We start from the raw sequence: 52,735 nt of genomic DNA on the forward strand, positions 1-52,735 counted from the left end.
GGTATCCTTAGATTTTGGCTGGCGCAGTTCTTCTGGGGGCTCGTGGTAAATAGCAAGTAAACATTTTGCGTGTTGGGCCGTTAAGACGGGCTTAAAGGCGATCTGCATGTCTTGGGTGGGAAAAGTGCCTCCCGGCGGCGCAGACTGGGTGGGGGCAATAAAGCCGCGCCGCCGGGAGTAGCGTAGTCGTCGCTATGACCTTAATTTTTCATTACCCTTTGGCAAAAAGAGGATCGGACGAAGGCCTTTTGCAGATAAATCTGCGGCGGAAATGAGGCAGCGGCCGGCGGTTCAGAGAGAGGCTTGATTTTGCGGGCAAAGGGCGCAAATCTGAACGTATGAATGCACAGCCGCCCACCGCCCTGCACCCTTCCTTCAAACCGCCGCAGCAAGTTGCGTTTCACCGCACGGAACTGTCGATCATTCTGAGCCTCTATGGCCGTATGGTGGCGGCCGGCGAATGGCGTGACTACGGGATTTCTTCATTGAAAGAAGTGGCGGTCTTCTCGGTCTTTCGGCGCACGGCTGAAAACCCGCTTTATCGCATCGAGAAGCGCCCAAAGCTGCGCAATAAGCAGGGGCTATATGCGGTGATCGGCATGGATGGTCAGGTGCTCAAGCGCGGTCATGACCTCAAAACCGTGCTGCGGGTCTTGGAACGCAAGCTGATCCGCGCCGTGGATTGACGCGCCCCCGCGCCGCGTTCTCATTCTGACAATATCCCGGGTGAAGCCCCAACCGCGTTGGGGCGAGGGCAGAGCCCTTACCTTTCTGCGGGTCGGGAAGCGATGGTGTTTGCCATCACGCAAAGCAGCTCAAACATGATCGAAACCCCAAGGAACGCCGTGCCGCCTGAGCTGTCAAAGGGCGGGGAGACCTCCACCAGATCCGCGCCGACAATGTTGAGCCCGTCCAGAGCACGCACCACCTCAAGCGCCTGAAAGCTGTTGGGGCCGCCCACTTCAGGTGTGCCTGTGCCCGGCGCAAAGGTCGGGTCCACAAAGTCGATGTCATAGCTCACATAGGTGGGCGCGGTGCCAACAATCTCGCGCGCCTCCGCTATCACATCTGCCAGACCGCGTGCAAAGAATTCCTCGATCCGGATCACGCGGATGCCGACGGATTTGGCAAAATCCGTGTCCTCATCATCATAGGTGCTGCCGCGAATGCCGATCTGTACCACCCGTTTGGGATCCAGCAGCCCTTCCTCCACCGCGCGGCGGAAGGGCGTGCCGTGGGTGTACATCGTGCCGCCGAAATAGCTGTGATAAAGGTCGGTGTGGCTGTCAAAATGCACCATGCCGAGCGGTGCGTCTTTGGCCAGCGCGCGCAGCACCGGCAGGCTGGTCAGGTGGTCACCGCCCGCCGTGAGCGGTGTGATGCCAGCGGCCATGACCTGCTTATAAAACGCGGTGATGCGCTCCATACTGTCCGGAATATCCGCCGGATTGGGGCCGACATCGCCAAGGTCCGCACAGTTGATCAGATCAAAGGGGCGCACGCCGGTGGCGCCGTTTTGGGCGCGGATCATGGTGGAGGCGTCGCGCAGCTGGCGCGGGCCATGGCGCGGGCCGGGGCGGTTGGTGGTGCCGCTGTCCCAGGGCACGCCGATGAGGCCCACATCCACATCGGCGATGCGGTCATGGTTCAGATCCATAACGGGCAGGCGCATGAAGGAGGGCACCCCGGCAAAGCGTGGCAGATCCATGCCGGAGACGGGGTTGAAGAAATCATCGCTCATGCGGCATCTCCGTAGGTCGGGCGCTTGTGGGAGGTCACCGGCCCGTCGCCCTGTGCGGCAATGCGGGCGATGGCCTCGGCAATCGGCTCATAGGCCACAGCCATATGATGCGCGTTGGCGTGGATCAGCGTGTCGGCGTCTGTGACCATGGCGACATGGCCTTTCCAGAACAGCAGATCGCCGCGTTGATAGGTGCCGCTGGCCTCCTCAAAGGCGGCTTCCTGCAGATCGCTGTCGCCGGGGCAGGAGAGCCCCGCCGCATGGAGTGCGGCCTGCACAAGGCCGGAGCAATCCAGCCCGAAGCTGGAATTGCCACCCCAGAGATACGGCGTGCCGATCAGCCGTTCGGCCACGGCAGCGGCGTCAGGCTCGATGCTATCCACGGCGCTCAGGTGGCCTGAGGGCACATAGAGATCGCGGGTGATCCGTCCGCCGTCCCAAGCGATGCGGGACCAGCCGTCTTCTTCGGACAGCACCACAAGGCGGGTGCCGTAGGGCAAGGGCGTGACCAGCCCCATGATTTTCAGGCCCGGCGTCGATTTGGCGTAGGTGCGCGCCGCAGAGACGCGGTGGGTGGGCGTTTGTTTCGGGTGGCTCAGAACATCGCCGATGTCGACCCAGCCCACATAGCCGTCGCGATCGGCATAGCCAAAGGCCATGCCCATTTCCTTGTGCACCACGTGAAAAATTTCGCCGCGCACCAGCTGGCGGTCGCGCGCGCCGGTGGGCGCAGAAAGCAGATCGGTCACCACCATGGCAACGCGATAGGCGGCGGGTGTGACAAAGGTCTCTGCCTCCACCACGCCGCGCAGATGGTCTGCGGCGACTTTGCCGGTGCTGGCGATCAGGCGTCTGTCCAGAGGGTCCGCCATCAGAAATCCAGCATCTCTGGCAGGGCATCCAGAATGGCGCGCGCACCCATGCCAACGCCGCCTTTGGGGCGGGCGGGGGCAGCGGAGGGGTTCCAGCCGTAGATGTCAAAATGCGCATAGCGCGGCCCTTCTGCGAAGCGGCGCAGGAACAGGGCTGCGGTGATGGAGCCGGCAAAACCCCCTGAAGGCGCGTTGTCGAGATCGGCGATACCCGGCTCGATCATTTTCTCATACGGCTCCCAGAAGGGCATGCGCCAGACCGGGTCTGCCACGGCTGCTGCGCCCTGTTCCAGCGCGGCGGCAAAACTGGCGTCATCGGTGTAGTAAGGCGACAGGTCCGGACCAACGGCCACACGGGCCGCGCCGGTGAGGGTGGCCATGGAGATCATGAGGTCCGGGGCGTCCTCGGCCCCCAGCGCAAGTGCGTCGGCCAGCACGAGGCGGCCTTCGGCATCGGTGTTGTTGATCTCCACCGTCAGCCCTTTGCGCGAGGTCAGGATGTCGCCGGGGCGGAAGCTGTCGCCGGAGACTGCGTTTTCCACTGCGGGGATCAGCACGCGCAGCTGCAGCGGCAGATCCAGCGCCATGATCATATGGGCAAGGCCCAGCACGGTGGCCGCGCCGCCCATGTCTTTCTTCATCAGGCCCATAGAGCCGCCGGGCTTCAGATTGAGCCCGCCGGTGTCAAAGCAGACGCCTTTGCCGACCAGTGTGAGCTTGGGGCCGCTGGCGCCCCAGGACATGTCAATCAGGCGCGGGGCGCGGTGGGGGGCTGCGGCACGCCCAACGGCGTGGATCATCGGGAAGTTGTCTTCCAGAAGCGCGTCGGCGGTGGTGACAGTGCAACTGGCCCCGAAGGTGCCTGCCAGCGCGCTTGCGGCATCCTCCAGATCCTGAGGCCCCATGTCGGCAGCCGGGGTGTTGATCAGATCGCGGGTGAGCGCTTCGCCGGCGGCAATCGCTTCGAGCTTGGCCGCATCAATGCCTTCGGGGCAGATCAGCGCCGCTTGTGACCCTGAGGCGTCTTTGTAGCGATCAAAGGCGTAGCCGGTCAGCAGCCAGCCCAGAGCCTCGGTTTCCAGATCCCCCGCAGGCAGGGCCGTGGCCAGCGCGTAGGTGCCTGCAGGCAGGGTGCTGGCCGCCGCCGCTAGCGCAAATCGGCCGCGCGCACGGGTCTGGGCGGTGCCAAAGCCCGCAACCGCCAGCAGCGGCTGGCCTTCGGCATCAGGCACCAGAAGGGATTTGCCGATGGCCGGTTTGAACCCCGTGGCAGCCACAAAAGCGCGGGTCGGCGCAGGCTGCGCCGCCACCCACGTATCAAACCCATCGACGTCTATGACGTGCAGAGGAATGACATTGGAGCTGTCAGGGGAAGCAAATTTGAGAGACATCGCGCACCTTTCTCGCCGATCGCTGGCCATTTACCTGCCAGCCTAGCGGTTGGTGCGCTGCCTGCAAGCGCGATCAGATGTAGCTGCGCTTCAGATCCCAAATTTCCCGCAAAGCGCATTCGCCAACGCGGATCAAACGCGCGTAAGTCGCTGAAAGTGCTACAGTGTCCCGCCGCTCGCAGCAGGCGATCACATCTTCGGCAATATGGGTCAGCGCGGTCATGCACAGGCGCCCGGCGATGAGTTCCACCAACGTCATCGTCTCCGCCAATTCGGCGAAATTTTCGGCCTGATACTGCTGCTCTGCCATGGCCAAGTGATCCGTCAGCGATTTGATCAGACCCATAAACGTCTCTTCCGCTTCCTTTGGATCCATGCGGACAAGGACGCGTGCAAGTTCATCTTGATCAACAACGGCTGGCTCAGACATTTTGAGCGTTGCGATTTGGTTCATAGTTCACCCCAAGTTCTTCCGTTACCCAAACGGTTGGAACATAATGATCACGCAAACCTTCTCAAAAAGTTTCCTAGAGCGTTCTTTTCCCTCGAATTACAGCTAAATTTCTCCTATTCCTCCGAAAACGCGTGAGGAAAACTTATGGATCATATCAAGCCGCTCCCGTCTTATTTGGTGCAACGTTACCAGGGCTGGAAAGCCACCACATATGAAGAAAACCAGAGCTGGTACCGCCATCTTGGCACCGAAGGCCAGCACCCACGGGCCATGATCATCAGCTGCTGTGACAGCCGTGTGCATGTCACTTCGATCTTTGGTGCGGATCAGGGCGAGTTTTTTATCCACAGAAATATTGCCAACCTTGTGCCGCCGTTTCAGCCTGATGGCAACCAGCACGGCACCAGCGCTGCAATCGAATATGCGGTGACCGCGCTGAAGGTGGCGCATGTTGTTGTGCTGGGTCACAGCCAGTGCGGCGGTGTGCAGGGCTGCATCGACATGTGCAAAGGGCAGGCGCCGGGTCTTGAGGCCAAAGACAGCTTTGTTGGTCGCTGGATGGACGTGCTGCGCCCCGGTTATGAGGATGTGGCGGACATCAAAGACGCCACCGAGCAGGCCCGCGCGCTGGAGAAACGCTCTGTGCTGGTGTCGCTTGATAACCTGATGACCTTCCCCTTTGTGAAAGAGCGCGTGGATGCGGGCACCCTGACCCTGCACGGGCTTTGGCACAATATCGCGGAAGGCGGGCTTGAGGCCTATGAGGGCGCAAGTAAGGGCTTTGTGCAGGTCTAAGCGGCCACTTACGTTGATCTAAGCTGAAAGCCCGCAAATCTTGCGGGCTTTTTGTTTGAGGGGCCAGCCCCTCCGCCGCTAAAACTGTCCACCGGACAGTTTTCGGACGCGGCTCACCCCGGGATATTTTGGGCAAGAGGAAGCGGGGCGAAAAACCGGAAGGTTGGGGTTACCGGTCTCCGATGGATTTGGCTCCGAGCAGGAGGGCAGCGCCAATCATGAAGCTGCCGCCGATGCGTTCAGTCCAGACGCGGGCTGTGCCTTTGAAACGCTTGGCGATCCAGCTTGCGCTGAGGCCGTAGGCGGAGAGGAAGAGACCGTCCATCACGATATAGGTGAGCGAGAGGATCAGGAATTGCGGCCAGAAGGCGCTTTCCGGTGACAGGAACTGTGGAAAGAGCGCGGCGAAGAACACCACGGCTTTGGGGTTGGCGGTAGAGGTGATGAAGCCCTGCATCCAGAGGCTGCCAAGGGAGGCTCTGCTGCGGGTTTGCGCCAGATTAGGGTCATCGGGTTTGGCGCGGTGGATCATGCGCAGTCCGAGCCAGATGAGATAGGCCACACCGGCCCATTTGATCACGGTGAGGGCCGTGGCGGAGGCGGCAATGATCGCCGCAAGCCCCAAACCTGCCGCGAGCATTTGCAGGGCGTTTGCGCTGAGGTCTCCGGCGGCGGTGGAGAGTGCGCGGGGGAAGCCATGTGCGCCGCTGTTTGACAACATCAGCAATTGGCTGGGGCCGGGCGTGCTCATCAGGGCAAGCACGGTGACGACGTAAACTGTCCAGATTTCAAAACTCATTGGCGTCTCTCCCTGTCTGAGAGGACGCTATCATCCTATGCGCAAAATGCCAGTGGGATGCGGGCGGGCAGTCCTCAGGCAAACAGCGATTTCTGGGCGATGCCGTGCATTTTGAGCGCCTTGAGACGGCGGCGGCGGGCCTTGGCTGTCAGCGGGCCTTCCTTGGATCTGGCGCCAGACAGGCGCTGAGCGATGCGCGTGAACATATGCTGTTCCTCTGCTTGCCTGCCCCCAATGCATCCAGTTTGAATTCAATTTGAGGCAAAAATGGCGCCGATTGTGGCGCCATCTTGGAAATTTACGTGATGATTTGGTGGCGCGGGCTTAGCGCAGGATCATGTCTGTGGGCCATTTGAGCGTGTGGGAGAGGGTGACTGTGAAGGTGTCTCCTGCAGCCAGCGGGCGCTCCCACATCAGGATGCCGCGGTCCCCGTCCACATCCTCAGACGCCGGGGCGGGGGCAGCCTGCCATGTGATTTGCAGGTCTTCCTGCTCGGAATAGGGCACGCGGCCAAAGAGGCGCAGATCCCACGTCTGACCGGTGAGGTTTTCAGCGGAGAAGATGCGCTCTTCGGTCTGGTCGTTGCGGGTGGTGATCACGCCGCTGTCGCCGGTGTTGCGCGCAACCAGGGTTTCGGTCAGGCGCAGGCCGATGATCGGGCCAAAGGAGAGCTCGGTTTTGTCGCCCTGGGCCAGAAGGGGCATCTGGCCTGCGCCAATAAAGGTGCCGTTGAGGTAGAAGCTGCTGTCCTCGCTTGGCAGGATGAGCTCTTCGAACTCATTGGTGATCTCTGCCATGAGGAAGGCGGTTTCGTCATACAGCGGGTTGGCGTGGGCGTAGACCGTGGGCGTGAGGTCCAGCGTGTCCAGTGCGATGCGCAGGGCATCGGCGTCCGAGGTGAGGTCAACCGGCGTGTTGTAGCTGTAGGTGGCGTTGATGCCGTCGCCGAAATCCACGGCGGCGATCTCCGCTATGATTGCAGGCTCTGCCATCGGAGCGGCGGCGCTTTTGAGAGCGCGGCTGTCGGTCGCAAAGAGCTGCTGCTCCTGCTGGGGCAGGATGCGGCGCAGGTCGGGCCAGAGCTGTTGCGGTTGGGTCTGCGCGTCGGGACGGCTGGTGGAGAGGGTCACGGCGACGTTGCGCCAGTCTTCGCCGGTGTATTGGCCAATGAAGGCACCGCGCTGCAGGGAGAGCGTGGGAGTGTCACCCGTCGTCAGGTGCAGATCATAGACCGGTCGCCAGCGCGCCTGATCGACTAGATGGGTCAGGGTGAGGGTGCCGGAGGTGGCCTCCTGCGCGGTGATGGAAATTGCGAGCATGGCGTTCTCACTCAGCGAGGGGGTGAGGGCATCCACCAGTTTTTGGGCATCCTGCAGGTCTTGCTGGCGGTCCTTCAGCTCCTGTTCAAAGCGGCGGGCGTCACGCTCGATTGCGGCGATTTCCTGCCGTGTGGCGAGGGTCTGTTCGCCGATCAACGCGAGGGTTGCGGTGAGTGTTTCCGGCGTGGCGGCGGTGTCTGTGGGGGCGGTCAGCGTGGCGAGATAGGCGAGGCGGGCCTCTGCGGCCTGTGCATGCATGAGCACATCGGCCTTGGCGTCCTCAGAGGCGCGCAGGGCATCGCGGGCCGCGTCGCGTGCGGCTTTGGCGGCGATCAGCTCCGCGCTGTCGGTGAGGTCGATGGGCTGCGTGCGGTCACTACGCAGGGTGACGGCGCCAAGGGTTGCGCCCTCAAGGGCAACGCGCACCGAGCTTGGGTCGAGTGAAGCAGGAAGGTTGGTGATGAGTAGCTCATGCGCGCCTGCGGGGGCTGTGAATGGCACAGAGCGGGTGAGCGTTGCCCCTTGCGAATAGAGCGTGGCGGCTGTGACAGGGGCGTTCAGCGCAATGACATCCGCCGCGAGAGGGCTTGCGAGTGGCAGCAGGGCGGCGGCTAAAATGGCGTTTTTCATCAATCACCTATGTGTTGTGTTTGGGGAGAGACGAACATGGCGCGAGAGCGGAGGCAAGGGGGGCTATGACCGAGTGCTCCCATGGGCGGGGGATTGCCTGAAGCGCCGGAGGCGGCGCGCACCCGCGGTCGCGCGCTGCCCCTATCTCACAAAAAAAGGCGCCCCGGGGGACGCCTTTCTGAAATCTATCAGCGCGGGGCTTAGCCCTTTTTGAGCACTTCGCGGCCCAGGGTTTCGGCGATCTGAACCGCGTTCAGGGCCGCGCCTTTGCGCAGGTTGTCGGAGACGCACCACAGGTTGATGCCGTTCTCCACGGTGCTGTCCTGACGGATGCGGGAGATGAAGGTTGCAAAGTCGCCCACACACTCTTTCGGGGTGACGTAGCCGCCGTCTTCGCGCTTGTCGATGACCATGATACCGGGGCTTTCGCGCAGGATGTCACGGGCTTCGTCTTCGTCCAGGAACTCTTCGAATTCGATGTTGATCGATTCCGAGTGGCCCACAAACACAGGCACGCGCACGCAGGTGGCGGTGACTTTGATGTCTTTGTCCACGATCTTCTTGGTTTCCGCGACCATCTTCCACTCTTCTTTGGTGGAGCCGTCTTCCATGAAGACGTCGATGTGCGGGATCACGTTGAAGGCGATCTCTTTGGTGTAGACCTTTGGCGGCACATCGGAGGTCGGGTTGTAGACCGCTTTGGTCTGATCCCAGAGCTCGTCCATCGCGTCTTTGCCGGAGCCGGACACGGACTGATAGGTGGAGACCACCACGCGCTTGATTTTAGCGCGGTCGTGCAGTGGCTTCAGCGCCACAACCATCTGCGCGGTGGAGCAGTTCGGGTTGGCGATGATGTTTTTCTTGGAATAGCCGTGGATTGCGTCGGCGTTGCACTCAGGCACGATCAGCGGCACGTCCGGGTCGTAGCGGTAGAGCGAGCTGTTGTCGATCACGACACAGCCTGCGGCCGCTGCGATGGGGGCGAATTTCTTGGTTGCGTCAGAGCCAATGGCAAAGAGCGCGATGTCCCAGCCCGAGAAGTCGAACTGTTCAATGTCCTGAATCTTCAGGGTTTTGTCGGCGAAGGTGACCTCGGTGCCCTGGCTGCGACGGCTGGCCAGAACGGCAAGCTCATCCACTGGGAACTGGCGTTCCTCCAGAATGTTCAGCATTTCGCGACCCACGTTGCCCGTGGCGCCTGCGACGACGATGCGATAGCCCATCTTAGGTCTCCATTTTAAACGACGCGCCCTCTTAGCCCTGTTTTCCTCAAGAAAAAAGGGGGCGGGTGACGGAAATTGCTTATGAGGGCCATTCCGCTTTGCGATCATGGCTCACAAGTCGGTGAATTCGCAGCATTGAAACCGCTCAGTCGAGGCGGTCTTCGGAGAAGCAATAGATCAGCGCGCCGATCACCAGAAGGGCGGCGAGGCAGCCGAAAATTACCTGATAGGCCAGAAGCGGATTTGACGGCGCAATGGCGCTGTGCAGCTTGCCGGAGCCAAATTGCATCACGCCGACGCCGCCGATGCCAAAGAGGTTCATCAGGGTGACGCCGCGACCGGTGAGATGTTCGGGGAAGAAGCTGCGCGAATGCGCGATCATCACCGGGAAGGCCGCCCCGGCAAAACCGACGATGGACATCAACACCACCGCGCTGAGCGCGCCGTGGTTGGCAAACAGCGTGAGGCCGATCAGCGCGGAAGCAGACACCGACGCGCCGCCGATGATCACCCATTTGCGGGTGCCAAGGAGACGGTCTGACGGGCCATAGACAAAGGTGCCAAGGATCATCGACAGCCCCATGGCCAGCGTGGCCTGCCCCACTTCACCGGTGGTGAGGGAGAAGACATCAGACAGATAAGGCCCAATCCAGAGGCCGCGAATGCCTGCCGAGGGCATGTAGTTCACAAACATCAGCGGGATCAGCAGCCAGACGGCGGGGAGCTTGAGCAGATCCAGCACGGAGCCACGGCTGTCGCTTTGGGCGGGTGGCGGGTCCTGCACCATGCGCCAGGAGGCAATTGCGATCACGCTGCTGACGGCCGCGAGCACCCAGAGGGTTGCGCGCCAGCCGATGGTTTCTGCCGCCCATGCGGTGGGATAGGCCGCGATCAGGTTGCCCACGGAGCCAATGCCGAGCGTGAGCGCGGCCAGGGTGGCAAAGCGCGCAGGCGGGTAGCTGCGGGCAAAGATGAAATAGCTGGCCATAAGGACGGGAGAGCAGCCGATACCGATGAGCGCCATGGCAATGGAGATGTGGATCGGCGCGGTGGCCATGGCAAAGAGCGCGGCACCGCCGCCGCCGCCCAGAAGCAGCAGGATGGCCGTGGTGCGGCGCGGCCCGAAGCGGTCCAGCGCTGCGCCCACTGGGATTTGCATGCCCGCAAAGATCAGGAACCAGAGGCCGGAGGCAAAGGCGAGATCGGCTGCGGTGGCGCCGAGGTCGACCTCCAGCACCTGTGTCAGCACCGCCAAAAAGGCCCGGAAAAACTGGCTCAGCACATAGGCCAAGCACAGCAAGATCAAATCTGCGCGCATGAAAATTCCTCCCTCGCGCGGGACAGGACAGCATGTCTGTCCAAATGGCAAGAGCGCGCGCGCCAATTGCGGTGTGGTTTGATTGCTGGGAGGCGCTGCGCACAAAGGTGTGATGGGGCTGAAACACCCTGAACTTCGCCGCGCCTTGTTGCGTAATCTTGGCAGTGGAACCGTATAGGGCCGGCGCATGACCACGTTATCAGAACAGCCTCAGCAGGGCGGGTTTTATGAAACCTTGCCGCGCTTCAGTGAATTTGACCGTATGGCAGAGCCTGAGGGCTATGCCCCTTTGCCAGACGACTGGGTTGTGGGGGCGGCTGATATTGTAGGCTCGACACAGGAGATTGCGCAGGGGCGCTACAAAACGGTGAACCTCGTGGGGGCGGCGGTGATTTCAGCGCAGCTCAATGCGGCGCAGATGGCGCGACTGCCTTATGTTTTTGGCGGCGACGGGGCGCAGTTTGCGGTTTGGCCGGAGCAGCGGGCGCAGGCGGAGGCGGCGTTGGATGCGGTGCGGCGCTGGGCGCGCGAGGAATACGGGCTGAACCTGCGGGTGGCGATGGCCACGGTGGGCGAGATTCGGGCGGCGGGGCAGGAGGTGCGCGTGGCACGCTACGCGCCTGCCGAAGAGGTCGACTATGCAAGCTTCTCCGGCGGCGGGCTGACCTGGCTGGAAGCAGAGATGAAAGCGGGGCGGTTCGGGATTGCGGAGGGTCGGGCCTCGATCGCGCCGGATCTCAGCGGGCTGAGTTGTCAGTGGGCCAATGTGGAGGCTACGCGCGGGGTGATCCTGTCGCTGGTGGTGGTGCCGCGTGAGGGCACCTCGGAGGCGGCGTTTGCGCAGGTTGCTCAAGAGGTGATTGCGGCCACGCAGGACAGGGCGCGCGGTGGGCATCCGCTGCCGAAGAAGGGTCCAAAGGCGGTGTTCCCGCCGCCGGGCCTTGATATTGAGGCGCATATCCGTGGCGGTGGCCCGGTGTGGTGGCGGCGGGCGAAGCTGACCTGCAGCAGCGCGTTGATCTGGTGTCTGTTTCGCAGCGGGATGCGACTGGGCCGGTTTGATCCGGTGCTCTACACGGCGGATGTGTCGCGCAATGCGGATTACCAGAAGTTTGATGACGGCCTGAAAATGACGCTGGATTGTGATCCGGCGATGCAGGCGCGGATCACAGCGGTGCTGGAAGCGGCGCAGGCGCGCGGGGTGATCCGATACGGTTTGCACACGCAGGATGCGGCGATGATGACCTGTATTGTGCCCGCACCGGTGGAGCGCTCTCATATGCACTTTGTGGATGGTGCGACGGGCGGCTATGCGCTGGCGGCGCGGAACCTGCGGGCGCGGGCGGCATAGCGGTTTTGCAGCCGCGCGGGCCTTTTCTGAAGCCGGGGAAGTGCCTTGGTGACGGTAGGTCGGAAAAGTGCAATTTCAAGCTAAAGAAATTGCCTTTTAAGCGGTTCCGGTGCATCAATGTTTCATGACAGGCAATACAAATATTCTCAGTACTACTCAGTCTCTCCCCATCGTGTTGCTCCGTGCCCGCGAGAAGGTGATGAAACCTGCGCGGACCATGCTGGCGAACGTTGGTGTGACCGAACAACAGTGGCGTGTCGTGCGCGTTTTGGTGGAAGAGGGGCCGATGGATCCGACCTCCATCGCCGAGCGTGCGGTGCTGTTGCTGCCCAGTTTGACGCGGATTTTGCACAAGCTGGAGGAGAAGGGCTACATCACGCGGGAGCGCGATGAGAAAGATGGGCGGCGGCAGGTGATCCGGGCGACGATTGTGGGCTGTAAGCTGATCGACGACAATATCCCTGCGGCGCATCAATATGCCCAGCAGCTGAAGGATCATATGGGCGGTGAGCGCTATGATCAGCTGTTGGATCTGCTCAACCAGTTAAACGAGATCGACCTCTGATTGCTCAGCCTGCGGGTCTGAGCTGATCGGGATGCGCGGCCGCAAAGGCGGGGTGCGCAGCGCAGGCTGTGGCCACCGCATGGATGCGGGGCAGATCGCGCGTGTCCACCTCCCAGCGGGCGGCATTATAGAGTTGCGGGATCAGGCAGATGTCCGCCAAAGAGAGTGTTTCTCCGCAGGCAAAGGGCGTTTGGCTGAAAGCCGCAAGCTGCGCCTCAAATGCCGCGAGGCCGGGGCGGATGAAGCGCTGCATCCAGGCTTTGGTGGCCTGCGCCGGGTCGGGGGCCGCGCGGGTGGCGTGGCGCACCACCGAAAGGTTGCATACCGGATGCACATCCACCGCCACCGTATGAGCCAGCGCGCGGACCTGGGCGGCGTGGGCCGGATCTTCAGGCAGCAGCCCCATGCCCCGCGTGTCATTCAGATAGTCCAGAATGGCGAGGGATTGCGTGAGGCGATGCCCGTCGATGTCCAGCACGGGCACAAGGCCCTGCGGGTGGCGCGCCAGATGGTCCGGCGCTTTGTGCGCGCCGGCAAGCAGATCCACGGTGACGCGCTCAAACGGGACGCCCGCGAGATGCAGGGCAATCCTCACCCGGTAGCTGGCGGATGAGCGCCAATAGTCATAGAGCACTGTGCTCACGCAGGCGTGCCTGCAGATTTGGCCGCAGTGATGGCGTCGGTCAATGCGCGCGTATCGCCTATGTGATTGGCGAGCACAAAGATCAGACGGGCGTTTAGCGCGTCGCTTTCGGCGCGGGTGAGCCCGTCGTGGGCCTCAGTGAGCGCGGCGAAGAAGGCGTCGGCGTCCTCAAAGTTTGCAGCAAGTGTCAAAGCGTCAGACATCAGATCACTCCTTACCGGTGGCGCGGCGCAGGGCGGCGCGGAAGTGGCGCTCATCAAAGGTGTCGCGGCGGGCGGCGACATGTTGGTCAGGCCGGATCAGGTAGACGCCGGAGGGGCAGTCCCCAAGATACTGGCGTTTCAGCGTGAGCGTAGGATCATCGCGCACAGACAGCGCCAGACGCAGCGCGGTGACGCCGCATTCCTCCAGATGATCCGGGGCATCCGCATCAATGGTCAGCAAGATGAACTGATTGCCGAGATGATCCAGCAGATGGCCTGTGCCGATGGGCGCGTCCGGACAGGGGCTGCCGGGGCGGGTGAGCGCCGGTGCCGCCAGCGCATCCGCGCTGATCAGGGGGCTGCTGTCATAGGTGCAGGGCGTGGAGAGCCGCCCGGAATTCACCAGCGGCCGCGCAAAGGCGTGGTGGGCCGAGAGATCCAGCACCGCGTCCCGCAAAAGGCGGCTCATGTCCGACTTGGGCGTGATGAACTCCGTGGAGCGGGTGGAGTTGAGAATGTTCTCATCTGCGGCCTGCGCGCGCTCAATGTTGTAGCTGTCAATCAGGCTGTTGGGCGCTTTGCCGGACAGCACAAGGTGCAGCTTCCAAGCCAGATTGTCGGCATCCTGCAGGCCCGAATTGGCGCCGCGCGCGCCAAAGGGGGAGACCTGATGCGCGGAATCTCCGGCAAAGATCGTCCGGCCATGCACAAACCGCTCCATGCGGCAGCATTGGAAGGAGTAGATCGAGACCCAATCCAGGGTAAACTCCACATGTTCCCCCAGCATGGCCTTGAGGCGCGGGATCACATTTTCGGGGCGCTTTTCGCGCTCTTTGTCGATGTCACGGCCCAGTTGCAGGTCGATCCGCCAGACGTTCTCTGGCTGTTTGTGCAGCAGTGCGGATTGGCCGCGATTGAACGGCGGATCAAACCAGAACCAGCGCTCGGTCGGGAAATTGGCCTGCATGACCACATCGGCGATGAGGAAATTGTCCTCAAAGACCTGACCGTCAAAATCCAGCCCCAGCATACGGCGGGTGGGGGAATTGGCCCCGTCACAGGCGATCAGCCAATCGGCCTCCAGCGTGTAGCTGCCTTCGGGGGTGTCCAGTTCAATGGCCACGTGATCATAGTGCTGACCAATGGCCTCAACCTTGTTGCAACCGCGAATTTCGATGGGCGCGCCCGCGCTCTGCATCTCGCGGATCTGTTCCACCAGCAGGCGCTCAAAGGTGTATTGCTGCAGATTGATGAAAGCAGGGCGCTTGTGGCCCGGCTCATCGGTCAGGTTGAAATCATAGACCGGGCGGTCATCAAAGAAGACCTTGCCTTTGGACCAGCCAACACCGTGGTCGACCATCTGTTGCCCGCAGCCCAGACGGTCGAGAATTTCCAGCGGGCGTTTGGCGAAACAGATCGCGCGGGAGCCGGTCACCACGCGGTCATTGTCATCAAGCACCACCACCGGCACGCCCAGCTGGGCGAGATCAATCGCGGTGGTGAGACCCACAGGGCCTGCGCCGATGATCAGAACCGGATGGCGCACCGGCACCGAGGCGTCCTGATCCAGACTGCGCTGATAGGCGTAGAGCGGGACGTCAAAAATCTTGGTCATAGTGCTCCTCCGTGTTTGCGCGCGCTCTGCGCAAAAGGCTGCCAAATCCTGCCGCTTCCCGCCATGATATCGGTCAAATATGTGGGTTTTGGCGAAGCGGAAGATTGGCATATATGGATCATTTCTTGACTGCCTCCGTCTCTCCGCTGGCGAAGAGCGCAGAAGGCTGCACCAGATGCTTTGAGAGGCCTAAGTCGAGTGCAATTGTTGCGATCATAAGCACTCCGAAGAGCGTCATCATCGCCAAGGACTTGTTGGCGAACCGTCCAAGCTTTGTTTCTTTTTCTAGGCGGTTCATCGTTTCCACAGCTGCGCTGGACTGTTGCATATGTTTCGCGCTGTACGGGCGCCTAAACAGGCTGAAATCGTCTGTCTCGTCTGCTGCACGCGATGACAGTAGCGCTATTGAAACGATGCTGCAGGCCCCAAACACGAACGTTCCGAAGAAAAACATGGCAAAGGCAACATTCATCGCCGCCACTAACACTGCAACGCCTCCCACATCTCCAGATCGCGCTGGGCGGTCCAGATGCGCGGGGTGTCGATGCCGCGGGCCTCGTCATAGGCGCGGGCGACGTTGAACGGCAGGCAGTGCTCATAGATCGCGTAGTCGGCAAATTTCGGATCACAAGCGGCGCGCACCGCGTCCCATGCTTCTTTCAATGAGCCGCCGCGTGCGGCCACCTGTGCTGCCGGGCGGTAGGTGCTTTGCACAAAGTCGCGGGTGCTTGCGATGGCGGCGTTGACCATGTCTTTGCCAATGAGCGCATCGCCGCGGCCCGGGGCGATTGCATCCAGATCAAAGGCTTTGATCGCATCCAGAGTGGTGCCCCAGTCGCCAAAATGCCCGTCGCCGCAGTAGCACGCTGATTGGTATTCCACGATGTCGCCGGTGAACATGACGTTTTGGTCAGGCACATGCACGACGATGTCGCCTGCGGTATGGGCGCGGCCCAGATGCATGAGATCAACACGCCGGTTGCCGAGGTAGACCGTCATCTTTTCGCGGAAGGTGGTGGTTGGGTAGGTCAGGCCGGGGATGCTCTCATGGCCTTCAAACAGGCGCGGGAAGCGCTGAAACTCGCTGTCCCAATCTTCCTGACCGCGCTCCACCACCATGGCGCGAGCGGCATCGCTCATGATGATCTGATCGGCGCCATAGGCTGAGGCCCCCAGCACGCGCACGGCGTGATAATGGGTCAGCACCAGATGGGAGATCGGCTTGTCGGTCACAGAGCGCACACAGTCGATCACCTTTTGCGCCAGACGGGGCGTGGCCTGCGCCTCGACAATCATCACGCTGTCATCGCCAATGATCACACCGGAGTTGGGATCTCCTTCGGCCGTGAAAGCATAAAGCCCCTCGCCGACTTCGGTGAAGGAGATGGTTTTTTCCTGCGTGTCGCCTTGAGAGGCGAAGGCTTTGCTCATTGGGTCTGCTCCTTGTGGTGATGTTGGCTGGGGGCCAGCCCCCAGGCCCCCGGGATATTTGGGGCAAGAGGAATGGGATCAGGGTTTGAAGGGATCGTCTAATGCGGCCAGAACGGTGCCGGTGCACTCGCCAAAGCCGATGGTGTAGCCGTCGCCCAGCGCCGCGCCCTGCAGGGTCAGCGTGTCGCCATCCTCGATGAAGGTACGGGTCTCGCCGCTCTCAAGTGTCAGGGGCTCTTTGCCGCCCCAGCTGAGTTCCAGAAGGCTGCCGCGCTCAGGCTTTGTGGGGCCAGAAATGGTGCCGGAGCCAAGCAGGTCGCCGACATTCATCGGGCAGCCGGAGGTGGTGTGATGGGCAAGCTGCTGGGCGGCGGAGTAATACATCTGGTCATAGTTGGTGCGCGCAATGGTGCTGGGTGCCTGGCCTTCCGGTGCCATGCTGATGCTGAGATCAATGTCATAAAGCATGGGGCCCGCGTCTTTGAGGTGGTCAAGCAGCTCAAAATCACGTGCGGGCGTGTCGGTGCGAAAAGGCGCGAGCGCGGCTTTGGTGACGATCCATGGCGAGATCGAGGTCGCGGTGGCCTTGGCCTGAAACGGGCCAAGCGGCTGATATTCCCAGGCCTGAATGTCGCGCGCGGACCAGTCGTTGAGCAGCACATAGCCAAAGATCATGTCATCGGCTTCCTGCACGGTCACAGGCCGTTTGGAGGGCTGGCCGACAATCGCGCCCATCTCAAGCTCGATGTCAAAGCGGCGGGAGGGCAGGAAGGCGGGGGTGTCGTGGTCCGGCGATTTGAGCTGTCCCCAGGGGCGGCGGATGTCGGTTCCGGAAACCACAACCGAGGAAGCACGCCCGTTGTAGCCGATCGGGATGTGCAGCCAATTGGGGGGCAGGGCGTTCTCAGGACCACGGAACATGGTGCCGACGTTCTGTGCGTGGTTCCGGCCTGCGTAGAAATCGGTGTATTCAGACACTTTGAAAGGCATGTGCAATGTGGCGGAGGCCAATGGCACGGAATAGAAGGTCAGGGCTTCCTGGGTTGCCTCATCTGCGGCTTCTGACAGCAACGCCTGAAGGGCCGCGCGGTAGCGGGCCCAGACCTCGGCCCCAAGCTCCATAAAGTCGTTCCAGTAGGGCGCGTCTAGCACATCCGCATCCGGGTCTGCGCGCAGGGTGCCTACGGCCTCAAGCCCGGTGAGGTCAATGATACGGTCCCCGATGGCCGTGCCGCAGCGCAGATCGCCGTCGTCAACGGAAAACACCCCGTAAGGCAGATTGTTCAACGGAAATGGGCCATCCGGAGTGTTGGCGCTTTCCACCCATGATCTCAGCAAAGGCATTGCGGTTCCTTTTGTTTCAGCACGCCGGCTGGGGTTTCTCATTCACAAAATATCCCGGGGGTGGGCTTGCCTTTGGCAAGCGAGGGGGCTGGCCCCCTTACCCTCGTTTGCCATCGGACCCTCATTTCTTACCGGGTGTGCCGTCAAACTTCTTCTCAATATCTGACCAGCAATCAATGTAGTCGTCCTGCATCGGGGCCTCATGACCTGCGAAGGCGGTGAGGTGTTGCGGGAAGCGGGTCTCGAACATGAAAGACATGGTGTTGTCGAGTTTTTCGGCTTGCAGATCCGCATTGGATGCGCCTTCAAACGCGTTTTTGTCCGGGCCGTGGGGGATCATCATATTGTGTAGGCTCATGCCGCCCGGAATGAAGCCTTTGGGTTTGGCGTCATACTGGCCGTAAATATTGCCCATCAGTTCGGACATGATGTTTTTGTGATACCAGGGCGGGCGGAAAGTGTCTTCGGCCACCATCCAGCGCTCGCGGAAGAGCACGAAGTCGATATTGGCGGTACCCGGCACGCCGGAGGGAGCTGTGAGCACGGTGAAGATGGATGGATCGGGGTGGTCAAACAGGATCGCGCCAACCGGGCAATAGGTGCGCAGGTCGTATTTCACAGGCGCGTAGTTGCCATGCCAGGCGACCACATCAAGCGGGCTGTGGCCGATCTCCGTGCGGTGGAACTGGCCGCACCATTTGATGGTCACAGTGGAAGGCGCGTCGCGGTCTTCAAAGGCCGCGACCGGCGCTTTGAAGTCGCGCGGGTTGGCCATGCAGTTTGCCCCAATGGGCCCGCGGCCGGGCAGCTCGAACTTCTGGCCGTAGTTTTCGCAGACAAAGCCGCGGGCGGGGCCTTCGAGCACTTCGACGCGATAGAGCAGGCCGCGTGGGAGGAGCGCGATCTCTTTGGGTTCCAGATCAATGATCCCGAGTTCCGTTGAGAACCGCAGCACGCCCTCTTGCGGCACCACCAGCAATTCGGAGTCCGCGGAGAAGAAATAGTCATCCTCCATTGAGGTGTTCACCAGATAGATGTGGCTGGCCATGCCCACCTGCGTGTTCACGTCGCCAGCGGTGGTCATGGTGCGCATGCCGGTGATCCATGTCAGCGGTGCATCGGTGTGGGGCACAGGGTCCCAGCGGTACTGCCCAAGAGATGTGACATCCGGATCGACATTGGGCGCGGACTGCCAATAGGGCACATCGATCTTGGTGTAGCGGTGGCTGTGTTTCACGGAAGGGCGAATGCGGTAGCACCACGTGCGTTCCACGGTTTCGGCGGTGAAGGCCGTGCCGGAAAGCTGTTCGCCATATAGGCCGTAGTTGCATTTCTGCGGGCTGTTCATGCCTTGTGGCAATGCGCCGGGTAGGGCCTCGGTTTCAAAGTCATTTCCGAAACCGGGCATGTAGCCCTCATGAGGGCCGGTCAAAGAAGGGGCTTTTTGCATGCGGGTCGGGACCGTGTGTTTGGTCATCTCAACGCTCCTGTGACGAATTTAGTTGCATAAGTAAAAGTTGATTTTGTAACTAACAAGACGGAGGGACGCGGAAATGACCGAAAAAACGCCATTCGATTTGCAGGCATTTTTGCCTTATCTGCTCAACCAAGCCGCCGAAGAAAGCAGCCTTGGATTTCAGAAAGTCTATAAAGGCCGATATGGCATGCTGCGCAGTGAATGGCGGGTGCTGTTTCATCTCGGCATGTTTGGTCAGATGACCGCGACAGAAATCGGTGGGCGCGCGAAGATTCACAAAACCAAGGTGAGCCGCGCTGTGAAGCGGCTGGCGGAGCGGCGGTTCGTGCGCCGTGCCCGCAGCGAAGAGGATCGGCGCGTGGAATGGCTGGAGCTGACACCGGCGGGGCGCAAAGCCTATGAGGACCTGCGCGATGTGGCCGCAAAATATGAGGCGGCGCTACAAAGCAAGCTGAGTGCAAGGGACGTGACCCAGCTCAAAGAGCTGCTGAGCAAGCTGGCCAAATAGGGCGCAGAGGCACGATTCGGATCTGATTTGATTCGGATTGTCGCGCGCATTGCGGCGAAAACCGCGACAGTTGGTTCGCGCTTCGCGCATTGTTTTTGCAATGCAAACAGTCGCTCCGCAAGTGGCAGTTATTTATGGTTAATTTGACGTAAATTTCTTGAAACGACTTGGGGCGCTATGGCAGATTTTTCAGGCACGATGGATGACGCTCGAGGTTGGAATGGGACTTTTTCACGGACTAAAAACTGCGGCTTTGGCTGCAGGTGTGATGGCCGCGAGCGCTCCGGCAGCTATTGCGCAAAACCACTCTGGCTGGCGTGGCTGGTGGTGGTGGAACTGGAATTGGAACTGGGGTGGCCACGGCGGTGGCACAGGCCACACCGGTGGGACCACCAACGCAGTGCCGGAAATTGATGCTGGAGCCGGACTATTGGCGGTTGCCGCCGTTATGGCAACCCTGGCACTGGCATGGGAGCTGCGCCGTCGCAATCGTCATAAAGAAGGCTAAGCCTTCCAGATTGTGGTGCAGACTGGGGATGATGGGCGCTCAAATGAGCGCCCATTTTCCGGTTAAAAGGGCCGCTGCTGCGATCACCGCATTTGCGATGATATGCGCGGCGATGGGATCGGCCAGCCGGTTGCGGTGCAGATAAAGCGCGCCAAAGGCAACACCCGCAAGAACACCCGCGAAGAAGCGATCATGCAGCAGGCCAAAGAGCAGGCTGGAGACGGCGATGGCGAGGATCGCCCAGAGCAGACCGTCTTGCCTGAGGCGGCGCAGCACATAGCCGCGAAAGAACAGCTCTTCGATCACCGGCACCAAAAGGATTGTGCCCAGAAAGCGCAGGCCGATCCAGAAGACACCGGGTGCTGATCCTTCTGATGCGGGCGCAGGGGCGGCGGTGAGCACCCAGAGGAGGCCAATCGCCAGACCGGTTGTGATGGAAGCGCCTGATGGGAAGGCGTGCCAGTTTCGCAGCGCGGGCCAGAAATAAAGCAGCACCGCGCCCATGAGCAGCGCGCGCAGGGGGTAGCCGTCAGATGGGTTTGGCCAGAAGGCAGAGGCAATCACACCTGACAGCATCATCACGATGAAGGGCACAATGCGTGCGGCCAATGTATCGCTGCGCATGGCGTTGCGTGAGATCTGCGGGCGCGGTATGCGGTGCAACCAACCGGCGCGGTGCGCGACGATCACCACGCAGAGGGCCAGCGCGGTGAACATCAGCCAGCCGGCGTAGGAATGAAACCCGTTGAGGGCGTGCTCCGGCGACACCCGTGCGCCGATGATGATGAGAACTGCAATCCGTAGGATGTTAAACAGCCAGCTTGTCAGCACGGCGAGCGGATAGAGGATCAGCCAGAAGCGGCGCTGGCGCAGGTCTGGGCGCATCAGGAGCGCATAGAAACCCATGAAGATGGTGATCAGCGCAATGCCTTCGACGCCGGAGCACTGGCTGGCGATCTGTACAAAGAAATCCTCGATGCCGATCACATAGGTGGGCGGGTCGACACTGACCTCAAAGCCGAAGGCGATCAGGCTGAGAAAGACCAGAAAGAACGTCAGGCTGCTGAGGGAGGACCACTCCCATGCCGGGCGGATCAGATTGGCGAGGTCAGGGACCAGAAAGCCGAGCAGGAGCGCCAGAGGTAGAAGGTAGCTGTCACCCCGGATCCAGCTGCGCCAGCTGTGAAAGGGCGTGACCCAGAAGACCGCACCAAGGATGGTGAGCAGGCTGCCGAGGCTCAAAAACAGCAATGTGGGGGTAAAGGCGCGGCTGATTTCGGCGGCGCCAAACAGCGGCAGCGGCGCAAAGATCAGGATGAGGCCTGCAAGATGCGCCCACAGCCAAGAGGGGCGGCCGGGTGTGGTACGCGCCGCACCAGCCAAGGCGCGATACGCAGTTGGCCTGAGCCAGAAATAGAGCGCCATGACCGTGATGATCGACAGGCCGCGGGCGGTCATGGAGCGCAGGGCGCGGCAGGCGCTTTCGATCTCGGTCAGGCGGCACTCGATGGAGGCGAAGACCTGATAGGCGAGAATGACCAGAAAAAGTTCCGCCACCGCGAGGGCGGCGATGGTCATCAGCCGGGATGGGCGCGACGGCCCGGTGTTGTCTGCGATATCCGGGCCGGTCATGTAGATTTAGAAGTCGATTGTGACGCCAGGCAAGTTCAGCGCCTTGATCAGGTCCCGCAGTTCCTGACGGGCGGCGACGTTTGAGATGTTGAGTTGCTTCACCCCGATGTCGCGCAGATCGAGCAGGGTCAGACCGCGCGGGAAGAGTTCCCGGAACACCACACGCTCGTTAAAGCCCGGTGCGACGCGGAAGCCGATGCGCTTGGCCAGACGGTCCAACGCCTTGCCCATCTTTTCCTTGTTGACCATCTGCTGGGCGCCCATGCGGTTGCGCATGACAATCCAGTCGATGGGTTTCAGGCCTGCCTGCGCGCGCAGCTGGCGGGCGTTCCATACCATTTCGGAATAGACTGAAGGGCCGAGGATCTTTTCGCCATCCTCATTCACTTTGGCCAGCAGGTCAAAATCCACAAAGCTGTCGTTGAGCGGGGTGACAAGCGTGTCGGCCAGAGAGTGGGCCACCTGGCTGAGGCGGGTGTGCGAGCCCGGGCAGTCGATCAGGATAAAATCGTTGTCAGGCTCCAGCATGGCCACGGCCGCAGAGAGGCGCTGGTCGTAGATGTTTTCGCCAGGTTGCAGGGTGTCCGGGTCGATCTCCGGAAGGTCGCGATAGGTGGGGCCTGGCAGCTCGAGACCGGCTTTCTCCGAGAAGCGCTGGCGGTTGGCGACATAGCTGCCAAAGCTCTTTTGGCGCAGGTCCAGATCCAGCGCGCCGACCTTATGGCCCATGCGCGACAGAGCGGTTGCGATGTGCATCGACAGGGTGGATTTGCCCGCGCCGCCCTTTTCGTTTCCGACAACGATAATATGTGCCATTCCGCTTGTCCCTGCTCGAAGTTTCAGTGCCGCGGCTCTTACGGTGCGGCCTTGTTAGTGTCTACTATATGTTGTGATTTTCCACAGGAAAAGTGCGTTGAATTGCTAGATTTCCCGCCATTTTCCGGTTTCCAACCCATTGAGCGACCAATCCCCGATTTGCGCCCGGATCAGGCGCAGGGTGGGGTGGCCGACGGACGCGGTCATGCGGCGCACCTGACGGTTGCGGCCCTCACGGATGGTGAGTGCAATCCAGCAGTCCGGCACCGATTTGCGAAAGCGCACGGGCGGGGTGCGGGGCCAGAGATCTGTTGGTTCCTCAATGCGTTGCGCCTGGGCAGGACGGGTGAGGCCGTCCTTGAGTTCCACCCCTTTGCGCAGCGCGGCCAATGCGGCCTCATCGGGTTCGCCCTCGACCTGCACCCAATAGGTTTTGGCCATCTTGTGGCGCGGATTGCTGATCTTGGCCTGAAGCTTGCCGTTATCGGTGAGCACCATGATGCCTTCGCTGTCGCGATCCAGCCGTCCGGCGGGGTAGACCTTGGGCACGTCGATAAAATCAGACAGAGTGCGGCGGGGGCTGCCCTCGGTTCCCTTGTCGGTGAACTGAGAGAGCACATCATACGGTTTGTTAAACAGGATCACGCGGGCCATGGCCTCTCCTACACGGGGCTGTGTTGGGGTTGCAAGTTCGCTTTGCCTGCGCTTTTTTGCGGCGCAAGACAGCTGGCCAGAGTGCGGGGAGAAAGATCATGGATTTCAAAGATATGCAGCCGGAGACGGTGCTCGCACAGGCCGGTGGCGCGCTTGACATGCAGAGCGGGGGCGTGGTGCCGCCCATTCAGCCCGCCACGACCTATGCGCGGGATGAGAATTATAACCTGCTGAACGAGAACAACCTTTACAGCCGTCCCCACAATGATGTGGTGCGTCAGGCCGAGGCAGTGCTGGCGCAGCTTGAGGGCGGGGCAGAAGCTTTGTTGTTCCCCTCCGGCATGGCGGCGATTGCGGCGCTGTTTCGCACGGTGCCGACCGGGGGGCGGGTTGTTGTGCAATCGGGCATCTATTGGGGCACCACCAAGTGGATCCGCGAATTCTGCGGGCGCCGTCAGGTGGCCATCACCGAGGTGGATGCAAGCGACAGCGCGGCCCTGCAGGCGGCCTGCGCAGCGGGGCCTGCTCATCTGGTCTGGATCGAGACGCCTTCAAACCCCTGGCTCAAGGTCGTGGATATTGCCGCCGCAAAGCAGGCGGCGGATAGTTGCGGGGCGCTTTTGGCGGTGGACAGCACGGCGGCCTCACCGCTTTTGTCCAAACCTCTGACACTGGGCGCGGATATTGTGATGCATTCGACCACCAAGGTGATCAACGGCCACTCTGATGTGCTGGGCGGAGTTCTGGTCTCCAAGGCGGCGACGCCGGTTTGTGAAGAGATTGCCAATGACCGCGCCAGCGCCGGGGCGGTGCTGGGGCCGTTTGAGGCCTGGCTTTTGCTGCGCGGGATGCGGACGCTTTCGGTGCGGGTGGAACGCATGGTGGAGAATGCGTTGAAAGTGGCGCGGTTTCTGGAGGATCACCCCAAGGTCGAGGCGGTGCTGTTTCCGGGATTGGAAAGCCACCCGCAATATGAGCTGGCGCAAAAGCAGATGCCGGGCGGGGCAGGATTTCTGATGTCCTTCCTTGTGAAGGGAGACAAAGAGACCGCATTGGGAGTGGCGGGAAAGCTGAAGCTGTTCCACCGCGCGACCTCGCTTGGCGGGGTGGAGAGCCTTGTGGAGCATCGCCACACAATTGAGTCACACACCGGTATTCCGGAGACCCTTCTGCGGATTTCGGTTGGTGTGGAGAGTGCTGAGGATCTGATTGGCGATCTGGGGCAGGCTTTGGGGCAATAAGCCTGCCTTGTGCGCTTTGGGGGAGAGGATCCGGGGCCTTCGCCAGCTGGCTAATGATTTATTAACCAATCCTCTGGGCTAATGTCGGCGAACAGGTGGGGTATAACCTGAAGACAGCGGCGGAAGACCAAAGTGAAAAAGCGCATCAGCAACCCGGCGGACATCACGCCGGCATATGAAGACAGAGGGTTGTTCAAAAAGCCCAGCACCGAGCTGGCGATCGATTTGATTCCGAAGTTTGGCAAGAACACCCGCCATGACATCATCATCAAAGGGCTGATGCAGAACGATGTTGAGGTCGATGTGATCTTTGCCGGGCGGCGCAAGCGCCATGCGGAAGAGCTGGTCACCCTGTTGCGGCGCAAGTGGGACGAGGCCAACCAGATTGTCATCAAGGGAATGAAACCGCCAACCCGAAAGCGGGTGCGAGTGCCAACGCGGGTGCAGGGGTCCTGGCGCACGCGGGTGATCGACGATGAGCAGAACCTCTATATCGTGGAGCATCAGCTGTTGGTTGCGCGCTGGGCCTATAACTCCTTTGACGGGGAGTTCCGCAGTTTTGGCGAGCCGCCTTATGTGCAGCAGCGGTTTCAGGAATTTCTGGAGAAAACCAAAGAACGGGACTGACCACGCGCGGGTCAATGCGTGACCTGCGGAGTTCGGCTTGATTCCGGGCAGCGATGGCGGCTCTATGGGGCAAATATCCAAGCCTTGCGGGAGCCTATCCATGAAACTCGAATTTCACCACATCAATTTTGTCTCTCATGATGTGGACCGGCTGCATGATTTTTACACCCGGGTTTTGGGGTTGGCGGATATTCCGCAAGAGGAGTTTCCGCGCACGGAGGCGGATGAGAACACCGGTTATGACGGCAAGATCCGCTTTGCCACCGATGGCGATATGCAGATGCATTTGGCGGAGCGCCGGCTGGATGTGGCCTTTGTGAACGGGCAGGTGATCAACCCTGTCGATCGTGGCCACATCGCCTTTCGCACCGATGACATTGCCGCCTTCCTGAAGGTGCTGAAAGAAAACGACGTGCCATATTCAGACTATGGCACGGCGTTTGCCAAAGAGTGGCATCAGGTGTTTTTCCTTGATCCCGAAGGCAATGTCATCGAGGTGCATCAGCAGGTCGGCTAGGCAGCCTTGGCCCCACCGGCTCAGGTCAGCAAGGCAAGATCCGCCTCATTTGTGGGGCGGCGCGTGACCATGGTTTGCGCGTCAGCTCCGTCTATGGTTAGTGCGAGGTCTTTGTAAAAGCCGTCGTTATCAAACCACCAGCGGTGGGAATAGACTTGGGTTTTCTCATTGTCGGGCACGTCGCGTTTGTATTGTTCGTTGCAGTAGATGTCCCACTGGCCTTTGGTGATCGGCTCTGAGATGCCCATATGCCCGGCGCGCTCCCGGCCGCCGTTGATGAAGCCGCCAGCAAAGGCCAGCACCTCGTCACGGCAGCTGTAGTAATTGGTGAAACGGGCGGCGCGGCGGTCGAGCACCAGTGCGCCCCAAGCGCCTCTTTCCAGCCAGTCGGCATTCACATCCGCCGCGCAGAAGGTGACCTCATCAACTTTCCAATTGCGCGCGCCAGCGCTTGCGGAATCGCCAACGCCTGCAAAGCCGCGCAGCACAACCAAGGCGCCCATGGAGTGGGCGATCAGATGCACTTTGGGGCGCGGCGTCATGTTCAGGAGCGGGACGATGCCGTCACAGACAAGATAAGGCGCGGTCTTTTTGGCGTCGGTACGGTCGGTGTTATAGGCCAAGACCGTGCCGTCGCTGGGCCAGTCATAGGCGATGACGGCCCCGGTGAAGCCTTGGGCGCGGACGCCGTCTTCGATCTTTTTGAGCCGCCGCAGCATATCGGTTTGAGAGGTGTTGAACCCGTGCACATAGATCAGCACCTCACTGTCGCCGCCCGCCTGTTTGACGCGCTCGAGCCAGTCGGCCTGCGGAATGGCGGCGCCTTTGTGAATGGTGCCGTCCGGATTGGTCTGACTGATCGCCACATAGCGGGTGACGCTGGCGGGGTTGTTGGTGAATTTCTGGGTTTTCGCGTGATAGGCACGGCGGGAGAAAAACAAAGCCATGGATCAAATTCCTTTTCAAATGATCCAAGAATGCCATGAAGCCGCCAATTCACAAAATGCGCTGCGGGGTGGCGTAGCCTGCGCGGGCACTCTGGCCCTATACAGGCGCGGCGGCAAAGCCTAGCGTGCCTGCATGACTGACCATCCCATTCTTGACAGCCGCTACAGCTGGACGCGCCTCGCAATCACCTTGCTGATTGGCGTGTTTGCCAATGTCGGCATGTGGGCGGTGATTGTGGTGATGCCTGCGGTGCAGGCGGAGTTTGGCATCGATCGGGCGGAGGCGTCGCTGCCCTATGTGCTGACCATGATTGGTTTTGCGATTGGCAATTTTGCCATCGGCCAGGCGGTGGACCGCTGGGGCGTGACCCGCGCGCTGATTGGGGCGGCGGTGCTGAGCGCGGTGAGCTACGGGCTGGCGGCGGCAAGCGGATCTGTTTTGATGCTGTCGTTGGTGCATTTCTTTCTTGGGTTTGGCACGGCGGTGGGTTTTGGGCCGCTGATTGCGGATGTGTCTCTGTGGTTTCAGCGGAGGCGGGGGATCGCTGTGGCGATTGCGGCCAGCGGGAACTACCTTTCCGGTGCGATCTGGCCGGTGCTGCTGTCAGGCGTGCTGAGCGATCATGGCTGGCGCGCGGTGTTTCTGGTGCTGGCAGCGCTGACCTTGGTGGCGGTTGTGCCGCTTGCTTTGCTGCTGCGCCCCAAAGTGCCGCAGGACGCGCTGACGGCGCAGGAGAATGCAGCCGTCGCAAGGCAGGCCGGTGCGCCGATGAGACCAGCGCCGCTGATGTGGGTTCTGGGATTGGCCGGGATCGGATGTTGCGTGGCGATGAGTATGCCGCAGGTGCATATCGTGAGCTTCTGCGTGGATCTGGGCTTTGGGCCTGCGGTGGGCGCGGAAATGCTTTCACTCATGCTGTTGGGCGGTGTTGTGTCCCGCCTTGTGAGCGGGTTGGTGGCCGACAAGCTGGGCGGGGTCTGGACCTTACTGATCGGGTCGATCCTGCAATGTGGTGCGCTGTTCCTGTTTCTGCCGTTTGACGGATTGGTCTCGCTCTATCTTGTCAGCGCGGCCTTTGGGTTGGCGCAGGGCGGAATTGTGCCCGCTTATGCACTGGTGGTGAGGGAGTATATGCCTGCGCGGGAAGCGGGCACGCGGGTTGGCTTTGTCATGATGGCGACCATTATGGGCATGGCGCTGGGCGGCTGGATGTCGGGCTGGATCTATGACGTGAGCGGCAGCTATGAGCTGGCCTTTGTGAATGGCATCGCGTGGAATGCGCTCAATATCGCGATCATGGGATTGATCCTGATCCGGGCGCGGCGAGGGCCGGGGGCTCTGGTCGCCGCGTAAGACTGGCTAGGCCCAGATCACCAGAGCTTGATGCAAACGTGATTGGCCGTCGCAGGCGTTTGCGACGACTGTGGAGCCAAATGGCGCGCGTCCGGAGAAGGGCTTCGGCGTGGCTATCGGGGTTTCACACAGCGTGGGCGGACAGGCCCGGCGCGGGAAGGATCATTCATGGCGAAGGTGGGGTTTCAGGTCTTGGGCAACATGCGCAGGTCGGTGCTGCGGGCCGCAATGGGCGTGGCAGTGGCGGCGAGCATGCTGGGGGCAGCGGAGGTTCAGGCGGCGGATCAGCTGCCGGATTATGTGATTGCCGAGTTCGGCGCGCCGCCTGCGATCCCGCAAGGGCCGCTCTCCAAAGAGGTGGAGGAGGCCGTGAAGGTGGCCTTTGTCGACAGTATGACACAAGGCGGCTGGGGGCGCGATCAGACCATCGCGCTGGATGTGATTGCCGAGGCCAAAGACCCGCGACTTGTGTGGATCATCAGTGATCTGATGCGCTTTGCCACGGGGCCGGAGTTCACCTCTGTGCTGAGTGGTGCGGCGGGTACGCTGCTGGGAAAAGACCTGCCGAACCACAACCACTGGGGCATTGTGACGGATCATCTGATTGCCTGGGATATTCCGGCGCCGCCGGATTATCTGGAGGCCAAGCGTGCGATTTTCACCAATATCGTGCCCGGTTGGGACCGGATTTTTGTCAAAGGCGATATTGACTGGCGGCATGTGTCCTGGGGTGGGGTGCTGATTGATGATCGCCCCTTTGACACCACGGATGATCCCTGCAACTGCATCCCAGCGGCGGACAATCCGGAAGTGAGCAGCGCAGAGGAGGCCACATGGTTGTCAGATGACGCTGTGGTCTTTGGCGTGGAGGTGAATGGCGAGTACCGCGCCTATCCGCGCCGCATTATGGAAGTGCGCGAAATGGTGAATGACACGCTGGGTGGGCGTGATCTGGGCATTCCTTATTGCACCCTTTGCGGCGCGGCACAGGCCTATTTCACCGATCAGATGCCACTGGGTGTGGAGCGCCCGGTGCTGCGGACCTCGGGTTTGCTGATCCGCTCCAACAAAGTGATGTATGACATCACCAGCAACTCGGTGTTTGACACGTTTCTGGGCAAGGCCGTGACCGGCCCGCTGGCCAAACGGGGCATCCAGCTGAAACAGGCCAGTGTGGTGACCACCAGCTGGGGCGCATGGAAGGCGGCGCATCCGGAGACCACCGTGCTGGTGGAAGATCTGGCGCTGGGCCGGGATTTTGATTTCCGCAATGGGCGCGATGCCAATGGGCCGATCTTTCCGGTGGGCGATGTCGACCCGCGTTTGCCGGTGCATGAAGATGTGATCGGGATTGTCACCGCCTCCGGCAAACCAGTGGCCTTCCAGCGCAGTGCGGCCTTTGTGGCGCTCAATGCGGGCAAGGAAGTTGCGGTGGAGAACGTGCGGCTGGCGCTTGATGCCGGCGGGATCAAGGCGGTGGACGCAAGCGGTGCTGATCTCGGCAGCCATCAGGCCTTCTGGTTTGCCTGGTCACAGTTCCATCCTGATACAGAGCTGTGGAACGGCTGAATTTGTGGGCGGCAGGGGGGCTTCCTCTGCCGCCACTGCGTAAAAATCTCTGCGTGTGGTAAGCTTGCGTCCAACGTGGCTTGGGTAGTGTTTTGACGTGTATTTGGGAGGAATGTTGCGATGACACGCATGACCGCAAAGGATTTTGATCAGGAACTGCTGGATCTCTATGATTTCTATGCCCACGGCAAAATCACCAAACGGGAGTTTCTGGACCGGGCGGGGAAATTTGCAGTTGGCACTGTGACCGCGGCGGCGCTGCTGAATATGCTCAGCCCGAATTACGCCATGGCGCAGCAGGTGTCTTTCAATGATCCGGACATCCATGCGGATTACGTCATGTATCCCTCCCCAAACGGGACAGGCGATGTGCGCGGCTATCTGGTGCGCCCGTCTGGCGTGGAGGGACCGTTGCCTGCGGTGCTGGTGATCCATGAGAACCGGGGGCTGAACCCCTATATCGAAGATGTGGCGCGGCGGCTGGCCAAGGCGGGCTTTATGGCGCTTGCGCCGGATGGGCTGACCTCGGTGGGGGGATATCCGGGCAACGATGCGGATGGGCGCGAATTGCAGCGGACGGTAGACCGGGCCGAGTTGATGAATGACTTTTTTGCCGGGTTTGAGCATCTTCTGGGACGCGAGGACAGCACCGGCAAAGTGGGCGCGGTGGGCTTTTGTTATGGCGGTGGCGTGGTGAGCGCGATTGCGGTGGCCTATCCGGAGCTGGCGGCGGGCGTGCCGTTTTACGGGCGTCAGCCTGCAGCGGAGGATGTAGCAAAAATTCAGGCTCCGCTGCTTGTTCAGATGGGTGAGCTTGATGAGCGCATCAATGCGGGCTGGCCAGCCTTTGAAGAGGCGCTAAAGGCCAATGACAAGGTTTATGAGGCCTATATCTATGAAGGGGCAAACCACGGGTTTCACAACGACAGCACGCCCCGATACGACGAAGCTCAGGCAAAATTGGCATGGGAGCGCACGGTGGCGTGGTTTGAGACTTATCTAAGCTGAGGCGCAGAGTGGTTTTGATCGGCGGTTTGGGCCGTTCTAAGGATGGGCGCATCGACCTGCACAGGATGTAGGTGGCCGATGCGCTGCGTTTTCTTAGCCGCGGCCGCGGTAGGGCGGCACGCCCTGATCGGGGATCCAGACACCTTCGGGCATGGCGCCGGTCTGCCAGAACACATCAATTGGAATGCCGCCGCGTGGATACCAGTAGCCGCCGATGCGCAGCCATTGGGGCTCCAGAAAATCGGCCAGACGGCGGGCGATGGAGACGGTGCAATCCTCGTGAAACGCGCCGTGGTTGCGGAAGGATCCCAGGAAAAGCTTCAGGGATTTGCTTTCCACCAGCCATTTGCCGGGCACATAGTCGATCACCAGATGGGCAAAGTCGGGCTGGCCGGTCATCGGGCAGAGGGAGGTGAATTCCGGCGCGGTGAAGCGCACGTTATAGGCCACATCGGCCTGCGGATTTTCCACCCGCTCCAGCTCGGCTTCTTCTGGGCTGGTGGGCATGACGGTGGCACCGCCGAGTTGTTTCAGATTGCTGTAGATGTCTTCGCTCATCTTTGTTCTCCAACTATGGGCCATGGCCCGAAGGACGTTTTTACACGCCGCGTTTGTTGCCCCAGACCAGCACGTGCAGCTGTGGCAGCACGCGCGGGGCGAACCAGCTGGCGGCGACAACCTTGTCGATCAGCCATTCCAGCCGGGAGGTGGTTTCGGTCAGATCCACAGGTTTCTCCGGATCAACCATCGGGTTGCCGGGCTGCAGATAGAGCGGCAGATCGGGGAAGCGGGCATGGGCCTTTTGTGCCCAGAGGAAATCCTCGTCATCAAAGATCACGATCTTGATTGCCACATCCGCTGTGGTGCCCGCCGCATAGAGGCACTGTTCAAAAGCGTCCCAATCCACAGTTTCGCCGCTGGAGGGCGGCTTGGGGCTGAGCACCAGCGTGTCCAGTTCCGCAAACCAAGGCTTGGCGATGGAACCCTGTGTTTCGCAGGCAAAGCGGTAGCCTTGGGATTTGCCAAGCGCGATCAGCGGGGCGAAGTCATGGATGGCAGGGTTACCTCCAGACAGGGACACCGTGAGGGGGCGGTTGCCGGAAAGGCGTTTGATGTCCTCCATGACCGCCTCGGCGCTCATGGGTTTCCAGTCATGGCGGTTGGCACTGTTGACCGCATGCAGGCTGTCACACCAGCTGCAGCGATAATCGCAGCCGCCGGTACGTACAAAGACCGTGGGCTCGCCAATCAGCGCGCCTTCGCCCTGAATGGTGGGGCCAAAAATCTCAACAACACGCAGGGTCATGGGCGGTACTCGGCCCAGGTTTTGGGGGTTTCGGAGACTTTCACCATGGTGACCTCGTCCCAGCGGGCCTTGCACCAGTCATAGAAATGCTTGGCGAGGTTTTCCGCCGTGGAGGGCACGTTGAGCAGGTCGTTGAGGTGGCGGTGATCGAAGTGGTCGTCGATGTAGGATTTGAGCGGCTTGAGCTCGTGGTAATCCCGCACAAAGCCGTCTGCGTTCAGCTCGGCGGCGGCGAGTTCTACCACAACGATGTAGTTGTGCCCATGCAGGCGCGCGCATTGGTGATCGTCGGGCAGATGGGCCAGTTGATGGGAGGCGGAGAAGTGAAACTCCTTGGAGATGCGAAACATCAGCTTGCCTCCCGCTCGGCCACGGCGGTGCGCCAGAAATCCGGATCCTCATAGGGGGTGGGATCGGGGACGCCTGCGAGGTCAAAGGCCTCGCGCCGCTCCACGCAGGTGCCACAGCGGCCACAGTGCTGTGCGCCGCCTTTGTAGCAAGACCATGTCAGCGCGAAAGGCGTGTTGGCGGCGGCCCCATCGGTGACGATGTCGGCTTTGCTGCGGTGCACAAACGGGGTGTGCAGGCGCACGTCGGCATAGCCCTCCAGCGCGGCCTGTTGCATGGCGTCAAAGGCCTCGGTGAAGCCGGGACGGCAATCGGGATAGATGAAGTGATCCCCACCGTGGACAGCGGTGGCCACGCGGCTGTCGCCATTGGCCGCAGCGATGCCATAGGCGATGGTCAGCATGATGGCGTTGCGGTTGGGCACCACGGTGATGCGCATGGTTTCTTCGGCATAATGCCCATCGGGCACATCCACATCCGCTTCGGTCAGGGCGGAGCCGGTGAGGGCGGCGCCAACCGCGCGCAGGTCGATGATGTGATGGGGCACCCCAAGGCGCTCTGCGCAGGCCGCAGCGGAATCGAGCTCTTTGCGGTGGCGTTGGCCGTAATCAAAGGAGACCAGTCGGGAGAGATTGCCTTCGGCAGCCACGATGTGAGCCAAAGACACGGAGTCCAGTCCGCCGGAGCAGACAACAGTTGTTTTCATTTTTGTAACCCTTGTTTTGATGTACCGGGTAGGCTGCGACCGGTGCGCGCGGCTTTTAGAGCGGCGTGCGGGCAAAGGCAAGAGCGCGATCTTCACAGCTCTGTGGGAGCGGAGATCTGCCCAACAAAAAACGCCGCCCCGAGGGAGGCGGCGTTTTCTGAAACGTTGGTTGTTAAGCTTAGAAGCCCAGACCTTCGTATTTCTTTTTGAATTTGGACACGCGGCCACCGGCATCCATAAGACGGGTGGAGCCACCGTTCCATGCCGGGTGCACGGATGGGTCTACGTCCAGCGCCATGGTGTCGCCTTCTTTGCCCCAGGTGGAACGCATCTTGATGATGGTGCCGTCGGTCATTTTCACGTCGATGAAGTGGTAATCGGGATGGGTATCTTTTTTCATGAGACCACTCCTTACGCTTTTTTGGGCTTGTAGTTGGTGTCTTCTGCGATACGTGCGGATTTACCACGACGTGCGCGCAGGTAGTACAGTTTGGCGCGACGTACACGACCACGACGCACAACGGTGATGCTGTCGATGTTGGTGGAGTACAGTGGGAACACACGTTCCACGCCTTCGCCAAAGGAAATCTTGCGAACGGTGAACGAGCCAGCGATGCCGGAGCCGTTTTTGCGGCTGATGCAGACGCCTTCGTAGTTCTGCACACGGGTGCGCGAACCTTCGGTCACTTTAAAGCCAACACGGATGGTGTCACCGGCTTTGAAATCGGGGATCTCTTTCCCCAGCGCAGCAATCTGCTCCGCTTCGAGCTGTGCGATCAGATCCATTGGATCATCTCCTATAATGCTTGTGGTTATATCCACAAAGGTTTGATGCACCTCAGAACTCTTGGTCTTCTTCCGGGTCCGCCACTTGCACAGCGCCCGCCAGAGGGTCAGGTCGTCTTTTCTTGTCTTTTGCGCCGCGCCTGTAGCCTAAGCCGAAGAAAGCAGAGGGTTGCACAATGCACAGCACGCCCAAACGACTCGGGTAAGAGCCGTGGACGGGCGGTTCTTAGGGGAAATCGGGCTTTGGCGCAAGGGTGGATTGCGCATCCACATCACGCGCAATGGCGCAGCTGCGCGGCGTATCTGGCGAAGAGCTGCCGGTTGCGTGCCACGCGCCGCTTGTGCCTTGTGCGGAGCCTGTGCGCAACGCTTAACTGCTTACACAAAAGGCGTTGAGGCGTGGGCGGTTTTAGATGATGCGTTGGGTGAGTGTGCTGATTTTGGCAGGGGTTTTGCTGGGCTGCGCACCTGCGGCCTATGAGACCCCGGCACCCATCAATGACGCCGCTGCCGCCGAGGCCGCGCGGGTCGCCGCAGAGGTGGCGCGGCTGAGGACCTATCCCACCTTTGGAGATGCCGATCCGGTGGAGTGGGACCGTCGCCCGCCTGAGCGCCATCCGGTACATGGCATTGATGTGTCGCGCTGGCAGCAAACCGTGGATTGGCGCGCGGCGCGTCGGGCAGGGGTGAGCTTTGCCTTTATCAAAGCCACAGAGGGCGGTGATCTGGCAGACCCCATGTTTGATACCCATCGCAGGGGCGCGCAGGCCGCAGGCGTGCCCTGGGGCGCCTATCACTACTATTATTTCTGTCGCTCAGCGGAAAGTCAGGCGCGCTGGTTCATCCGCAATGTGCCGCGCGGCGCGCCGTTGCCGCATGTGCTGGATATGGAATGGACGCCGCATTCCAAGACCTGCCGTCTGCGCCCGGATGGGCGGGCCGTGAGGCGTGAAGCGCGCAAGTTCCTTGCAATGCTTGAGGCGCATTATGGGCGGCGGCCGATTGTCTACACCACGGTGGATTTCTACCGCGATACCGGGATTGGCAGGCTGGATGGAACGGAGTTCTGGCTGCGCTCGGTCGCGGATCATCCGCAAAAGACCTATCCTGGCGCGCGCTGGGTGTTCTGGCAATATAGCGGTACGGGGCTGGTGCCGGGGATCGCGGGCGAAGTGGACTTGAACGTGTTTCGGGGCAGTCCAGAAGCCTGGGTGCGCTGGCGGGGCCTTTGAACACGGCATCCGGATGGAAGGCTGCACCAAAGCGGGGAGCACTATCCTTTTGCGCGTGCCCGGCAATGGCGGTTCTGCTGTTTCCTGTGGGTATCCCAACTCTCAGGAGGCAACGATGACCCGACGACAACTGTTTGCACTCTCTTTTGCAGCACTGACCGCGACCCCTTTGGCCGACACATCGGTGTTTGCGATGCAGGCCCTCACCGAGAAGGAGCGTTACGCCAAAGCGGAGGCGCTGCGGTTTGGCATCGAGATGCCACAAGACACCGCTGCGGCGTTTCAGGAGATGCAGGCGCTTGCCAAAGACGGCAATGCGCGGGCACAGGCGCGGTTGGCCTACTATCACCTGAAAGGGATTGGCACGTCGGTTGATCCGGATGCGGCGGCGCTGTGGTATCAGGCCGCGATAGAGGCGGGCCGCGATAATGTGCGCACGAGCTATGCCAAGCTCTTGATGTCCCAAGGCCAGACCGCGGAGGCCCTGACGCAGCTGAATGTGGCCTCAGAGGCCGGCATTGAGAAGGCGCAGGCGTTGCGGGCAGAGTATCATTATCTGGGAAGGTTTGCCGAAGCCTCTGACAAGCCCTTTGGGCGCGCCGAGTTGACCCGTTTTGCCCAAGCCGGGGACGTGGCCTCGATGAAAGTTGTGTTGAGCGCGATGCAGCAGGGGGCGGAATTTGATGTCGACCCAGACGTGTTGACGGCTCAGATGCTGGATGTTGCGCGACAGGATAGCGGCAAGGCCGGAGGAAAGGCCGCCGAAGCGTTGTTGCGCCTATGGCGCGGACAGGATGATGCGCAGACTTTGGCGCTGCGGGCGGAGCTGGTGGCACATGCGGCCCTGCGTGGACGTGCGCGGGCAGAGGAAGGCTTGTTGCTGGCTTATGACACCCATGATGCGCGCGCCTTCCGACCCTTGGCGCAGCAGATCGTTTCAGAGGCATCTGATGCGGACTATGAGCGGGCGCTCTATGTGGTGTCGCGGCTCGACAAAAACGCCTTTGTGCATGTTTTGCAGGAAGAGCTGCGGACACGGGGCTATCGGGTGGGGCCGACCACCGGGATTTTTAACACACGCACCATGCGGGCGGTTGTGTGGTTTTGCCAAGACACCGGCATTCAGGCGGAGTGTCGTCTTGGTCCACTGCGCGCGAAAGTCATCAAGGCCATTGCTGGGGAGCTGGCCAAGATGACCCCAAGCGCGTAGCTCCCTGAACTCTCCCAGGGAGGGTGCGGTCTGTGTTGTGGGATGCGCAGACCGCATTTTTGATTGTTTGTTGGGGTCTTACTCGACTTCAACAACCGCGGCGTCGGGGGCGTTTTTCTTAACGCTCTCGATGCCGTTGTCGCGGCCTGAGGCGCTGGTGTAGCTTTGAGAGGTGCCGATGACCTGGCCGTTGCTGGCTTTGAGGTTGAACATATGCTTGCCGGCGCTGGTTTCTTTGCGCTCGTAGCGGTCATCGTCGGACGCATTTTTCTTCACGCTTTCGATGCCGTTTTCGGCGCTGGCTTTCTGTTTGTAGCCTTCAGAAGCGAGGATGTTTTCGCCGTTGCCAGCTTTCAGGCGGAAGCGAAATTCTCCGGCTTTGTCGGTGTAAAGCTCAAATTTGGCGGCCATGTGCATGATCCCTATATGAAATTTCTATGCCGGGAGGAAAACATGGCGCGCGTCGGTGCGCAAGGACTTGGTGCCCTTACGCGGGCGATGCGCAGGTTTACTGACCTTTTTTCTTTTGCGCCTCATAGGAAGACCACATGTCCGGGCGCCGCTCCTGAGTGATCTGTTCTGCCATGTCGCGGCGCCACTTTTCGATGTTGCCGTGGTGGCCGGACATCAGCACATCCGGGATCGGGCGGCCCAACCACTCCGCCGGGCGGGTGTATTGCGGGTGCTCCAGAAGGCCGTTGGAGTGGCTTTCTTCCTCAATGCTGTCGGCGTTGCCCAGCACGGAGGGCAGAAGGCGCACGGTGGCGTCGATCATCGCCTGCGCGGCGATCTCACCGCCGGTCAGAACAAAATCGCCAAGGCTGACTTCCATGATGTTGTAGTGATCCAGAACCCGCTGATCCACGCCTTCAAACCGGCCGCAGAGCATGGTGACGCCATCGGCCTCAGACCATGCGCGCGCCATGCGTTGATCAAAACGACGGCCGCGCGGAGAGAGATAGACCAGCGGCCAGTTGCCACGCGCACCGCGCATGGTGTGCTCGATCGCGTTGCCGAGCACATCGGGGCGCAGCACCATGCCCGCGCCGCCGCCTGCGGGGGTGTCATCCACATTACGGTGTTTGGTCAGGCCAAAATCGCGCAGATTGGTGGTTTCCAGCTGCCATTTGCCATCTTTGAGCGCTTTACCGGTCAGGCTTTCGCCCAGAACGCCGGGAAAGGCATCGGGAAAGAGCGTGATGATACGCGCGGTCCAGACCCCGGCGAGACGGGGATTGTGGGTGATCAGCTCGCGCGGTTTGAGCGAGGCGGAGATCGACAGGCGGCCGTGGGATTTCGGCTTTTTGGTGGTGTCGCTCATCAGTCAAACAGCCCCTCGGGCGGGTCGGCAATGATGCGGCCGGAAGCGATGTCGACGGTGGGGACCGCCGCCAAGGTGAAGGGCAGGAGCACGGTTTCCGCGCTGCCTGGGCGGAGCACTTCCAGCAGGTCGGTTGAGCCGTGGTTGACCACGGTTTTCACCGTGCCAAGTGCTGCGCCGCCGGTGTCGCGCACCTCAAGCCCGACCAGATCGGTGTAGTAATATTCATCATCATCGGTTTCCGGCAGCCGGTCGCGCGGAACAAAGAGTTTCACGCCTTTGAGCGCATCGGCCTGTTCCTTGGTGGCAATGCCCGAAAGCCGCGCCGCAAGGCCGTTTTTGATGGCGCGGGTGATGGTGACGGTGAATTCGAAGGCACCGTCTTCGGTCAGAAGCGGGGCATAATCGGCGATGGCGTCTGCTTCGGCGGTGAAGCTTTTGAGGCGGACTTCGCCGCGGACGCCGTAAGCGCCGCCAATGGCGCCAACGCAGATGAGATCAGAAGGGGTGTCGCTCATGGCGGGGCCTTTGTTTTGCTTGGCGCTTGTTTTCCATGATTGTGGCGCGGGACGCAAGGGAGGGAGGTGTTTGTGGTGGCGCGCTGGGAGGGCTCTGCCCTCGTCACAACAGAGTTGTGACTTCACCCGGGATATTTTTGGCAAGAGGAAGGCCCGTGGCGCGGGCTGTCTTTGGAGCGTTTAGCACGATTGAATCGAGAGCGATGCGTCGCGGTCTTCCCAGCCGGCTTTGGCAAGCTCGGGGGTGTCAGACAGCTCTTCGGGCCAGCCGACGCAGAGATAGGCGACCAGCGACCAGTCTGCCGGTGCGTTGAGGTCGTGGTTGAGCTGCTCGGGATCAAGGATAGAGACCCAGCCGACGCCAAGCCCGTAGGTGCGGGCGGTGAGCCAGAATTGCGTGATGGCCCCCACCACGGAGTAGCGGCGCATTTCAGGCATTGTGGCGGCGCCAAGACCCGCGCCTTTGGCGGTGGCATCGTCACAATAGATGGCAAGCTGCACGGGGGCGTCTTTCATGCCCGAAAGCTTCAGCCCAGCATAGAGCGCGGCGCGGTCGCCGTCATAACCCGCCAGAGCGGTGGCATTGGCAGCTTCGAAATTCTTGAGGGCGGCGGTGCGGGCTTCATCGCTTTCAATGCGCAGCACACGCCAAGGCTCCGAAAGGCCCACGGAGGGCGCGAGGAGAAAGGTGTCGAGGCACGCCTGAAGCAGCGCCTCGTCCACCGGATCGGTGCGGAAGCGGCGCACATCGCGCCGCCACTGCATGAGCCGTGTCAGATCGTCCCGGAAATCTGAGGTAAATTCGGTCATTCCGGGGCCGGTCCGTCTTACTCTTCTGCGGCTGCTTCAGCTGCTTTTGCAGCTTTCTCTTCTGCGCGGTCTTTGGCTTTCTGGCCTGGTTCCGCTTTCTTAGGGTTGTTGCGCTCTTTCTTCGCCAGAGTGCCTGCTGCTTCGAGGAAGCGTGCCACACGGTCAGAAGGCTGTGCGCCCTGGTCCAGCCAGTACTGAACGCGCTCCATGTCCAGCTTTACGCGCTCTTCGCTGTCTTTTGGCAGCAGCGGGTTGTAGGTGCCGAGCTTCTCGATGAAGCGGCCGTCACGTGGCATGCGGCTGTCCGCTGCAACAACGCGGTAGAAAGGGCGCTTTTTGGAACCGCCGCGGGCGAGACGAATTTTCATAGCCATGGGTGTATCTCCTATAATGGCGTTTGCACTTGCGTGCATATTTGGGTGCACCGTTTTGGTGCGGGTTGGGTCGAAGGACAGGTCAGTCTCTGCCCAACGGTTTGTTATTCCTGATGTTTCTTGTGGTGCTGAATGACCTCAGCGATGATGAAATTCAGGAAATTCTTGGCGAATTCGGGATCCAGATTGGCCCGTTTCGCAAGATCTTCGAGACGTGCGATCTGCGTGGCTTCGCGCGCGGGATCGGACGGGGGAAGGTCGTGGGTGGCTTTCAGTTTGCCCACCGCCTGCGTGTGTTTGAACCGCTCGCCCAGTGTGTAGACGAGGATCGCATCGAGGCGGTCGATGCTTTCACGGTGCTCTTTGAGCACCTCGGCGGCGCGCAGGGCCGCGTCGGTCGCTTGGTCAGTCAAGGGCGTGGCCTTTCGGTTTGAACATCGGATCGGCGTAGTGGCTGATTTCCATCTCGATCGCATCGGCAATCTGAGAGGAGCGCAGTGCATCAGGGCTGGGGTGGCGGTAGACCACATCGTGGCCATCCACGGAGGCGGCGGTTTTGTCCTTCACCGCTCCCAGGCGCTCCGCCAGCCGGATGCTGTCGAGATTCTTGGGGTCGATGTAGCTGACCGCGCCGTCCCAGCCCAGCTGTTCATAGAAGTGGCGGCGCACCGCATGGGTGGCCTCAAGCGCGTAGCCTTTGCCAGCCTTGTCCGGCCAGATGATCCAGGCGATCTCGCGCTCCGGCCATTTGGCAGGGAACCAACCGCCCGCCATGCCAAGGGTCTCGTCGGTGGCTTTGTCGTGGATCATCCACATGCCGTAGCCGCGGATGTTCCAGTGACCGATTTCCGCCGCATAGAGCATCCATGTCTCATAGGCATTGAGCGGCCCGCCCATGAAGCGGGAGCGGTAGGAGGCAAAGGTGGCCTTGAAGTTCGGATAGTCCTCAGGCTCCGGACCGCGCAGTACGAGGCGTTTGGTTTCCAGAACTGGGATGGTTGGCACGGACATCAGAGCGCCTCCACTTTGGGGTGGCGGTAGACGTGGCAGAATTTGCCAAGGAGTTCATGCTCGTGTTCGAAAGTCGCACCAAGGCGTTTGGCCATGGCAACAGAACGGCTGTTGGCCGGGGCCAGGTAGCTCATAAGGTGCGAAAGGCCAAAGTGCTCGGCTGCGTAGGAGCGCGCGGCAATTGCCGCCTCAGACGCATACCCCTTGCCTTCGCCTTCTGCCAGAACACTCCAGCCCAGTTCTGGTTCATGCCAGCCCGGAGCGTTGATGATGCCGGTCCATCCAAGGAAAGTGCCGGAGGTCTTGTCTTCAAAGTGCCAGAGGCCGTAGCCGCGTACAACCCAATGTCCCAGACGGCTTGTCAGGGATGTGAAGGTGGCCGCTTCGTCGCGGGGGCCACCGACAAAGGCGCTGCGGTCAGAGGCATAGAAGGCGACCATGGGCTCCAGATCGGAAAGCTGCGGCGCGCGCAGGCGCAGTCGCTCGGTTTCGATCTCGGGGATGTTCAGCGTGAGGCTCATGCGTAGGCCTCCGGACTTCCGTCATTGTCTTGTGGGACGTGACGATAGACCAAATCATCCGGGTCGCCGTCTGGTCGGGCTGCGTTGTCGTCGCGCATCGCGCCTAGGCGTTCCGCAAGGCGGATGGAGGCTGCGTTTTCGGCGCTGATGTAGCTCACCAAGGTGGAAAGCCCTTTGGTGCCAAAGGCCCAGTTGCGTGCGGCTGTTGCCGCTTCAAACGCATATCCTTTGCCTTGGGCTTCCGGGAAGAAACACCAGCCGATTTCGACTTCGGGAAAGCGTGGCGGTTTGTTGATGCCGACCTGTCCGATGAGAGCGCCGGTTTCTGTCAGCTCCACCGCCCAGCTGCCATAGCCAAGCCATTGCCAGCTGGTGATCTCAGCTCCGAGCCAACGCCAGAGTTCGTCTGCGGTGATCGGCCCTCCCATATATTGCGCCCAATCCGTTGCGAAATGCGCGGCCAGCGACTCGAAATCATCGAGCACGTGATGGCGCAGCGTCAGGCGCGGAGTGGATATGGTGGGCGCAATGGTCATGTGGCTTAGACCCGTGGGCACTCGTCGAGTTCGAAAATGAAGCTGCTGGAGACACCGGACTGGAGCCTCTGGGTGTCATGGCTGACCGGGCGCACTTCGCGGCAGGCGGTCTGGCGGCGCAGTTCTGAGTCTGCCAGGGCAAAGAGTTTGCCATAGCCGATGGAGCTGCCGGTTTCGGTGAAGTTCACCTCTGCTTCATAGGCGCGGGCGGTCACGGTGGCGGGGATGCCATCCAGAACGGTGCGGTAGTCACCCCGGATCGGGCCTTCTGGCAACGTGTCAAGATCGACGGTGATCAGGTCACCACATGCTGCGAGCGCAGCGAAGAGGGGGATAGAGAGGAGTTTTTTCACGATCAGCGTCCTTCGGTGTGTACGTTATTTTTTCTTGCCAAAGCCGGAGAGGCCGGAGGGCAGCCCCATGCCGCCACCAAGGCCGGGCAGGCCACCTGGCAGGCCGCCTTTGGCGCCCATAGCTTTGGCTGCGGCTTCCAGCGCTTTGGGATCCATTTGAGACGGGTCCATGCCAGCCATGTCGTGGCCGCCTTTGCCGCCCATCATGCCTTTCATGGCTTGCTTGAGCATGCCACCTTTGCCCATTTTGCCCATCTTTTTCATCATGTCAGACATCTGGCGCTGCATCTTGAGCAGCTTGTTGAGGTCGGAGACCTCCATGCCGGAGCCTGCGGCGATCCGCTTTTTGCGGGACGCTTGAAGGATCTGCGGGTTGGCGCGTTCCATTTTGGTCATGGATTGGATCATGGCGATCTGGCGCTTGATCATGCGGTCATCAAAGCCCGCGTCCTGCACCTGTTTGGCCATTTTGCCCATGCCGGGAAGCATGCCCATCATGCCTTCCATGCCGCCCATCTTCTGCATCTGTTCAAGCTGCATCTTCAGGTCGTTCATGTTGAAGCGGCCCTTCTGGAAGCGCTTCATCATGCGTTCGGCCTGTTCAGCCTCGATGGTTTCCTGGGCTTTCTCAACAAGGGCAACAATGTCGCCCATGCCCAGAATGCGGCCTGCGATCCGGTCCGGCTCGAAGGTTTCGAGTGCGTCCATTTTCTCGCCGAGGCCGACGTATTTGATCGGTTTGCCGGTCACGGCGCGCATCGACAGGGCGGCACCGCCACGGCCGTCACCGTCCATACGGGTCAGGACCACGCCGGAGATGCCGATTTTGCCGTCAAATTCTTCGGCCACCTCAACGGCCACCTGACCGGTGAGGCCGTCGACAACGAGGAGGGTTTCGCGCGGGTTCACCACGTCGCGCACATCCTTGACCTCTTTCATCAGGGTCTCGTCGATCTGCAAGCGGCCAGCGGTGTCGAGCATATAAACGTCATAGCCGCCGAGCGTCGCCTGCTGTTTGGCACGTTTGGCGATCTGCACAGCGCTTTCGCCCTGCACAATCGGCAGCGTGTCCACACCGATCTGGGTGCCGAGCACGGCGAGCTGTTGCATCGCGGCGGGGCGGTAGATGTCAAGCGAGGCCATCAGCACGCGCTTGCCGTCTTTCTCGGTCAGGCGTTTGGCAAGCTTACCGGTGGTGGTGGTTTTACCGGAGCCCTGCAGACCCACCATCAGGATCGGGGCAGGCGGGTTGTCCACTTTCAGGGCACCGAGGTCTTCGCCTTCGCCGCCTGCGAGCACGTTTTTCAGCTCGTCATGAACGATTTTTACAACCTGCTGGCCCGGGGTCACAGATTTGGTGACGGCCTGGCCGGTGGCTTTTTCCTGAACCGCTTTGACAAAGTCGCGCGCGACGGGCAGCGAAACGTCAGCCTCAAGCAGGGCCACGCGCACTTCGCGCAGCGCGGTTTTGACGTCGTCTTCAGAGAGCGCACCCTGTTTGGTGAGACGATCAAAGACACCCGAGAGGCGTTCGCTTAGATTTTCAAACATCGCTACCGGTTCCTTTTCACCGTTTCATATCTGGCCCGAACATATGTGCGAACCGCCCAAACGCCAATGTCCCCCGTGGGCGAAACTCGCTGACGGGGGGCGATCCCGGCACATAGGCCAAGGGACCGGAAGTTTGACGGACTCCCGGAATTGCTGCGCGTTTACGCCTGTGAGGGCGTTGAGTCAACAGGAGTTGCCGGATTTGGGCTTTCGCTTGCCTTTCAGCTGCTGCATGTCTGCTGGAAAGAAGGTGGCAGGGATCAGGGAGACGGTCATGGATGCATCATCAGAGTTTCAGGACAGCCTGCCTGTCAGTTCGGACGCGCTGTTGGCGCAGCTTGAAGCCTGGGGGCTGGACTATGCGCTGCATGAACATGTGCCGCTGCGCACCGTTGAGGATGCCAAATCGGTTGAGGCGGCGATGGAGGTTGCGGGGGAACGCGCGTTTCGGGTGAAGAACCTCTATCTGCGGGACAAGAAGAAGCGCAACTATCTGGTGACGCTGGAGCAGGACCGCGAGATTGACCTTAAGGCGCTGGGGGCGCAGCTGGGCGCGGGTAATCTGTCGTTTGGCTCCGCTGACCGATTGTTGGAAAACCTCGGCGTGCGGCCCGGTGCGGTGACGCCGCTGGCGATGATCAATGGCGCAGAGAAAGGCGTGCGCTTCTTTATGGATGCGGATGTGCAGAGCGCGGAGCGCATCTATATGCATCCGCTGGTCAATGACCGGACAGTTGCGATGTCTGTTGCGGATCTCTGGGCGTTTTTTGAGCGTATTGATGTGTCGCCAGAGATGCTGGAGCTGGGGTAGGGGCGTTGCCCCTCTCGCAGCAAACTGCGATCACCCCAGAGTATTTTTGGCAGAATGAAGAGGGTTAGGCCGCTTTGGGCGCCACTTCTTCGCCGTTTTTGTTGAGGATGGTGACATCGGCGATGCCGACAAACCCCAGCACAAAGCGCAGGTAGTGTGAGGCAAAGTCGATGTCGGACCCGATCTCCGTGCCGCCGGAAGCGAAGGTGATGATGGCTTTTTTGCCTTCAAGCAGGCCTTTGGGGCCTTCTTCGGTATAGGCAAAGGTGACACCGGCGCGGGCGATCTGGTCAATCCAGGCTTTGAGTTTGGCGGGGATCGAGAAGTTGTAGATCGCAACGCCGATCACCAGCGTGTCGGCTTCCTGAAGCTCGGCTACCAGCCCGTCAGATGTGGCGAGCGCGGCGTTTTGTGCCTCGGTGCGCGCCTCTGGCGGGGTGAAGGTGGCCTGAGTGAAGGCTTCATCCAAGAAGGGCAGATCTGTTTGGGCCAGATCGCGGCGGATGACTTTATCGGCATTCTGATCAGCGACCAGTTTGGCGGAGGCCTGACGGGAGGCGGAGTCGGCGAAACGGGCGGAGCTGTCGATGTGCAAGACGGTGTTGGACATGGGGTGTTCCTTTGAGAGGTGGCTGCGTTGTGTCCTAGAATTGAGCATTGCGTCTTTGCGCGCAATTGCAGATATTGCGCATATTGTGTTTGAATATGCACAGTCAGCGCGGTTGCGGAGAGGATGTCATGAAGAATTGGGACGAGGTGCGCACAGCCTTTCAGGTGGCGCGATTGGGCACGGTGAGCGGCGCAGCGGAAGCGCTTGGGGTCCATCATGCCACGGTCATTCGACATATTGACGCGCTGGAAGGGCAGTTGGGCGTGAAGCTGTTTCAGCGCCATGCGCGCGGCTATACGGCGACGGAAGCGGGCGAAGATCTGATGCGGGTGGCGCAGGCCACGGATGATCAGTTTGGCCAGCTGGAAGGCCGCATCAAGGGGCGCGGCGCAGATGTGGCCGGGGAACTGGTGGTCACGTCTCTGGCAGGGTTTGCGCCGCTGCTCTCCCCAATCCTTGCAGATTTTCAGGCGGAGCATCCGGATGTTCTGGTGCGATTTCTGACCGGCGATCGGGTGTTTCGGCTGGAGTACGGTGAGGCCCATGTGGCGATCCGGGCCGGGGCAGGTGACGTGCAGCCAGACAACGTGGTGCAGCCGCTGGCGCAGATGCCAAACGCGCTGTTTGCGTCCCGGAGCTATATCGACCGGTACGGCCTGCCCAAGGATGAGGCCGATCTTGTGAACCACCGCTTTGTCGGGCACGACAATCCAGACAGCCGTGCGCCGTTTGACCGCTGGCTCAAGACCCATGTGCCGCGTGAAAATGTGGTGTTCCGCTCGACCTCTGATCGGGCCATGGAAGAAGCGGTGCAGGCCGGTGCCGGGCTGGGCTTCATGCCGGTATGGGCGGCCACATATTGTAAGGAGGTCGTTGAGGTGTTGCCGACGCGGCCGGAATGGGACGCGCCTGTGCGCATCATCACCCATGTGGATTTGCATCGCACCATCAAGGTGCAGACCTTCCTGACGTTTCTGAAAGAACGCGCTGGTGCCTGGGTCGCCGGCATATGAGCGATACGATGAAGATGGCCGCAAAACCAAAGCTGGGCCTGCCGCTGCGGGGGCATTTGGCGATGCTGCTGTTCTCCGCGCTGGTGGCGGGATCCTTTTCGCTGGGCTCTTTGAGCGCCAATGCGGTGGAGCCTGCGGCGTTGAATGCGGTGCGGTTTCTGATCGCGGCGGTGGTGATCGGAGTGGCGGCGCTGGCCACCAAGGGGCTGCCGCGCACGGCATGGCGCGCACCGTGGCGCTATCTGATCCTAGGCGGTCTGTTTGCCGGATATTTTGTGCTGATGTTTGAAGGGTTAAAAACAGCGCATCCGGTGAGCACAGCGGCGGTTTTCACCCTGACGCCGGTGATGTCGGCGGTGTTTGGCTGGGGGCTGCTTGGGCAGATCACCACACGGCGGATGCTGTTGGCGCTGGCCATTGGTGCGGTGGGCGCGCTTTGGGTGATTTTTCGGGCCGATTGGGCCGCGTTCCGGCGGTTTGAGGTCGGGCAGGGGGAAATCTACTACTTCTGGGGCTGCATGTTGCATGCACTTTATACGCCGATGGTGCGCAAGCTGAACCGGGGCGAAGCGCCGGTGGTGTTCACCTTTGGCACGCTGGTGGCGGGGTTTTTGATCCTGTCCGTGTTCGGTGCGTCTGACATCCTCGCGACAGATTGGTTTGCATTGGACCGTGTGGTTTGGACAGCCATCGTGTATCTGGCCGTCTTCGCTAGTGCGGTGACCTTTGTCCTTGTGCAGTTTGCCTCGCTCAACCTGCCAAGTGCCAAGGTGATGGCCTATACCTATCTGGTGCCAAGCTGGGTGATCTGTTGGGAGATTGCGCTTGGGAATGGTGCGCCAACCGGTCTGGTGCTGGTTGGGATCGGTTTGACCTGCATTGCGCTGTTGATGCTGCTTGAGGGGGATACCTAGACAGTATCGCCTGCTGGAGGCGTGTCGGTGAGCTCGACCTCAAGGAAGCGTTCAAACGCATCCAGATGGATGGGTTCAAACTGTCCGAACCCTTGCATCCAGACAGAGGCGGCGCGCAGGGCGTCTGGCTCGAGCTTGCACCATTTCACACGGCCGCGCTTTTCCTGTGAGATCAGGCCTGCCTTGGTCAGGATCATCAGGTGCTTGGAAATCGCGGCGAGGGACATCTCAAAAGGCTCTGCCACATCGGTGACCGCCATGTCATCTTCCAGAAGCATGGTGAGGATCGCGCGGCGGGTTGGGTCGGCAAGCGCGGAGAAGACTGTATCTAAAGATGACGCCATGAGGCTTATGTAACGATGCAACGCCCATTGTGAAAGGGACTTGCCGGGCGCTCAGCCATAAGGATGGTGTGTGTGCTGCGAGGGCAGCTGTGATCTGCGAGGTTCAAGGTCTGTGGCTGTCAGGCCGATGTCCCGCGCCAGATGATCGGAGAGCGGCGGGTAAAATTGGCGTGCATCCGTGAGGTGGCGGAAGAGCCAGCGCAGCATATGGCGCGGGGACGGCCAACCCTTTTGGGCATGAGGTATCGTTGCGCGGCGTGGCGCAGTTTTGGCTCTGGGCATGGAGGATTTCCCGGATAATGACTGTGTTTCTGACAATTTCAGAGACGTGACACCGGCTCAAACAGGGTTTCTTGACAGGTTGTGTGCCAAAAAGGCACAAATTCAGCCATGTCCAGAAACCTACCACCGTTAAACGCACTACGCGCCTTTGAGGCGGCGGGGCGGCATGAGAGCTTCAGCAAGGCGGCGGAAGAGTTGAATGTGGCACATTCGGCGGTGAGCCGTCATGTGCGCGGGCTGGAGGCGCGGCTGGGCGCGAAGCTGTTCCGGGATTTGCCGCGCGGGGTGACGCTGACGCTGGAGGGGCGCAGCTATCTGGAGCGGATTGTGCCCGCGCTGGATATGATTGCAGAGGCAACCGAGGAATTGGCGGAGGTGCCTGCGGGCCAAGTGCGGGTGAACAGCGAGCCGCTGTTTGCAGAACGGTTCATCATTCCACGGCTGGCAGAGTTCTATGCGCGCCATCCGGAGATCGATCTGCGGCTTGAGACCTCACACCATCTTGCGGATGTGGAGCGGCATGAGGCGGATCTGGCGGTGCGGTTTGCCCACAGTGGCGCTTTGGCTGAACCTTGCGAGCTGTTGTCTGATGCGCCGCTCTATCCATATGCCGCGCCGGACCTGATTGCCGGGAAGTTGCCCGAGGATCTGTTGCACATGGTGCGCTACCGAGATCGCAATACGGATCTGTGGCGGCGTTGGTTTGAAGCTGCTGGAGTGTCGCCGGAGGGGGTGCCGGAGACAAGCTGGCGGCTGCGCTCGGCCCTTGCCTATGAATCGGCCCTAAAGGGACTTGGGGTGCTTTTGTGTTCGGCGGAAGTGGTGGCGGATGATGTGGCGACCGGCCGGCTTGTGCGCTGTTTTGATGTCGGGTTGCGCGACGGGGCTTTTTTCCTCGTGCATGACAGTCGCGGTGTGCGGCGCTCTTCGGTGCGGCTATTTCGGGATTGGTTGCTGGAAGTCACGGCGCCGTTTCGATCTTCTTAGTCCGGCTGAGGCGGGGCGATGGGCAAAATCAACCAAAAGGTTGAATATAGAATTTGGCTCAAATACGCGCTGGACGCGCCGTCTGTTGGCGGTGAGGTCTCCTGGCGTTAATGGCAATATCGTTTAAAAACAATAATTTGCGCGGGTGTGAAGGGCGGCGCCAAGTCTGTTGACTCACAGCGCTGGCCACCGTAGCAATGCGCCATCGTTAGCAAGGGGTAAATTGCGCGTGCGCGAGACCGACCACAAAGACCAAATGCAGCGTCTTGAGGAACGGATCGCAGCGGCCAAACAGGCCCAGGACCCAAAGCCCCGCGCTGATGAGCACTATTCGGCAGCCAATCAGGCTTGGCGCATGGTGATTGAAATGGTGGCCGGTCTTGGGATCGGCTTTGGCATCGGATACGGGCTGGACAGCCTGTTCGGGACACTCCCGATCTTCATGGTGCTGTTTACAATGTTCGGTCTGGCCGCTGGCATCAATGTGATGCTGCGCAGCGCCAAAGAGATCGAAGAGAAACAAGCGGCTGAGGCCGCAAAGCTAGATAAGGCAGCCAAGGCTGCCGAGAGAGACGAGAGGGATTGAACGTGGCAAGCGAAGCACACGGCGCAGAAGAAGGCGGTCTGGTATTCCACCCGATGGACCAGTTCATCATCAAACCTTTGTTTGGTGGCGATCACATCGGCCTGTTCACCATCACCAACGCAACCCTCTGGATGGCGCTGGCGGTTGTCGCTGTTGTGGCTCTGATGGTGGTTGGCACACGTCGCCGCGCGATCGTGCCAAGCCGTGGTCAGTCCATCGGTGAGCTGGCTTACGGCTTCATCTACAAGATGGTTGAGGATGTTGCGGGCAAAGACGCCGTGAAATTCTTCCCATATATCATGACGCTGTTCCTGTTCATCGTGATGGCCAACTTCCTCGGCCTGATCCCGATGTCCTTCACCACCACCTCCCACTTTGCTGTAACCGTTGTTCTGGCGCTCTTGGTGTTTGTCACCGTGACCGTGGTGGGCTTTGTGAAAAACGGCGCAGGCTTCCTTGGTCTGTTCTGGGTCTCCAGCGCGCCGCTGCCGCTGCGCCCGATCCTCGCCATCATCGAAGTGATTTCCTATTTCGTGCGCCCCGTCAGCCACAGCATTCGTCTCGCTGGTAACGTGATGGCCGGCCACGCCGTGATCAAAGTGTTCGCAGGCTTTGCCGCGATCGCAGTTGTCAGCCCGGTCTCCGTGGTTGCGATCACCGCGATGTACGGTCTTGAGGTCCTGGTGGCCTTCATCCAGGCCTACGTCTTCACCATTCTGACCTGTGTGTATCTGAAAGATGCGCTGCATCCGTCACACTAAGGATTGCGGTGCGCCCTGAAGGCGCACCCGACACAGGCTCAAACCAAACAACCCTGAATTCAAACTTCCAATCGTAAGGAGATACCCCCATGGAAGGTCAACTCGCACACATCGGCGCAGGTCTCGCAGCAATCGGTTCCGGCGCAGCCGCAATCGGTGTTGGTAACGTCGCAGGCAACTTCCTGGCCGGCGCTCTGCGCAACCCATCCGCAGCTGCTTCCCAGACTGCAACCCTCTTCATCGGCATCGCATTCGCAGAAGCACTGGGCATCTTCTCGTTCCTGGTTGCTCTGCTGCTGATGTTCGCCGTCTAAGCCTACGGAACCATCCTTACGTGCGGGTGCGGGCGCACTTGCTTGCGCCCCGCCCGTAACCCAACGGAAGTTCCCAGGAGGACGACATGGCGACCAAAACGACTGACGCCGCAGGCCACGCAGCAGAGGCCGCCTCTGCACCGGGCATGCCACAGCTCGATTTCTCGAACTGGGGCAACCAGATTTTCTGGCTTCTGGTCACACTTGTTGTGATCTATCTCGTCCTGTCGCGCATCGCGCTGCCGCGCATTGCTGCGGTTCTGGCTGAGCGCCAGGGGACCATTACAAATGACATCGCCGCAGCTGAAGAGCTGAAGGCGAAGGCCGTGGAAGCGGAAGAGGCTTACAACAAAGCCCTTGCGGACGCGAAAGCCGAAGCGCAGCGCATCGTTGCCGAGGCAAAAGCGGAAATCCAGGCCGACCTGAACGCCGCCACTGAAAAGGCGGACGCAGAGATTGCAGCGAAAGCCGCTGAGTCGGAGAAGGCGATTGCCGAGATCCGCGCCGGTGCGCTTGAGAGCATCAAGGACGTGGCCAACGCGACCACCTCTGAGCTGGTAACAGCCTTGGGCGGTGCGGCAGATGACGCAGAAGTGGCCAAGGCCGTTGATGCGCAGATGAAAGGGTAAGACAATGCGGAAACTGACCACATTTGCTGCCCTTATGGCGTTGAGCGCAACACCTGCGCTCGCAGCAAGCGGCCCGTTCTTCTCCCTGAAGAACACCGACTTCATCGTAACGCTCGGCTTCATCCTGTTCATCGCAGTTCTGTTCTACTTCAAAGTGCCTTCCCTGCTGGGCGGCATGCTGGACAAGCGCGCAGATGACATCAAATCGGAGCTGGACGAAGCCCGCGCCCTGCGTGAGGAAGCCCAGACCGTTCTGGCGTCTTATGAGCGCAAGCAGAAAGAAGTGCAGGAGCAAGCGGCCCGCATCGTAGAGCAGGCGAAAGCTGAGGCTCAGGCGGCGGCTGATCAGGCCAAAGTCGATCTGGAAAATTCCATCGCGCGCCGTCTGGCCGCTGCGGAAGATCAGATTGCCTCTGCTGAAGCTGCGGCTGTGAAAGAAGTGCGCGACCAGGCTGTGGTTGTTGCTGTTGGCGCGGCCCGCGAAGTGATCGCAGGCCAGATGAGCGCGGCAGCTGCCAACAAGCTGATCGATGCCGGCATCGCAGAAGTGGATGCCAAGCTGCACTGATCTTATGTGCATAGAGTTGAAGAACCCGGCCCCAGTGGCCGGGTTTTTTCGTTTCGCCATGCTGATGCCGCAATGCTGTGATGGAAGATCTGCAGACACTGATCTTTTGAACACCGGATCCCTTATGCCTGCATTGCGTCTCACCCTTTCAGCCGTCCTCTTGCTGTTTGCCATGGGCTGCGCCAGCACCACCCGTGTGGCCACCAGCCCAACCTCAGCAGCGCCTGATGAGGTGTTCTGGGCCAAGAACCAGATTGCCGAGCAGACGGCCACGCCGGGGGCGGTGCGGTTCTCCCGCTTTGAGAGCTATGCGCTGAGCAATGGGGATCGTGTCTATTGCGGCGACCTGAGCGCGCCGGGCCTCGCTGGCTCTGTGCCGTTTTATATGCGCAGCAGAGGTGGGGCAGTGAAAGCCATTGAGGCTGATCTGGAGAGCGCGGATTTCGTGCGTGGCAAATGCGCAGAGGCCAGTAAGGGCGCCCTGCGCATCAATGAGGTCTAACGCACCGGATCAAAGCGTGCGCTTGTCTGTGTGCAGTCCCGCACCACGTCGCGGCCGCAGGGCACCGGCTCCAGAGATTTGTTCATACAGATGCGCGCTTCCTGAATGAAGTCTCCACGGCAGGTGATGGTCACCATGTCCGGCTCAAGCGTCGGGTTGGCCTTCAGGAAAGCCGCCTCAACAACGGCTGCGGGCAGGGTGATTGTTTCTTTCACTTTCCGGAAGACCGGCGGGCGCACCACGCTCTCATAGGCCTTGCGCGCAGTGGCGTAGTAGTTTTCGCCAGACAGGCCGGAGCAGGTGCCGTGTTTCTTCCACTGATACCAGGCCAGCCCTGAGGTGCCCATGATGTCAGCCATGGCGTTGGTGAGATGGCGCGGCGGGTTGCGTTCTGCGGAGCTGCAATAAGACGGCCAGCCCTGATGGAATTGCGGCCAGAGGCCGTGCATGATCCAGCCGTGATCTTCAGAGGCGTCACATTGCGGGCTGCCTTTGGCGTCGCCTTCCATGGCGCACCAATTGGGCGACCAGCTGAGCGCCAGAACGTAATAGTCAAACTCTCCGGCGGTCTCGCCCTCTGCCCAGACAGGTAGGGCCGTCAGTGCGAGAAAGGCGGCTGCAAGCAATGAACGCATTCACTCTTTCCTTTTTTGCTCAGGCGCACTATATCGGCCTTAAGTTCCCCGACAACGGAAACCCGCACCAGACCATCGGTGCCGTCTGACAAAAGTCAGACGACGGGAAAACTGTATCTTCGTCGGGGGGAGAGAGCGTAAGGAGTTAAGACATGGCCAAGCTGCTGCACCCAAAGGCCACCGCCGTTTGGCTGGTGGACAACACCACGATCAGCTTCAAACAGATCGCAGATTTTGTGGGCATGCATGAGCTGGAAATTCAGGGCATCGCGGATGGCGATGTGGCTGCTGGCGTGAAGGGCTTTGACCCGGTTGCCAACAACCAGCTGGTGCAGGAAGAGATCAATGCGGCGGAGAACAACCCGCTGCACAAGCTGAAGCTCAAGTTCAACGCAGCCGCCTCTGGTGAAGAGAAGCGCCGTGGACCACGCTATACCCCGCTGTCCAAGCGTCAGGACCGCCCAGCCTCCATCCTGTGGCTGGTGAAGTTCCACCCGGAGCTGTCTGACGGTCAGATCGGCAAGCTGGTTGGTACAACCAAGCCAACCATTCAGGCGATCCGCGAGCGGACCCACTGGAACATTGCCAACATTCAGCCCATCGACCCGGTTGCATTGGGCCTGTGTAAGCAGTCTGAGCTGGA

At 60.7% G+C, this 52,735-nt stretch carries 67 protein-coding genes (1 of these 67 running past the window's edge); 25 read left to right on the forward strand and 42 right to left on the reverse strand.

What is annotated here, in order from left to right:
• The first annotated feature begins 338 nt into the window (after window positions 1-338).
• Entirely contained in the window at window positions 339-686 is a 348-nt protein-coding gene (locus J7400_RS13340; protein ID WP_209064039.1) for a DUF2794 domain-containing protein, read from the forward strand.
• A gap of 77 nt (window positions 687-763) precedes the next feature.
• On the opposite strand, the gene speB is transcribed toward J7400_RS13340, so the two are convergent.
• From speB to J7400_RS13360, 4 genes are all read right to left on the reverse strand, one after another.
• Window positions 764-1,741, reverse strand: coding sequence for an agmatinase (gene speB, locus J7400_RS13345; RefSeq protein WP_209064041.1), 978 nt, complete (start codon window positions 1,739-1,741; stop codon window positions 764-766).
• Window positions 1,738-2,613, reverse strand: a complete 876-nt coding sequence (locus J7400_RS13350; RefSeq protein WP_209064043.1) for an NlpC/P60 family protein — start codon at window positions 2,611-2,613, stop codon at window positions 1,738-1,740. The genes speB and J7400_RS13350 overlap by 4 nt, the downstream gene beginning before the upstream one ends.
• Window positions 2,613-4,004 (reverse strand): leucyl aminopeptidase family protein, encoded by a 1,392-nt coding sequence (locus J7400_RS13355; protein WP_209064046.1) that lies wholly within the window; start codon window positions 4,002-4,004, stop codon window positions 2,613-2,615. Before J7400_RS13355 ends, J7400_RS13350 begins: the two co-directional genes overlap by 1 nt.
• 73 nt (window positions 4,005-4,077) lie before the next feature.
• Window positions 4,078-4,458, reverse strand: coding sequence for a hypothetical protein (locus J7400_RS13360; RefSeq protein WP_209064048.1), 381 nt, complete (start codon window positions 4,456-4,458; stop codon window positions 4,078-4,080).
• A 144-nt stretch (window positions 4,459-4,602) separates the two neighbouring features.
• On the opposite strand from J7400_RS13360, the gene J7400_RS13365 reads away from it, so the two are divergent.
• Complete coding sequence (locus tag J7400_RS13365) at window positions 4,603-5,253, forward strand: carbonic anhydrase (RefSeq protein WP_209064050.1); 651 nt, start codon at window positions 4,603-4,605, stop codon at window positions 5,251-5,253.
• 169 nt (window positions 5,254-5,422) lie between these two features.
• Here the strand turns inward: J7400_RS13365 and J7400_RS13370 are convergent, their stop codons facing one another.
• The 5 genes from J7400_RS13370 to J7400_RS13385 all read right to left on the reverse strand — a co-directional run bounded on the left by J7400_RS13370 (window position 5,423) and on the right by J7400_RS13385 (window position 10,543).
• On the reverse strand, window positions 5,423-6,052 hold the full coding sequence (locus J7400_RS13370) for a LysE family translocator (protein ID WP_209064052.1): 630 nt from the start codon (window positions 6,050-6,052) through the stop codon (window positions 5,423-5,425).
• Window positions 6,053-6,126: 74 nt separating this feature from the next.
• The gene (locus tag J7400_RS21345) at window positions 6,127-6,258 is read right to left on the reverse strand and encodes a hypothetical protein (protein WP_280637744.1); all 132 of its coding nucleotides are present in this window, start codon (window positions 6,256-6,258) and stop codon (window positions 6,127-6,129) included.
• Window positions 6,259-6,376: 118 nt separating this feature from the next.
• Complete coding sequence (locus J7400_RS13375) at window positions 6,377-8,002, reverse strand: DUF4139 domain-containing protein (protein ID WP_209064054.1); 1,626 nt, start codon at window positions 8,000-8,002, stop codon at window positions 6,377-6,379.
• A 200-nt stretch (window positions 8,003-8,202) separates the two neighbouring features.
• Entirely contained in the window at window positions 8,203-9,225 is a 1,023-nt protein-coding gene (locus J7400_RS13380) for an aspartate-semialdehyde dehydrogenase (RefSeq protein WP_209064062.1), read from the reverse strand.
• A 145-nt stretch (window positions 9,226-9,370) separates the two neighbouring features.
• Window positions 9,371-10,543: an MFS transporter gene (locus J7400_RS13385; protein WP_209064064.1), complete on the reverse strand. Its 1,173-nt coding sequence runs from the start codon at window positions 10,541-10,543 to the stop codon at window positions 9,371-9,373.
• Window positions 10,544-10,730: 187 nt separating this feature from the next.
• On the opposite strand from J7400_RS13385, the gene J7400_RS13390 reads away from it, so the two are divergent.
• A complete protein-coding gene (locus J7400_RS13390; protein WP_209064065.1) occupies window positions 10,731-11,894 on the forward strand; it encodes a DUF3095 domain-containing protein in 1,164 nt (387 codons plus the stop codon).
• A 124-nt stretch (window positions 11,895-12,018) separates the two neighbouring features.
• On the forward strand, window positions 12,019-12,459 hold the full coding sequence (gene hpaR, locus J7400_RS13395; RefSeq protein ID WP_209064067.1) for a homoprotocatechuate degradation operon regulator HpaR: 441 nt from the start codon (window positions 12,019-12,021) through the stop codon (window positions 12,457-12,459).
• 4 nt (window positions 12,460-12,463) lie between these two features.
• On the opposite strand, the gene maiA is transcribed toward hpaR, so the two are convergent.
• The 7 genes from maiA to hmgA all read right to left on the reverse strand — a co-directional run bounded on the left by maiA (window position 12,464) and on the right by hmgA (window position 19,172).
• Window positions 12,464-13,102, reverse strand: a complete 639-nt coding sequence (maiA, locus tag J7400_RS13400; RefSeq protein ID WP_209064069.1) for a maleylacetoacetate isomerase — start codon at window positions 13,100-13,102, stop codon at window positions 12,464-12,466.
• Window positions 13,099-13,305 carry a DUF2783 domain-containing protein gene (locus J7400_RS13405; RefSeq protein WP_209064071.1) on the reverse strand — a complete coding sequence of 69 codons (207 nt, stop codon included), beginning with the start codon at window positions 13,303-13,305 and terminating at the stop codon, window positions 13,099-13,101. Before J7400_RS13405 ends, maiA begins: the two co-directional genes overlap by 4 nt.
• Before the next feature lie 4 nt (window positions 13,306-13,309).
• Window positions 13,310-14,920 carry an FAD-dependent oxidoreductase gene (locus J7400_RS13410; RefSeq protein WP_209064072.1) on the reverse strand — a complete coding sequence of 537 codons (1,611 nt, stop codon included), beginning with the start codon at window positions 14,918-14,920 and terminating at the stop codon, window positions 13,310-13,312.
• Window positions 14,921-15,038: 118 nt separating this feature from the next.
• A complete protein-coding gene (locus J7400_RS13415; RefSeq protein WP_209064074.1) occupies window positions 15,039-15,407 on the reverse strand; it encodes a hypothetical protein in 369 nt (122 codons plus the stop codon).
• Window positions 15,401-16,351 carry an MBL fold metallo-hydrolase gene (locus J7400_RS13420; RefSeq protein WP_209064077.1) on the reverse strand — a complete coding sequence of 317 codons (951 nt, stop codon included), beginning with the start codon at window positions 16,349-16,351 and terminating at the stop codon, window positions 15,401-15,403. Before J7400_RS13420 ends, J7400_RS13415 begins: the two co-directional genes overlap by 7 nt.
• A gap of 78 nt (window positions 16,352-16,429) precedes the next feature.
• Window positions 16,430-17,695 carry a fumarylacetoacetase gene (gene fahA / locus J7400_RS13425; protein WP_209064079.1) on the reverse strand — a complete coding sequence of 422 codons (1,266 nt, stop codon included), beginning with the start codon at window positions 17,693-17,695 and terminating at the stop codon, window positions 16,430-16,432.
• Between the two features lie 121 nt (window positions 17,696-17,816).
• Window positions 17,817-19,172 carry a homogentisate 1,2-dioxygenase gene (gene hmgA, locus J7400_RS13430; RefSeq protein WP_209064082.1) on the reverse strand — a complete coding sequence of 452 codons (1,356 nt, stop codon included), beginning with the start codon at window positions 19,170-19,172 and terminating at the stop codon, window positions 17,817-17,819.
• Between the two features lie 76 nt (window positions 19,173-19,248).
• Between hmgA and J7400_RS13435 the strand changes: the two genes are divergently transcribed.
• Window positions 19,249-19,680, forward strand: a complete 432-nt coding sequence (locus tag J7400_RS13435) for a MarR family transcriptional regulator (protein ID WP_209064084.1) — start codon at window positions 19,249-19,251, stop codon at window positions 19,678-19,680.
• A gap of 220 nt (window positions 19,681-19,900) precedes the next feature.
• Window positions 19,901-20,188: a VPEID-CTERM sorting domain-containing protein gene (locus J7400_RS13440; protein ID WP_247738801.1), complete on the forward strand. Its 288-nt coding sequence runs from the start codon at window positions 19,901-19,903 to the stop codon at window positions 20,186-20,188.
• Window positions 20,189-20,227: 39 nt separating this feature from the next.
• Here J7400_RS13440 and xrtE read toward each other — a convergent pair whose 3' ends face one another.
• The 3 genes from xrtE to J7400_RS13455 form a co-directional block, all read right to left on the reverse strand.
• Window positions 20,228-21,820, reverse strand: a complete 1,593-nt coding sequence (xrtE, locus tag J7400_RS13445; protein ID WP_209064086.1) for an exosortase E/protease, VPEID-CTERM system — start codon at window positions 21,818-21,820, stop codon at window positions 20,228-20,230.
• Between the two features lie 6 nt (window positions 21,821-21,826).
• The gene (locus J7400_RS13450) at window positions 21,827-22,636 is read right to left on the reverse strand and encodes a division plane positioning ATPase MipZ (protein WP_209064087.1); all 810 of its coding nucleotides are present in this window, start codon (window positions 22,634-22,636) and stop codon (window positions 21,827-21,829) included.
• Window positions 22,637-22,741: 105 nt separating this feature from the next.
• Window positions 22,742-23,290: a pseudouridine synthase gene (locus tag J7400_RS13455; protein WP_209064090.1), complete on the reverse strand. Its 549-nt coding sequence runs from the start codon at window positions 23,288-23,290 to the stop codon at window positions 22,742-22,744.
• Between the two features lie 98 nt (window positions 23,291-23,388).
• Here J7400_RS13455 and J7400_RS13460 point away from each other — a divergent pair, with 98 nt between their 5' ends.
• The 3 genes from J7400_RS13460 (at window position 23,389) to J7400_RS13470 (ending at window position 25,675) form a co-directional block, all read left to right on the forward strand.
• Window positions 23,389-24,531 (forward strand): PLP-dependent transferase, encoded by a 1,143-nt coding sequence (locus J7400_RS13460; RefSeq protein WP_209064092.1) that lies wholly within the window; start codon window positions 23,389-23,391, stop codon window positions 24,529-24,531.
• 132 nt (window positions 24,532-24,663) lie between these two features.
• Complete coding sequence (locus J7400_RS13465; RefSeq protein ID WP_209064093.1) at window positions 24,664-25,158, forward strand: hypothetical protein; 495 nt, start codon at window positions 24,664-24,666, stop codon at window positions 25,156-25,158.
• Between the two features lie 100 nt (window positions 25,159-25,258).
• Window positions 25,259-25,675 (forward strand): VOC family protein, encoded by a 417-nt coding sequence (locus J7400_RS13470; protein ID WP_209064096.1) that lies wholly within the window; start codon window positions 25,259-25,261, stop codon window positions 25,673-25,675.
• 20 nt (window positions 25,676-25,695) lie between these two features.
• Here the strand turns inward: J7400_RS13470 and J7400_RS13475 are convergent, their stop codons facing one another.
• Window positions 25,696-26,622 carry an alpha/beta fold hydrolase gene (locus tag J7400_RS13475; protein ID WP_209064098.1) on the reverse strand — a complete coding sequence of 309 codons (927 nt, stop codon included), beginning with the start codon at window positions 26,620-26,622 and terminating at the stop codon, window positions 25,696-25,698.
• Between the two features lie 133 nt (window positions 26,623-26,755).
• Here J7400_RS13475 and J7400_RS13480 point away from each other — a divergent pair, with 133 nt between their 5' ends.
• The 3 genes from J7400_RS13480 (at window position 26,756) to yghX (ending at window position 30,553) form a co-directional block, all read left to right on the forward strand.
• Window positions 26,756-27,976, forward strand: coding sequence for an MFS transporter (locus J7400_RS13480; protein WP_209064100.1), 1,221 nt, complete (start codon window positions 26,756-26,758; stop codon window positions 27,974-27,976).
• Between the two features lie 168 nt (window positions 27,977-28,144).
• A complete protein-coding gene (locus J7400_RS13485; protein WP_247738802.1) occupies window positions 28,145-29,545 on the forward strand; it encodes a DUF3179 domain-containing (seleno)protein in 1,401 nt (466 codons plus the stop codon).
• A 120-nt stretch (window positions 29,546-29,665) separates the two neighbouring features.
• Window positions 29,666-30,553: a YghX family hydrolase gene (gene yghX / locus J7400_RS13490; RefSeq protein ID WP_209064102.1), complete on the forward strand. Its 888-nt coding sequence runs from the start codon at window positions 29,666-29,668 to the stop codon at window positions 30,551-30,553.
• A 93-nt stretch (window positions 30,554-30,646) separates the two neighbouring features.
• On the opposite strand, the gene queF is transcribed toward yghX, so the two are convergent.
• From queF to J7400_RS13525, 7 genes are all read right to left on the reverse strand, one after another.
• Entirely contained in the window at window positions 30,647-31,111 is a 465-nt protein-coding gene (queF, locus tag J7400_RS13495) for a preQ(1) synthase (RefSeq protein ID WP_209064104.1), read from the reverse strand.
• Between the two features lie 40 nt (window positions 31,112-31,151).
• Window positions 31,152-31,859 (reverse strand): 7-carboxy-7-deazaguanine synthase QueE, encoded by a 708-nt coding sequence (queE, locus tag J7400_RS13500; RefSeq protein WP_209064106.1) that lies wholly within the window; start codon window positions 31,857-31,859, stop codon window positions 31,152-31,154.
• The gene (queD, locus tag J7400_RS13505) at window positions 31,856-32,209 is read right to left on the reverse strand and encodes a 6-carboxytetrahydropterin synthase QueD (protein WP_209064108.1); all 354 of its coding nucleotides are present in this window, start codon (window positions 32,207-32,209) and stop codon (window positions 31,856-31,858) included. The genes queE and queD overlap by 4 nt, the downstream gene beginning before the upstream one ends.
• Window positions 32,209-32,913, reverse strand: coding sequence for a 7-cyano-7-deazaguanine synthase QueC (gene queC, locus J7400_RS13510; protein WP_209064110.1), 705 nt, complete (start codon window positions 32,911-32,913; stop codon window positions 32,209-32,211). The genes queD and queC overlap by 1 nt, the downstream gene beginning before the upstream one ends.
• A 178-nt stretch (window positions 32,914-33,091) precedes the next feature.
• The gene (gene rpmE, locus J7400_RS13515) at window positions 33,092-33,313 is read right to left on the reverse strand and encodes a 50S ribosomal protein L31 (RefSeq protein WP_058239645.1); all 222 of its coding nucleotides are present in this window, start codon (window positions 33,311-33,313) and stop codon (window positions 33,092-33,094) included.
• 11 nt (window positions 33,314-33,324) lie between these two features.
• Complete coding sequence (rplS, locus tag J7400_RS13520) at window positions 33,325-33,699, reverse strand: 50S ribosomal protein L19 (RefSeq protein WP_209064113.1); 375 nt, start codon at window positions 33,697-33,699, stop codon at window positions 33,325-33,327.
• 226 nt (window positions 33,700-33,925) lie between these two features.
• Window positions 33,926-34,066, reverse strand: a complete 141-nt coding sequence (locus J7400_RS13525) for a hypothetical protein (protein WP_209064115.1) — start codon at window positions 34,064-34,066, stop codon at window positions 33,926-33,928.
• 46 nt (window positions 34,067-34,112) lie between these two features.
• Between J7400_RS13525 and J7400_RS13530 the strand changes: the two genes are divergently transcribed.
• Entirely contained in the window at window positions 34,113-34,931 is an 819-nt protein-coding gene (locus J7400_RS13530; protein WP_209064117.1) for a GH25 family lysozyme, read from the forward strand.
• 115 nt (window positions 34,932-35,046) lie between these two features.
• Window positions 35,047-36,141, forward strand: a complete 1,095-nt coding sequence (locus J7400_RS13535; protein WP_209064119.1) for a peptidoglycan-binding protein — start codon at window positions 35,047-35,049, stop codon at window positions 36,139-36,141.
• Between the two features lie 78 nt (window positions 36,142-36,219).
• Here the strand turns inward: J7400_RS13535 and J7400_RS13540 are convergent, their stop codons facing one another.
• The 11 genes from J7400_RS13540 to ffh form a co-directional block, all read right to left on the reverse strand.
• On the reverse strand, window positions 36,220-36,552 hold the full coding sequence (locus J7400_RS13540; protein ID WP_209064122.1) for a YegP family protein: 333 nt from the start codon (window positions 36,550-36,552) through the stop codon (window positions 36,220-36,222).
• Window positions 36,553-36,649: 97 nt separating this feature from the next.
• Window positions 36,650-37,462 (reverse strand): tRNA (guanosine(37)-N1)-methyltransferase TrmD, encoded by an 813-nt coding sequence (gene trmD / locus J7400_RS13545; protein WP_209064124.1) that lies wholly within the window; start codon window positions 37,460-37,462, stop codon window positions 36,650-36,652.
• Window positions 37,462-37,980, reverse strand: a complete 519-nt coding sequence (rimM, locus tag J7400_RS13550; RefSeq protein WP_209064126.1) for a ribosome maturation factor RimM — start codon at window positions 37,978-37,980, stop codon at window positions 37,462-37,464. Before rimM ends, trmD begins: the two co-directional genes overlap by 1 nt.
• A gap of 180 nt (window positions 37,981-38,160) precedes the next feature.
• Window positions 38,161-38,790, reverse strand: coding sequence for a 5,6-dimethylbenzimidazole synthase (gene bluB, locus J7400_RS13555; RefSeq protein ID WP_209064128.1), 630 nt, complete (start codon window positions 38,788-38,790; stop codon window positions 38,161-38,163).
• A 17-nt stretch (window positions 38,791-38,807) separates the two neighbouring features.
• Complete coding sequence (gene rpsP, locus J7400_RS13560) at window positions 38,808-39,164, reverse strand: 30S ribosomal protein S16 (protein ID WP_209064130.1); 357 nt, start codon at window positions 39,162-39,164, stop codon at window positions 38,808-38,810.
• 104 nt (window positions 39,165-39,268) lie between these two features.
• Window positions 39,269-39,577 (reverse strand): chorismate mutase, encoded by a 309-nt coding sequence (locus J7400_RS13565; protein WP_209064132.1) that lies wholly within the window; start codon window positions 39,575-39,577, stop codon window positions 39,269-39,271.
• Window positions 39,570-40,175 (reverse strand): GNAT family N-acetyltransferase, encoded by a 606-nt coding sequence (locus J7400_RS13570; protein WP_209064134.1) that lies wholly within the window; start codon window positions 40,173-40,175, stop codon window positions 39,570-39,572. The genes J7400_RS13565 and J7400_RS13570 overlap by 8 nt, the downstream gene beginning before the upstream one ends.
• Window positions 40,175-40,696 (reverse strand): GNAT family N-acetyltransferase, encoded by a 522-nt coding sequence (locus tag J7400_RS13575; RefSeq protein WP_209064136.1) that lies wholly within the window; start codon window positions 40,694-40,696, stop codon window positions 40,175-40,177. The genes J7400_RS13570 and J7400_RS13575 overlap by 1 nt, the downstream gene beginning before the upstream one ends.
• Complete coding sequence (locus J7400_RS13580) at window positions 40,693-41,232, reverse strand: GNAT family N-acetyltransferase (protein WP_209064138.1); 540 nt, start codon at window positions 41,230-41,232, stop codon at window positions 40,693-40,695. The genes J7400_RS13575 and J7400_RS13580 overlap by 4 nt, the downstream gene beginning before the upstream one ends.
• Before the next feature lie 5 nt (window positions 41,233-41,237).
• A complete protein-coding gene (locus J7400_RS13585; RefSeq protein WP_209064140.1) occupies window positions 41,238-41,585 on the reverse strand; it encodes a hypothetical protein in 348 nt (115 codons plus the stop codon).
• A 24-nt stretch (window positions 41,586-41,609) separates the two neighbouring features.
• Window positions 41,610-43,136, reverse strand: a complete 1,527-nt coding sequence (gene ffh, locus J7400_RS13590) for a signal recognition particle protein (protein ID WP_209064142.1) — start codon at window positions 43,134-43,136, stop codon at window positions 41,610-41,612.
• Between the two features lie 274 nt (window positions 43,137-43,410).
• Here ffh and J7400_RS13595 point away from each other — a divergent pair, with 274 nt between their 5' ends.
• A complete protein-coding gene (locus J7400_RS13595) occupies window positions 43,411-43,947 on the forward strand; it encodes a prolyl-tRNA synthetase associated domain-containing protein (protein WP_209064144.1) in 537 nt (178 codons plus the stop codon).
• Window positions 43,948-44,011: 64 nt separating this feature from the next.
• Here the strand turns inward: J7400_RS13595 and J7400_RS13600 are convergent, their stop codons facing one another.
• Window positions 44,012-44,557: an NAD(P)H-dependent oxidoreductase gene (locus tag J7400_RS13600; RefSeq protein ID WP_209064146.1), complete on the reverse strand. Its 546-nt coding sequence runs from the start codon at window positions 44,555-44,557 to the stop codon at window positions 44,012-44,014.
• Window positions 44,558-44,685: 128 nt separating this feature from the next.
• Here J7400_RS13600 and J7400_RS13605 point away from each other — a divergent pair, with 128 nt between their 5' ends.
• Complete coding sequence (locus J7400_RS13605; RefSeq protein WP_209064148.1) at window positions 44,686-45,570, forward strand: LysR family transcriptional regulator; 885 nt, start codon at window positions 44,686-44,688, stop codon at window positions 45,568-45,570.
• Between the two features lie 14 nt (window positions 45,571-45,584).
• A complete protein-coding gene (locus J7400_RS13610; RefSeq protein WP_209064510.1) occupies window positions 45,585-46,484 on the forward strand; it encodes a DMT family transporter in 900 nt (299 codons plus the stop codon).
• On the opposite strand, the gene J7400_RS13615 is transcribed toward J7400_RS13610, so the two are convergent.
• Together J7400_RS13615 and J7400_RS13620 are read right to left on the reverse strand one after the other, a co-directional pair.
• The gene (locus J7400_RS13615; RefSeq protein ID WP_209064151.1) at window positions 46,481-46,828 is read right to left on the reverse strand and encodes a metalloregulator ArsR/SmtB family transcription factor; all 348 of its coding nucleotides are present in this window, start codon (window positions 46,826-46,828) and stop codon (window positions 46,481-46,483) included. The two genes, J7400_RS13610 and J7400_RS13615, sit on opposite strands and share 4 nt — an antisense overlap.
• 51 nt (window positions 46,829-46,879) lie before the next feature.
• Window positions 46,880-47,110: a hypothetical protein gene (locus J7400_RS13620; RefSeq protein ID WP_209064153.1), complete on the reverse strand. Its 231-nt coding sequence runs from the start codon at window positions 47,108-47,110 to the stop codon at window positions 46,880-46,882.
• A 108-nt stretch (window positions 47,111-47,218) separates the two neighbouring features.
• On the opposite strand from J7400_RS13620, the gene J7400_RS13625 reads away from it, so the two are divergent.
• From J7400_RS13625 to J7400_RS13655, 7 genes are all read left to right on the forward strand, one after another.
• Window positions 47,219-48,097, forward strand: coding sequence for a LysR substrate-binding domain-containing protein (locus J7400_RS13625; RefSeq protein WP_209064155.1), 879 nt, complete (start codon window positions 47,219-47,221; stop codon window positions 48,095-48,097).
• 229 nt (window positions 48,098-48,326) lie between these two features.
• Window positions 48,327-48,683, forward strand: coding sequence for an AtpZ/AtpI family protein (locus tag J7400_RS13630; protein ID WP_209064157.1), 357 nt, complete (start codon window positions 48,327-48,329; stop codon window positions 48,681-48,683).
• Between the two features lie 2 nt (window positions 48,684-48,685).
• The gene (locus tag J7400_RS13635; RefSeq protein WP_209064159.1) at window positions 48,686-49,444 is read left to right on the forward strand and encodes a F0F1 ATP synthase subunit A; all 759 of its coding nucleotides are present in this window, start codon (window positions 48,686-48,688) and stop codon (window positions 49,442-49,444) included.
• Window positions 49,445-49,533: 89 nt separating this feature from the next.
• Entirely contained in the window at window positions 49,534-49,758 is a 225-nt protein-coding gene (locus tag J7400_RS13640) for a F0F1 ATP synthase subunit C (protein WP_090027589.1), read from the forward strand.
• Window positions 49,759-49,844: 86 nt separating this feature from the next.
• Complete coding sequence (locus J7400_RS13645; RefSeq protein WP_209064162.1) at window positions 49,845-50,387, forward strand: F0F1 ATP synthase subunit B'; 543 nt, start codon at window positions 49,845-49,847, stop codon at window positions 50,385-50,387.
• Window positions 50,388-50,391: 4 nt separating this feature from the next.
• Window positions 50,392-50,955 carry a F0F1 ATP synthase subunit B gene (locus J7400_RS13650; protein ID WP_209064165.1) on the forward strand — a complete coding sequence of 188 codons (564 nt, stop codon included), beginning with the start codon at window positions 50,392-50,394 and terminating at the stop codon, window positions 50,953-50,955.
• Between the two features lie 124 nt (window positions 50,956-51,079).
• The gene (locus tag J7400_RS13655) at window positions 51,080-51,457 is read left to right on the forward strand and encodes a hypothetical protein (protein ID WP_209064167.1); all 378 of its coding nucleotides are present in this window, start codon (window positions 51,080-51,082) and stop codon (window positions 51,455-51,457) included.
• On the opposite strand, the gene J7400_RS13660 is transcribed toward J7400_RS13655, so the two are convergent.
• Entirely contained in the window at window positions 51,454-52,092 is a 639-nt protein-coding gene (locus J7400_RS13660; RefSeq protein ID WP_209064170.1) for a ribonuclease T2, read from the reverse strand. The genes J7400_RS13655 and J7400_RS13660 overlap by 4 nt on opposite strands.
• Window positions 52,093-52,244: 152 nt before the next feature.
• On the opposite strand from J7400_RS13660, the gene J7400_RS13665 reads away from it, so the two are divergent.
• A protein-coding gene (locus J7400_RS13665; protein WP_209064172.1) for a DUF1013 domain-containing protein crosses the window boundary here: on the forward strand, window positions 52,245-52,735 show its 5' portion. It continues 265 nt past the right edge of the window; only the first 491 of its 756 coding nucleotides appear in the window; the start codon lies at window positions 52,245-52,247; its stop codon lies off the right edge, out of view.

Origin of the sequence: Shimia sp. R9_2 (genome assembly GCF_017743735.1) — a bacterium.
GTDB lineage: Bacteria > Pseudomonadota > Alphaproteobacteria > Rhodobacterales > Rhodobacteraceae > Shimia.

Coding starts and splice junctions, on each gene's coding strand:
- queE (WP_209064106.1), bottom strand. CDS start 31,859: ATGACCCTGCGTGTTGTTGAGATTTTTGGCCCCACCATTCAGGGCGAA.
- J7400_RS13410 (WP_209064072.1), bottom strand. CDS start 14,920: ATGACCAAGATTTTTGACGTCCCGCTCTACGCCTATCAGCGCAGTCTG.
- speB (WP_209064041.1), bottom strand. CDS start 1,741: ATGAGCGATGATTTCTTCAACCCCGTCTCCGGCATGGATCTGCCACGC.
- J7400_RS13580 (WP_209064138.1), bottom strand. CDS start 41,232: ATGACCATTGCGCCCACCATATCCACTCCGCGCCTGACGCTGCGCCAT.
- J7400_RS13340 (WP_209064039.1), top strand. CDS start 339: ATGAATGCACAGCCGCCCACCGCCCTGCACCCTTCCTTCAAACCGCCG.
- J7400_RS21345 (WP_280637744.1), bottom strand. CDS start 6,258: ATGTTCACGCGCATCGCTCAGCGCCTGTCTGGCGCCAGATCCAAGGAA.
- J7400_RS13645 (WP_209064162.1), top strand. CDS start 49,845: ATGGCGACCAAAACGACTGACGCCGCAGGCCACGCAGCAGAGGCCGCC.
- J7400_RS13450 (WP_209064087.1), bottom strand. CDS start 22,636: ATGGCACATATTATCGTTGTCGGAAACGAAAAGGGCGGCGCGGGCAAA.
- J7400_RS13575 (WP_209064136.1), bottom strand. CDS start 40,696: ATGAGCCTCACGCTGAACATCCCCGAGATCGAAACCGAGCGACTGCGC.
- J7400_RS13625 (WP_209064155.1), top strand. CDS start 47,219: ATGTCCAGAAACCTACCACCGTTAAACGCACTACGCGCCTTTGAGGCG.
- bluB (WP_209064128.1), bottom strand. CDS start 38,790: ATGACCGAATTTACCTCAGATTTCCGGGACGATCTGACACGGCTCATG.
- queC (WP_209064110.1), bottom strand. CDS start 32,913: ATGAAAACAACTGTTGTCTGCTCCGGCGGACTGGACTCCGTGTCTTTG.
- J7400_RS13485 (WP_247738802.1), top strand. CDS start 28,145: ATGGCGAAGGTGGGGTTTCAGGTCTTGGGCAACATGCGCAGGTCGGTG.
- hpaR (WP_209064067.1), top strand. CDS start 12,019: ATGACAGGCAATACAAATATTCTCAGTACTACTCAGTCTCTCCCCATC.
- J7400_RS13615 (WP_209064151.1), bottom strand. CDS start 46,828: ATGGCGTCATCTTTAGATACAGTCTTCTCCGCGCTTGCCGACCCAACC.
- J7400_RS13420 (WP_209064077.1), bottom strand. CDS start 16,351: ATGAGCAAAGCCTTCGCCTCTCAAGGCGACACGCAGGAAAAAACCATC.
- J7400_RS13610 (WP_209064510.1), top strand. CDS start 45,585: ATGGCCGCAAAACCAAAGCTGGGCCTGCCGCTGCGGGGGCATTTGGCG.
- ffh (WP_209064142.1), bottom strand. CDS start 43,136: ATGTTTGAAAATCTAAGCGAACGCCTCTCGGGTGTCTTTGATCGTCTC.
- J7400_RS13370 (WP_209064052.1), bottom strand. CDS start 6,052: ATGAGTTTTGAAATCTGGACAGTTTACGTCGTCACCGTGCTTGCCCTG.
- J7400_RS13365 (WP_209064050.1), top strand. CDS start 4,603: ATGGATCATATCAAGCCGCTCCCGTCTTATTTGGTGCAACGTTACCAG.
- J7400_RS13660 (WP_209064170.1), bottom strand. CDS start 52,092: ATGCGTTCATTGCTTGCAGCCGCCTTTCTCGCACTGACGGCCCTACCT.
- J7400_RS13650 (WP_209064165.1), top strand. CDS start 50,392: ATGCGGAAACTGACCACATTTGCTGCCCTTATGGCGTTGAGCGCAACA.
- J7400_RS13605 (WP_209064148.1), top strand. CDS start 44,686: ATGAAGAATTGGGACGAGGTGCGCACAGCCTTTCAGGTGGCGCGATTG.
- J7400_RS13475 (WP_209064098.1), bottom strand. CDS start 26,622: ATGGCTTTGTTTTTCTCCCGCCGTGCCTATCACGCGAAAACCCAGAAA.
- J7400_RS13385 (WP_209064064.1), bottom strand. CDS start 10,543: ATGCGCGCAGATTTGATCTTGCTGTGCTTGGCCTATGTGCTGAGCCAG.
- J7400_RS13360 (WP_209064048.1), bottom strand. CDS start 4,458: ATGAACCAAATCGCAACGCTCAAAATGTCTGAGCCAGCCGTTGTTGAT.
- rimM (WP_209064126.1), bottom strand. CDS start 37,980: ATGAGCGACACCCCTTCTGATCTCATCTGCGTTGGCGCCATTGGCGGC.
- J7400_RS13535 (WP_209064119.1), top strand. CDS start 35,047: ATGACCCGACGACAACTGTTTGCACTCTCTTTTGCAGCACTGACCGCG.
- queF (WP_209064104.1), bottom strand. CDS start 31,111: ATGAGCGAAGACATCTACAGCAATCTGAAACAACTCGGCGGTGCCACC.
- J7400_RS13480 (WP_209064100.1), top strand. CDS start 26,756: ATGACTGACCATCCCATTCTTGACAGCCGCTACAGCTGGACGCGCCTC.
- J7400_RS13570 (WP_209064134.1), bottom strand. CDS start 40,175: ATGTCCGTGCCAACCATCCCAGTTCTGGAAACCAAACGCCTCGTACTG.
- J7400_RS13355 (WP_209064046.1), bottom strand. CDS start 4,004: ATGTCTCTCAAATTTGCTTCCCCTGACAGCTCCAATGTCATTCCTCTG.
- J7400_RS13595 (WP_209064144.1), top strand. CDS start 43,411: ATGGATGCATCATCAGAGTTTCAGGACAGCCTGCCTGTCAGTTCGGAC.
- J7400_RS13350 (WP_209064043.1), bottom strand. CDS start 2,613: ATGGCGGACCCTCTGGACAGACGCCTGATCGCCAGCACCGGCAAAGTC.
- J7400_RS13435 (WP_209064084.1), top strand. CDS start 19,249: ATGACCGAAAAAACGCCATTCGATTTGCAGGCATTTTTGCCTTATCTG.
- J7400_RS13600 (WP_209064146.1), bottom strand. CDS start 44,557: ATGTCCAACACCGTCTTGCACATCGACAGCTCCGCCCGTTTCGCCGAC.
- queD (WP_209064108.1), bottom strand. CDS start 32,209: ATGTTTCGCATCTCCAAGGAGTTTCACTTCTCCGCCTCCCATCAACTG.
- J7400_RS13530 (WP_209064117.1), top strand. CDS start 34,113: ATGATGCGTTGGGTGAGTGTGCTGATTTTGGCAGGGGTTTTGCTGGGC.
- J7400_RS13540 (WP_209064122.1), bottom strand. CDS start 36,552: ATGGCCGCCAAATTTGAGCTTTACACCGACAAAGCCGGAGAATTTCGC.
- J7400_RS13405 (WP_209064071.1), bottom strand. CDS start 13,305: ATGTCTGACGCTTTGACACTTGCTGCAAACTTTGAGGACGCCGACGCC.
- rpmE (WP_058239645.1), bottom strand. CDS start 33,313: ATGAAAAAAGATACCCATCCCGATTACCACTTCATCGACGTGAAAATG.
- yghX (WP_209064102.1), top strand. CDS start 29,666: ATGACACGCATGACCGCAAAGGATTTTGATCAGGAACTGCTGGATCTC.
- xrtE (WP_209064086.1), bottom strand. CDS start 21,820: ATGACCGGCCCGGATATCGCAGACAACACCGGGCCGTCGCGCCCATCC.
- rplS (WP_209064113.1), bottom strand. CDS start 33,699: ATGGATCTGATCGCACAGCTCGAAGCGGAGCAGATTGCTGCGCTGGGG.
- trmD (WP_209064124.1), bottom strand. CDS start 37,462: ATGAGCGACACCACCAAAAAGCCGAAATCCCACGGCCGCCTGTCGATC.
- J7400_RS13640 (WP_090027589.1), top strand. CDS start 49,534: ATGGAAGGTCAACTCGCACACATCGGCGCAGGTCTCGCAGCAATCGGT.
- hmgA (WP_209064082.1), bottom strand. CDS start 19,172: ATGACCAAACACACGGTCCCGACCCGCATGCAAAAAGCCCCTTCTTTG.
- J7400_RS13380 (WP_209064062.1), bottom strand. CDS start 9,225: ATGGGCTATCGCATCGTCGTCGCAGGCGCCACGGGCAACGTGGGTCGC.
- J7400_RS13620 (WP_209064153.1), bottom strand. CDS start 47,110: ATGCCCAGAGCCAAAACTGCGCCACGCCGCGCAACGATACCTCATGCC.
- fahA (WP_209064079.1), bottom strand. CDS start 17,695: ATGCCTTTGCTGAGATCATGGGTGGAAAGCGCCAACACTCCGGATGGC.
- J7400_RS13375 (WP_209064054.1), bottom strand. CDS start 8,002: ATGAAAAACGCCATTTTAGCCGCCGCCCTGCTGCCACTCGCAAGCCCT.
- J7400_RS13470 (WP_209064096.1), top strand. CDS start 25,259: ATGAAACTCGAATTTCACCACATCAATTTTGTCTCTCATGATGTGGAC.
- J7400_RS13655 (WP_209064167.1), top strand. CDS start 51,080: ATGCCTGCATTGCGTCTCACCCTTTCAGCCGTCCTCTTGCTGTTTGCC.
- J7400_RS13455 (WP_209064090.1), bottom strand. CDS start 23,290: ATGGCCCGCGTGATCCTGTTTAACAAACCGTATGATGTGCTCTCTCAG.
- J7400_RS13390 (WP_209064065.1), top strand. CDS start 10,731: ATGACCACGTTATCAGAACAGCCTCAGCAGGGCGGGTTTTATGAAACC.
- J7400_RS13460 (WP_209064092.1), top strand. CDS start 23,389: ATGGATTTCAAAGATATGCAGCCGGAGACGGTGCTCGCACAGGCCGGT.
- J7400_RS13440 (WP_247738801.1), top strand. CDS start 19,901: ATGGGACTTTTTCACGGACTAAAAACTGCGGCTTTGGCTGCAGGTGTG.
- rpsP (WP_209064130.1), bottom strand. CDS start 39,164: ATGGCTATGAAAATTCGTCTCGCCCGCGGCGGTTCCAAAAAGCGCCCT.